The 57671-nt window shown below is 56.5% G+C and carries 56 protein-coding genes and 1 tRNA gene (1 of these 57 only partly in view); 26 read left to right on the top strand and 31 right to left on the bottom strand.

The window, feature by feature from the left end; all coding sequences use genetic code 11:
- Window positions 1-112 precede the first annotated feature (112 nt).
- The gene (locus ACTRWH_RS14215) at window positions 113-460 is read right to left on the bottom strand and encodes a hypothetical protein (RefSeq protein ID WP_228210858.1); all 348 of its coding nucleotides are present in this window, start codon (window positions 458-460) and stop codon (window positions 113-115) included.
- Window positions 461-643: 183 nt separating this feature from the next.
- On the opposite strand from ACTRWH_RS14215, the gene ACTRWH_RS14220 reads away from it, so the two are divergent.
- The 8 genes from ACTRWH_RS14220 to ACTRWH_RS14255 all read left to right on the top strand — a co-directional run bounded on the left by ACTRWH_RS14220 (window position 644) and on the right by ACTRWH_RS14255 (window position 6610).
- Window positions 644-1540: a cation efflux transmembrane domain-containing protein gene (locus ACTRWH_RS14220; protein ID WP_228210857.1), complete on the top strand. Its 897-nt coding sequence runs from the start codon at window positions 644-646 to the stop codon at window positions 1538-1540.
- Between the two features lie 4 nt (window positions 1541-1544).
- Window positions 1545-2081 (top strand): signal peptidase II, encoded by a 537-nt coding sequence (gene lspA / locus ACTRWH_RS14225; RefSeq protein ID WP_228210856.1) that lies wholly within the window; start codon window positions 1545-1547, stop codon window positions 2079-2081.
- A 12-nt stretch (window positions 2082-2093) separates the two neighbouring features.
- The gene (locus tag ACTRWH_RS14230) at window positions 2094-2444 is read left to right on the top strand and encodes a DUF3703 domain-containing protein (protein ID WP_228210855.1); all 351 of its coding nucleotides are present in this window, start codon (window positions 2094-2096) and stop codon (window positions 2442-2444) included.
- A gap of 101 nt (window positions 2445-2545) precedes the next feature.
- On the top strand, window positions 2546-3445 hold the full coding sequence (locus ACTRWH_RS14235; RefSeq protein WP_228210854.1) for a cation diffusion facilitator family transporter: 900 nt from the start codon (window positions 2546-2548) through the stop codon (window positions 3443-3445).
- 35 nt (window positions 3446-3480) lie between these two features.
- Entirely contained in the window at window positions 3481-4440 is a 960-nt protein-coding gene (locus tag ACTRWH_RS14240; protein ID WP_228210853.1) for an arsenic resistance protein, read from the top strand.
- A gap of 46 nt (window positions 4441-4486) precedes the next feature.
- Window positions 4487-5125, top strand: a complete 639-nt coding sequence (locus ACTRWH_RS14245; RefSeq protein WP_228210852.1) for a DsbA family protein — start codon at window positions 4487-4489, stop codon at window positions 5123-5125.
- A gap of 22 nt (window positions 5126-5147) precedes the next feature.
- Window positions 5148-5990 (top strand): cytochrome c oxidase assembly protein, encoded by an 843-nt coding sequence (locus ACTRWH_RS14250; RefSeq protein WP_228210851.1) that lies wholly within the window; start codon window positions 5148-5150, stop codon window positions 5988-5990.
- Complete coding sequence (locus ACTRWH_RS14255) at window positions 5987-6610, top strand: SCO family protein (protein WP_228210850.1); 624 nt, start codon at window positions 5987-5989, stop codon at window positions 6608-6610. The genes ACTRWH_RS14250 and ACTRWH_RS14255 overlap by 4 nt, the downstream gene beginning before the upstream one ends.
- Before the next feature lie 65 nt (window positions 6611-6675).
- Here ACTRWH_RS14255 and ACTRWH_RS14260 read toward each other — a convergent pair whose 3' ends face one another.
- Together ACTRWH_RS14260 and ACTRWH_RS14265 are read right to left on the bottom strand one after the other, a co-directional pair.
- A complete protein-coding gene (locus tag ACTRWH_RS14260; protein WP_228210849.1) occupies window positions 6676-7980 on the bottom strand; it encodes an MFS transporter in 1305 nt (434 codons plus the stop codon).
- 112 nt (window positions 7981-8092) lie between these two features.
- Window positions 8093-8371 carry a metal-sensing transcriptional repressor gene (locus ACTRWH_RS14265; protein ID WP_199480661.1) on the bottom strand — a complete coding sequence of 93 codons (279 nt, stop codon included), beginning with the start codon at window positions 8369-8371 and terminating at the stop codon, window positions 8093-8095.
- Between the two features lie 80 nt (window positions 8372-8451).
- On the opposite strand from ACTRWH_RS14265, the gene ACTRWH_RS14270 reads away from it, so the two are divergent.
- The 4 genes from ACTRWH_RS14270 (at window position 8452) to ACTRWH_RS14285 (ending at window position 11155) form a co-directional block, all read left to right on the top strand.
- On the top strand, window positions 8452-8835 hold the full coding sequence (locus tag ACTRWH_RS14270; RefSeq protein ID WP_136632731.1) for a hypothetical protein: 384 nt from the start codon (window positions 8452-8454) through the stop codon (window positions 8833-8835).
- A gap of 90 nt (window positions 8836-8925) precedes the next feature.
- The gene (locus tag ACTRWH_RS14275; RefSeq protein ID WP_462826529.1) at window positions 8926-9618 is read left to right on the top strand and encodes a HupE/UreJ family protein; all 693 of its coding nucleotides are present in this window, start codon (window positions 8926-8928) and stop codon (window positions 9616-9618) included.
- A gap of 15 nt (window positions 9619-9633) precedes the next feature.
- Complete coding sequence (locus ACTRWH_RS14280) at window positions 9634-10323, top strand: hypothetical protein (protein WP_228210847.1); 690 nt, start codon at window positions 9634-9636, stop codon at window positions 10321-10323.
- Window positions 10324-10501: 178 nt separating this feature from the next.
- Complete coding sequence (locus tag ACTRWH_RS14285; RefSeq protein WP_126810367.1) at window positions 10502-11155, top strand: hypothetical protein; 654 nt, start codon at window positions 10502-10504, stop codon at window positions 11153-11155.
- Window positions 11156-11160: 5 nt separating this feature from the next.
- Here ACTRWH_RS14285 and ACTRWH_RS14290 read toward each other — a convergent pair whose 3' ends face one another.
- A complete protein-coding gene (locus ACTRWH_RS14290) occupies window positions 11161-11784 on the bottom strand; it encodes an L-threonylcarbamoyladenylate synthase (RefSeq protein WP_036206175.1) in 624 nt (207 codons plus the stop codon).
- The gene (locus tag ACTRWH_RS14295) at window positions 11781-12125 is read right to left on the bottom strand and encodes a BolA family protein (RefSeq protein ID WP_228210846.1); all 345 of its coding nucleotides are present in this window, start codon (window positions 12123-12125) and stop codon (window positions 11781-11783) included. The genes ACTRWH_RS14290 and ACTRWH_RS14295 overlap by 4 nt, the downstream gene beginning before the upstream one ends.
- A 123-nt stretch (window positions 12126-12248) precedes the next feature.
- Here ACTRWH_RS14295 and ACTRWH_RS14300 point away from each other — a divergent pair, with 123 nt between their 5' ends.
- The 4 genes from ACTRWH_RS14300 (at window position 12249) to ACTRWH_RS14315 (ending at window position 19494) form a co-directional block, all read left to right on the top strand.
- Complete coding sequence (locus ACTRWH_RS14300) at window positions 12249-14414, top strand: DNA topoisomerase III (protein ID WP_228210845.1); 2166 nt, start codon at window positions 12249-12251, stop codon at window positions 14412-14414.
- 114 nt (window positions 14415-14528) lie between these two features.
- Window positions 14529-15254 (top strand): response regulator transcription factor, encoded by a 726-nt coding sequence (locus ACTRWH_RS14305; protein ID WP_075194521.1) that lies wholly within the window; start codon window positions 14529-14531, stop codon window positions 15252-15254.
- 1 nt (window position 15255) lies between these two features.
- Window positions 15256-16893 carry a FecR family protein gene (locus ACTRWH_RS14310; RefSeq protein ID WP_228210844.1) on the top strand — a complete coding sequence of 546 codons (1638 nt, stop codon included), beginning with the start codon at window positions 15256-15258 and terminating at the stop codon, window positions 16891-16893.
- A 33-nt stretch (window positions 16894-16926) separates the two neighbouring features.
- Window positions 16927-19494, top strand: coding sequence for a CHASE2 domain-containing protein (locus tag ACTRWH_RS14315; protein WP_434050502.1), 2568 nt, complete (start codon window positions 16927-16929; stop codon window positions 19492-19494).
- Between the two features lie 46 nt (window positions 19495-19540).
- Here the strand turns inward: ACTRWH_RS14315 and ACTRWH_RS14320 are convergent, their stop codons facing one another.
- The 17 genes from ACTRWH_RS14320 to rpsB form a co-directional block, all read right to left on the bottom strand.
- Complete coding sequence (locus ACTRWH_RS14320) at window positions 19541-20002, bottom strand: fibronectin type III domain-containing protein (RefSeq protein ID WP_227517763.1); 462 nt, start codon at window positions 20000-20002, stop codon at window positions 19541-19543.
- A 331-nt stretch (window positions 20003-20333) separates the two neighbouring features.
- Window positions 20334-20410, bottom strand: a tRNA-Met gene (locus tag ACTRWH_RS14325).
- A gap of 70 nt (window positions 20411-20480) precedes the next feature.
- A complete protein-coding gene (gene rnhB, locus ACTRWH_RS14330; RefSeq protein ID WP_228210841.1) occupies window positions 20481-21158 on the bottom strand; it encodes a ribonuclease HII in 678 nt (225 codons plus the stop codon).
- Window positions 21155-22339, bottom strand: a complete 1185-nt coding sequence (lpxB, locus tag ACTRWH_RS14335; RefSeq protein ID WP_136634123.1) for a lipid-A-disaccharide synthase — start codon at window positions 22337-22339, stop codon at window positions 21155-21157. The genes rnhB and lpxB overlap by 4 nt, the downstream gene beginning before the upstream one ends.
- Window positions 22340-22358: 19 nt before the next feature.
- On the bottom strand, window positions 22359-23150 hold the full coding sequence (lpxA, locus tag ACTRWH_RS14340; protein ID WP_036206145.1) for an acyl-ACP--UDP-N-acetylglucosamine O-acyltransferase: 792 nt from the start codon (window positions 23148-23150) through the stop codon (window positions 22359-22361).
- A complete protein-coding gene (fabZ, locus tag ACTRWH_RS14345; RefSeq protein WP_036206143.1) occupies window positions 23150-23587 on the bottom strand; it encodes a 3-hydroxyacyl-ACP dehydratase FabZ in 438 nt (145 codons plus the stop codon). Before fabZ ends, lpxA begins: the two co-directional genes overlap by 1 nt.
- Before the next feature lie 11 nt (window positions 23588-23598).
- Window positions 23599-24624, bottom strand: coding sequence for a UDP-3-O-(3-hydroxymyristoyl)glucosamine N-acyltransferase (gene lpxD / locus ACTRWH_RS14350; RefSeq protein ID WP_036206901.1), 1026 nt, complete (start codon window positions 24622-24624; stop codon window positions 23599-23601).
- Window positions 24625-24674: 50 nt separating this feature from the next.
- The gene (locus tag ACTRWH_RS14355) at window positions 24675-25172 is read right to left on the bottom strand and encodes an OmpH/Skp family outer membrane protein (protein ID WP_041335153.1); all 498 of its coding nucleotides are present in this window, start codon (window positions 25170-25172) and stop codon (window positions 24675-24677) included.
- Between the two features lie 51 nt (window positions 25173-25223).
- The gene (gene bamA / locus ACTRWH_RS14360) at window positions 25224-27542 is read right to left on the bottom strand and encodes an outer membrane protein assembly factor BamA (protein WP_036206138.1); all 2319 of its coding nucleotides are present in this window, start codon (window positions 27540-27542) and stop codon (window positions 25224-25226) included.
- A 43-nt stretch (window positions 27543-27585) separates the two neighbouring features.
- Window positions 27586-28935: an RIP metalloprotease RseP gene (gene rseP, locus ACTRWH_RS14365; RefSeq protein WP_041335150.1), complete on the bottom strand. Its 1350-nt coding sequence runs from the start codon at window positions 28933-28935 to the stop codon at window positions 27586-27588.
- 49 nt (window positions 28936-28984) lie between these two features.
- Window positions 28985-30178 (bottom strand): 1-deoxy-D-xylulose-5-phosphate reductoisomerase, encoded by a 1194-nt coding sequence (gene ispC / locus ACTRWH_RS14370; protein ID WP_174447637.1) that lies wholly within the window; start codon window positions 30176-30178, stop codon window positions 28985-28987.
- A complete protein-coding gene (locus ACTRWH_RS14375) occupies window positions 30172-31011 on the bottom strand; it encodes a phosphatidate cytidylyltransferase (RefSeq protein ID WP_075194517.1) in 840 nt (279 codons plus the stop codon). Before ACTRWH_RS14375 ends, ispC begins: the two co-directional genes overlap by 7 nt.
- A gap of 22 nt (window positions 31012-31033) precedes the next feature.
- A complete protein-coding gene (gene uppS / locus ACTRWH_RS14380; protein ID WP_036206128.1) occupies window positions 31034-31804 on the bottom strand; it encodes a polyprenyl diphosphate synthase in 771 nt (256 codons plus the stop codon).
- A gap of 75 nt (window positions 31805-31879) precedes the next feature.
- Window positions 31880-32437: a ribosome recycling factor gene (frr, locus tag ACTRWH_RS14385; RefSeq protein ID WP_040474182.1), complete on the bottom strand. Its 558-nt coding sequence runs from the start codon at window positions 32435-32437 to the stop codon at window positions 31880-31882.
- A gap of 42 nt (window positions 32438-32479) precedes the next feature.
- Window positions 32480-33208, bottom strand: a complete 729-nt coding sequence (gene pyrH / locus ACTRWH_RS14390) for a UMP kinase (RefSeq protein WP_007151790.1) — start codon at window positions 33206-33208, stop codon at window positions 32480-32482.
- A gap of 186 nt (window positions 33209-33394) precedes the next feature.
- Window positions 33395-34264 (bottom strand): translation elongation factor Ts, encoded by an 870-nt coding sequence (gene tsf / locus ACTRWH_RS14395; RefSeq protein WP_036206125.1) that lies wholly within the window; start codon window positions 34262-34264, stop codon window positions 33395-33397.
- 90 nt (window positions 34265-34354) lie between these two features.
- Complete coding sequence (gene rpsB / locus ACTRWH_RS14400) at window positions 34355-35107, bottom strand: 30S ribosomal protein S2 (protein ID WP_036206122.1); 753 nt, start codon at window positions 35105-35107, stop codon at window positions 34355-34357.
- A gap of 285 nt (window positions 35108-35392) precedes the next feature.
- Between rpsB and map the strand changes: the two genes are divergently transcribed.
- The 6 genes from map to dapE are packed head-to-tail and all read left to right on the top strand — an operon-like array spanning window position 35393 to window position 42530.
- Entirely contained in the window at window positions 35393-36163 is a 771-nt protein-coding gene (gene map / locus ACTRWH_RS14405) for a type I methionyl aminopeptidase (protein WP_041335145.1), read from the top strand.
- Entirely contained in the window at window positions 36164-38809 is a 2646-nt protein-coding gene (locus tag ACTRWH_RS14410) for a [protein-PII] uridylyltransferase (protein ID WP_036206116.1), read from the top strand.
- Window positions 38806-40008 carry a succinyldiaminopimelate transaminase gene (gene dapC, locus ACTRWH_RS14415; RefSeq protein WP_462826530.1) on the top strand — a complete coding sequence of 401 codons (1203 nt, stop codon included), beginning with the start codon at window positions 38806-38808 and terminating at the stop codon, window positions 40006-40008. The genes ACTRWH_RS14410 and dapC overlap by 4 nt, the downstream gene beginning before the upstream one ends.
- Entirely contained in the window at window positions 40005-40349 is a 345-nt protein-coding gene (locus ACTRWH_RS14420) for an ArsC family reductase (protein WP_085681322.1), read from the top strand. The genes dapC and ACTRWH_RS14420 overlap by 4 nt, the downstream gene beginning before the upstream one ends.
- Window positions 40350-40366: 17 nt before the next feature.
- Window positions 40367-41395, top strand: a complete 1029-nt coding sequence (dapD, locus tag ACTRWH_RS14425) for a 2,3,4,5-tetrahydropyridine-2,6-dicarboxylate N-succinyltransferase (RefSeq protein ID WP_007151797.1) — start codon at window positions 40367-40369, stop codon at window positions 41393-41395.
- Window positions 41382-42530, top strand: coding sequence for a succinyl-diaminopimelate desuccinylase (gene dapE, locus ACTRWH_RS14430; protein ID WP_228210839.1), 1149 nt, complete (start codon window positions 41382-41384; stop codon window positions 42528-42530). Before dapD ends, dapE begins: the two co-directional genes overlap by 14 nt.
- Here dapE and ACTRWH_RS14435 read toward each other — a convergent pair whose 3' ends face one another.
- Window positions 42531-42749 (bottom strand): SlyX family protein, encoded by a 219-nt coding sequence (locus tag ACTRWH_RS14435; RefSeq protein WP_007151799.1) that lies wholly within the window; start codon window positions 42747-42749, stop codon window positions 42531-42533.
- A gap of 244 nt (window positions 42750-42993) precedes the next feature.
- On the opposite strand from ACTRWH_RS14435, the gene ACTRWH_RS14440 reads away from it, so the two are divergent.
- Window positions 42994-43575 carry a cold shock domain-containing protein gene (locus tag ACTRWH_RS14440; RefSeq protein ID WP_036206100.1) on the top strand — a complete coding sequence of 194 codons (582 nt, stop codon included), beginning with the start codon at window positions 42994-42996 and terminating at the stop codon, window positions 43573-43575.
- Between the two features lie 71 nt (window positions 43576-43646).
- On the opposite strand, the gene ACTRWH_RS14445 is transcribed toward ACTRWH_RS14440, so the two are convergent.
- The 4 genes from ACTRWH_RS14445 to ACTRWH_RS14460 all read right to left on the bottom strand — a co-directional run bounded on the left by ACTRWH_RS14445 (window position 43647) and on the right by ACTRWH_RS14460 (window position 47424).
- Entirely contained in the window at window positions 43647-44024 is a 378-nt protein-coding gene (locus ACTRWH_RS14445; RefSeq protein ID WP_036206097.1) for a hypothetical protein, read from the bottom strand.
- Complete coding sequence (locus tag ACTRWH_RS14450; protein ID WP_228210838.1) at window positions 43996-45402, bottom strand: hypothetical protein; 1407 nt, start codon at window positions 45400-45402, stop codon at window positions 43996-43998. The genes ACTRWH_RS14445 and ACTRWH_RS14450 overlap by 29 nt, the downstream gene beginning before the upstream one ends.
- Before the next feature lie 54 nt (window positions 45403-45456).
- Window positions 45457-46863 (bottom strand): mannose-1-phosphate guanylyltransferase/mannose-6-phosphate isomerase, encoded by a 1407-nt coding sequence (locus ACTRWH_RS14455; RefSeq protein WP_228210837.1) that lies wholly within the window; start codon window positions 46861-46863, stop codon window positions 45457-45459.
- A gap of 120 nt (window positions 46864-46983) precedes the next feature.
- On the bottom strand, window positions 46984-47424 hold the full coding sequence (locus tag ACTRWH_RS14460; protein ID WP_228210836.1) for a VOC family protein: 441 nt from the start codon (window positions 47422-47424) through the stop codon (window positions 46984-46986).
- A gap of 77 nt (window positions 47425-47501) precedes the next feature.
- Here ACTRWH_RS14460 and ACTRWH_RS14465 point away from each other — a divergent pair, with 77 nt between their 5' ends.
- Window positions 47502-48446 carry a DUF1853 family protein gene (locus ACTRWH_RS14465; RefSeq protein ID WP_421861577.1) on the top strand — a complete coding sequence of 315 codons (945 nt, stop codon included), beginning with the start codon at window positions 47502-47504 and terminating at the stop codon, window positions 48444-48446.
- 11 nt (window positions 48447-48457) lie between these two features.
- Here the strand turns inward: ACTRWH_RS14465 and ACTRWH_RS14470 are convergent, their stop codons facing one another.
- Window positions 48458-49519, bottom strand: a complete 1062-nt coding sequence (locus tag ACTRWH_RS14470; RefSeq protein WP_421861579.1) for a GGDEF domain-containing protein — start codon at window positions 49517-49519, stop codon at window positions 48458-48460.
- 192 nt (window positions 49520-49711) lie between these two features.
- On the opposite strand from ACTRWH_RS14470, the gene ACTRWH_RS14475 reads away from it, so the two are divergent.
- Window positions 49712-51589, top strand: a complete 1878-nt coding sequence (locus ACTRWH_RS14475) for an MFS transporter (RefSeq protein WP_228210834.1) — start codon at window positions 49712-49714, stop codon at window positions 51587-51589.
- Window positions 51590-51730: 141 nt separating this feature from the next.
- On the top strand, window positions 51731-52603 hold the full coding sequence (locus ACTRWH_RS14480) for a substrate-binding periplasmic protein (RefSeq protein ID WP_228210833.1): 873 nt from the start codon (window positions 51731-51733) through the stop codon (window positions 52601-52603).
- A 6-nt stretch (window positions 52604-52609) separates the two neighbouring features.
- Here the strand turns inward: ACTRWH_RS14480 and ACTRWH_RS14485 are convergent, their stop codons facing one another.
- From ACTRWH_RS14485 to ACTRWH_RS14495, 3 genes are all read right to left on the bottom strand, one after another.
- Window positions 52610-52993 (bottom strand): hypothetical protein, encoded by a 384-nt coding sequence (locus ACTRWH_RS14485; protein ID WP_228210832.1) that lies wholly within the window; start codon window positions 52991-52993, stop codon window positions 52610-52612.
- 172 nt (window positions 52994-53165) lie between these two features.
- On the bottom strand, window positions 53166-53462 hold the full coding sequence (locus ACTRWH_RS14490) for a contact-dependent growth inhibition system immunity protein (RefSeq protein ID WP_075194505.1): 297 nt from the start codon (window positions 53460-53462) through the stop codon (window positions 53166-53168).
- On the bottom strand, window positions 53459-57671 hold the 3' portion of the coding sequence (locus ACTRWH_RS14495; protein ID WP_228210831.1) for an RNase A-like domain-containing protein. It continues 590 nt past the right edge of the window; the window shows 4213 of its 4803 coding nt (coding positions 591-4803); the start codon falls outside the window, past its right edge; its stop codon occupies window positions 53459-53461. Before ACTRWH_RS14495 ends, ACTRWH_RS14490 begins: the two co-directional genes overlap by 4 nt.

The following is a 57671-nucleotide window of genomic DNA, read 5'->3' on the forward strand; positions in this document are numbered from 1 at the left end:
ACACTTGAAGTCTTTCAAATGCTGAGTAGATGGTGCTTTGCACTTATTGCAGAGTTGTTACATTTTTAAATTTTTTCTTTGTATTTCAACAACCTAAAACAAAAACCTTTTATTATATCCTTTGACACTGAATTGAACTTGAATATAAGCGGCTGTCTTCGTACATCGCGTCGTGGGCACGGAAGCGCTTTCCGTCTGACGCCAGGTCATTCACTAAATTCTTCTGTTCGCTCCCTGTGGTGGCCCCCGCTAAACCGGACACCACCTTGTTAATTTGATGCCAGTTCTGCCCGGTATTCCCCGGGCGATCTAATTGTTCCGCCCGTTCACGCCCTTTTTCCAGCGACCGGCCTGCCAAGACAATGTTTCCGTCGATCCGTTGCCCCAAGAGTGTTGCAATAGCCGCCCCTGCAGCTCCGTGGCCACCAAGGATAAGTACGCTCTTGTTGCTCTGTCTCATCGTTGCTCAAACTCCTTTTTGACGTACTCCAGTTCAACCCTTCAGTTACTACAGGGTCAAACCGCAAGTCGTCGAATCGCGGTGGGTTCACCAGTGTCGTCAAAACTAACAACTTAACGTTGACCCTGTAGTGACTACAGGGTTTTAAATAACGGAACTTGTGCGAGAACCGGAGCCGCGAAAATGAGCAAACCCTGCGATGGACAGTGTGGCAGTGAAGATCCTGTCGTAAACAATGAGTTTCAGAGACCCGTCACCGCCGAAACAGGCAGTCAGCTCAGCACCTACAACGTGCCAAAAATGGATTGCCCTTCAGAAGAGCGAATGATTCGGATGGCGCTCACGGGCGTTTACAACATTCAGTCACTCTCATTCGACCTATCGAATCGAAAGCTGGAAATTATTCATCAGGGCGAAACAGGACCTATTACCAGCAAGCTGGAAACCCTGGGGCTGGGCGCTTCCTTGCAGAAGTCAGAAGAAGCCAGCCCTGAGTCCGTCAGGGCGGCTGAATCGTCTCATGCCAACGAGACTGAGGAATCCGGCACTTTATGGATACTGCTGGCAATCAACGGCCTGATGTTTCTGGTCGAGATGACGATGGGCCTGATCGCGCAGTCTGCTGGCCTAATTGCAGACTCGCTAGACATGCTTGCCGACGCTGCCGTCTACGGTCTTGCTCTTTACGCCGTTGGGCACGGCATCAAAATGCAGGTCAGAGCTGCGCATGTGGCTGGCATTCTCCAGCTTATCCTTGCCGTCGGTGTACTGGTTGAGGTTGGCAGGCGTTTTCTGTTCGGCAGTGATCCCCAGTCGTCAATGATGATGACCGTCGCCTCTGTTGCTCTCGTTGCCAACATCAGCTGCCTTCTTCTGATCGCAAAACACCGTGAAGGCGGTGCTCACATGAAAGCCAGCTGGATCTTTTCGGCCAATGATGTGGTTATCAATCTGGGAGTTATCCTTGCGGGGCTTCTTGTTGCCTGGACCGGTTCAAACTATCCGGATCTGGTTATTGGCGGCGTTGTGGGAGGCATTGTATTCATTGGTGCCAAGCGCATCCTTGCACTAAAAGGATAATTCGATGTCTGAACACCGTGCTAGTTTTTCTACGTTTATCTTTCTCGGCTTTTCCACACTGGTAGCGCTGGCCGACCAGCTTATTAAATGGCTCGTCCAGCAATCCATGGCTTACGGGCAATCGGTTGAGATCACTCCTTTCTTTAATTGGGTGCACGTATGGAATAAAGGCGCTGCCTTTAGTCTCTTCGCCGATGGCGGGGGCTGGCAGCGATATTTTTTTATTGCGATAGCCGTTGTCGTCTCGGCTGTTCTGGTCAAATTGATTCGGGACAGCCATAAGCGAACAGAAGCCCTGGCCTATGCGATGGTACTTGGCGGTGCATTCGGAAATGTCATCGACCGAGTTTTCCGAGGCTACGTTGTCGATTACCTGGATTTTCATTGGCAATCCTGGCACTGGCCGGCGTTCAATCTTGCCGACGTCTTCATAGTCCTGGGCGTGATCATGATTTCGGCCACTAGCTTTAGAACCCAAAAAAGTCCCGACGAACAAGTGGAAGACTCGCGCTCAAAAACGGGCAACTACGGAAGGGAGTAGGAGGAGGAATCAATGCACAGTGAATTGAAACGCTTCTTTCGTGCGGAACTTCAGGCTGCCCACGAGGCAGAAAAACGGGGCGATATCCAGTCTGCCTTCACCCATCTTGAACGCGCCCATATCCTCAGCCAGAAATACGCTCTGGCGCACGCCGCAACTCATATACGGATGCTCAAACTGGGTTGGCGGACGAGAGATGCTCGCGAAGTCGTTGGGCAGTTTACTCGAGCGATTGCTGCCTTACTCTTCTCCCGCATCTGGGTTCCGGCTGGGAACACAGGGCGCGCAAACGTCAGCGCATTCGCGCCCATGCCGTTACCTGAGGATTTAGCACGCGTACTAAAGGAAACCCACGAACGGTAGGTTTTCTCCCCAAGCAAGAGAAAAACCGACCGCAAATATTTGACCCTGTAGCTACTACAGGGCTCATAACTGTGTACAAATCCTTGTTGATAGAGGCAGACATGCACGACCACAGTCACGATCATAGCCATCATTTCGACACTCATAACCGCTCATTTGCGATTGCGGTCATACTCAATACGCTGTTTGTCGTCATCGAAGCGGTGTATGGGATTATTTCCGGCTCTCTGGCGCTGCTGGCCGACGCTGGCCACAACCTCAGCGATGTGATGGGTCTGATTCTGGCCTGGGTGGCCAGTTGGCTCGCCAGTAAAGCCGCAACATACGGCAAAACCTATGGTCTGAAGAAAACCACCATCCTGGCGGCACTTTTCAACGCCTTGATTCTGATCGCCGCTGTTGGTGGCATCACCTGGGAAGCTATTCAGCGCCTGACGGAGCCTGCTGATGTCGCTGGCTTGACGGTGGTGATCGTGGCTGGCATTGGTGTGTTGATCAACGGCGCCACCATGATGCTTTTCCTCAAAGGGCAAAAAGGTGACATCAATATCCGCGGCGCCTTTCTACATATGGCCGCAGATACTGCAGTGTCAGTGGGCGTGGTAATCTCCGGTACGGTACTGATGTTCACCAACCTGGCCTGGATTGACCCCATCGTCAGCCTCATTATTGCCGTTGTGATCTTTATGGGCACCTGGCAGTTGCTGAAAGATTCCGTAAAACTGGCCGTCGATGCTGTTCCCAAGGGCATTGATCCTTCGGCCGTCCACGAACGCCTGGAGAATTTACCGGGTGTTCAATCGGCCCATCACCTTCACATCTGGGCACTGAGTACCACTGAAAATGCACTAACCGTTCACTTGGTGAAACCGGACCCCGAGAGTGACGACCGGATCATCAGCGAGGCCGCTGACATGCTGAACGAGCACTTTGGCATCCAGCATACAACCATCCAATGGGAGCGCGGTGACGATCAATGCCCGAACACTAGCCACTGTTGAACGCTATATTTACCGCATCAAGAGCGCCTGCCCCCATGCGAGACTTAATTGAACGCCATCAGGTCTGGGCCTACCTCATCGCTGTTGTCCTCGGCCTTTTCATCGGTTGGAAGACTTCTCCCGGCGAGATTGTGCCCGACTACCTGATCTGGGCACTACTGGGGGTTCTGCTCTACGCCACGTTTACCCAAACACCATTGACTCACCTGTCTGACGTACTCCGGGACCGTCGGTTCATGGGTGCCTTGCTCACCGGCAATTTTCTGGTGATGCCGGCGATCATCGCCTTACTGATATTGGCACTGCCGGACAATGACGCGCTGAAGTTGGGAATGCTTCTGGTATTACTGATGCCCTGTACCGACTGGTTTGTCACTTTCACTCACCTGGGCAAGGGGGACAGCACGCGAGCCATTGCGGCAACACCGGTTCTGCTGATTGCTCAATTGGGTCTTCTTCCACTTTACCTCTGGCTTTTCCTGGGCAATCAGTTCGACGTGAATCTTGAGCTTGGACGACACCTCCTGCCGGCCTTTGTCGGGCTGATTATTGTCCCGCTTATCCTCGCATTTCTGACTGAAAAACGGGCCGAAAACTCCAGAAGAGTCACCGGGTTCATTCGCTTCATGGGCCTGATTCCGGTCCCTCTGCTTACAGTCGTACTTTTTATCATCACAATGACACAGGTCAGTCAGATCACCAGTACCGGCCCACTCATCTGGCCCTTGATGATTGTGTTCCCGACCTATCTTCTAGCCGCGGCTCTGGTTGGAAAGGCTCTGCGCTGGGTCTTTCGATTACCGGTGGAAACCGGTCGCACCGTCACCTTCAGCCTTGGAACACGCAACTCCTTCGTGGTTTTACCTTTGGCACTTTCAATGCCAGAGGCGTGGGCTGCGGCCGTTGTAGTGATTGTCGTGCAGTCCCTGGTGGAACTGTTTGGAATGATGCTTTATCTGCGGTGGGTGCCTAGTCGGCTGCTACCAAACACCTGAAAAGGTCTGACGCCAATTTAATCAAACTAAAATATGGAGATCTCACGTGCGAACCCGAACCCTGGTCATCAGTCTTGTTCTTATTTGTCTGGTTATCTTCGCGGCCGCTTTTGTTTATTACGATCGTTCTCAGGGTACTAATGAACCCGCCGTTGTTGAAAAAACGCCACTGGTGAGGGATTACTCCCCCATTGTCGGCCCTGAGGGCGCTCAGGTAACCATTGTCGAGTTCTTCGACCCATCCTGCGAAGGCTGTCGCGCCATGTACCCTTATGTGAAACAGATTATGGCGGCCTACCCAGACAAAGTGCGCCTGGTATTGCGCTACGTGCTGTTTCACAAAGGCTCGGAAGAGGCCGTCAGAATTCTGGAAACCGCCCGCGAACAGGGGATCTACGAGCCGGTGCTTGACGCTGTCATGGAAGCCCAGCCCCAGTGGCATGACGATCCCGATGTCACCGCAGCATGGGATGCGGCGGAGTCAGCCGGGCTGGATGTAGAAGCCGCTCGGGCCGGTATGACCTCGCCTGAAATAAACGGCATTATTCAACAGGATGCTGCGGACGTTAAAGCGGTTGGAATTTCCGGAACTCCAACATTCTACGTCAACGGAGAAAAGTTGAACCGGCTGGGCCCCCAGGAACTGTACGACCTGGTCACGTCCAAGGTAGAGTCATCGAAATAACAACACCAGAACCGGCAACATTATGTCACTGCTTGACTACCTTCTACCCTACGATTTCTCGCCGCTGACCGTGCTGAGCTACATGCTCGTGATGGGGTTCTATGGCATCGGACTGCTTCGGATGCCGGATCAGGATCGGCCTGGCTCGCTACGGATTTTTGCGTTCACCCTGGGGGTGCTGATCTGTTATGCGGTGATGCAGACGCGCTTCGATTACTACGCGCAATACATGTTCTTCGTTCATCGGGGCCAGCATCTGATTCTTCATCACATCGGGCCTATCCTGATCGCGCTGTCCAACCCCTTGCCGGTCATGCGGTTCTGGTTTGAAAAAATCAGCCCGGGCTGGCGGCGCACGCTCCGGCCTCTGGGTTGGGTTTATCGGGTTCTACAACAGCCCTTCATTGCCCTTTTCCTGTTTGTTGGGCTCATTTATTTCTGGCTGTGGCCATCAATCCATTTCGACGCCATGCTCAGTCGAGATCTGTACTGGGTCATGAACTGGAGCATGTTACTGGATGGCCTGCTGTTCTGGTGGTTGATCTTCGACCCGCGACCGCCTGCGATCACCTCATCGCTGGGGTATGGCAGACGCATGTTGGTTCTGGCTGCCGCAGGTGTGCTTCAGATGTTTCTTGGGGCGTGGATCGTGTTCTCACGTGACATGGTCTACGACGTTTACGAAGTCTGTGGCAGGGCCTGGCCGCTGGACCCGGAAGTCGACCAGCTTCTTGGCGGCATGCTGACCTATATCCCTCCGGCCATGATGAGCATCCTTGGCATTCTTCTGATGCTCCGGCGAGCCATGCATCAGGACGGAAAATATACCAACCAATCCAAACAACTTGAGGAAACAGCGTCATGACAACTCGCTTCTGGCGACAGCGCTCCAAAATCATATCGGCGACCTTAACGCTGATAGCATCCCTATTGCTGACTGGTTGCCTTGGAAATGACGAGGAAGACTGGAACGGCAAAAACATCAGTGGCTTGATGCCTAAACTGGAATTCGACCTGATCAATAGCCAGGGCGAGTCGGTATCTGGCGATGATTACAGTGGCCGCGTGAGAATGCTGTTTTTCGGGTTCACCTCGTGCCCCGATGTTTGCCCAACTGCCCTGCAAAAGCTCAATCAGGCAACCAGTGGCCTGGACCCGAAGCTTCAGGATGAAGTACTCACTTTGTTCGTGAGTGTCGATCCGAAACGTGACACGCCTGAGCGTCTCGCAAAATACGTGGATTTCTTCGGTGACAATATTGTAGGACTCACTGGAAAAGAACCCCAGCTTCGTGAACTGGCAAAACGATATAGAACAACCTTCGGTTATGACGAACCTGACCCCGATGGAAATTATGCGGTGTCACACAGCAGCGCGATTTATGTATTTGATCGCGAAGGTAACCCCCGCCTCTTAATGCGGCCCGATTTGAGTAGGGAAGAAATTCGGCATGACCTCGTTGCTCTTATTCAGGAGGATTCCTGAATCGAGTTGGAGTTGATCTTAGGGCACATTTCCATCAGCTTGACGCCTAAAGGCGACGAAGTCATTTAACCCGGCCACCGCGGATGCAGTTCATCAATCACATACCGGTGGGAATGCTCCGCTCCCGATTCCGTTCTGTGCGGGTGGTCGCGTGGCAGGTCATGATGGCTATGGGCAATCACCAATGGATCATCGGCGGGCCAGAGTCGGCTGGCTGCAATCAGGAAGACAAGCCCCAGAACCGCCAACACAATCAGCGTTGGCTGAATGCCGGCAGATGAGCCAAGCCATCCCGCCAGCGGATAGGCGACCAGCCAGCCGGCGTGAGACAGCGAAAACTGGGCGGCAAACAGTGCTGGGCGGTCTTCGCCATGAGAAGACTGGGTGAGCAAACGGCCTATGGGTGTCTGAACCGTTGAGAATCCGACACCAAGCAGCGCCCAGACTGGCATCAGCCTGTAGAGGCTGTCGGCATACCACGCCGCGCCCAAACCACCGAGCAACACCCAAGCCCCTGCCAGCATCACCGGACGGTCCTTCCAGCGTTTGAGCAGCGCGGGCAACGCTAGTGCCGCCAGCATGGAACCCGCGCCGAATGCCGCAAAAGCCATGGCCGTGTGCTGATCGGTCAGGCCAAAACTGCCCTGCACGATCACTACGGTGTTCACGATCACCATGGAGCCGGCCATGCTGACCACCACATTCAGCGCGATCAGCCCCCGAAGGCGCGATGTGGCCATAAAAATACGAAACCCACGGCGGGCACGCTCGTGAATACTCCGGCGCTTCTCCGGTGCAGAGCCAGAAGGCAGAGCCACCGATACGACGAGCAACGCGGATGCGATGAAGCCAACCACCGTGCCGGAAAACAGCCCCTGCCAACTGGTGACCAACAACAGCATGCCGGCCAGAGCCGGGCTGATCAGGTTTTCAAGATCGTAGGCCAGACGGGAAAGGGACAGCGCCCGAGTATAGTCGTCCTCGTTGGGTAAGGTGTCCGGGATGGTGGACTGGAACGTCGGCGTAAAGGCCGCAGATGCCGATTGCAGCACGGCGATCAGTACATACACCTCCCAGACTTCCGTCACAAAAGGCAAGGCAAGTGCAACGGCAGCCCGCACCAGATCCAGCGATACCAGCATCAATCGTCGGGGCACACTCTCGGCAAGCGCTGAGGCCAGCGGTGCAATCAGCACATAGGCAACCATTTTAATGGCCATCGCCGTGCCAAGTACCTGCCCCGCTTTATCTCCAGCCAGATCGAACGCCAATAGACTCAAGGCCACGGTTGCCAGCCCTGTGCCGAGCAAGGCGACCACCTGGGCCAAAAACAGATGACGATAGGTTTGGTGTTTCAGGATTCCAATCACGGGTCACCCACCGCTTACAAAAACCGCATTCAGAACCAGTGTCAGTCGCTGGTACATGTAAAGATTGAACCGCTACGGTGTGACTGAATCCGGGAATTGGTTACTGACAGGATCACAGATACCGGGCAATGGCCTTAAATTCGTCCACTCGGCGTTGCTGATCCGGTGCCAGAGGTCCGATGGCATCATCGAGGCAGTGCTCTATATGATCCTGAACCAACACTCGCTTGGCCTGTTGAATGGCCTTTTCCACGGCGTGAAGCTGTTGGGCCAGTTCCAGGCAGGGTTTTCCCTGATCAATCATACCAATCACGCTTTCAAGATGGCCGTTAGCCCTCTTCAGGCGTTTGATAATATTCGGGTGAGATTGATGCGTGTGACTATTTACCATGTTTAATTCCTATCCCCCATGGGGGGATGTTATCCTCTATCTCCCTTGAAATCCAACCACAGATTCGACGCATTAGATTGATGATTTCGGCCATCCACCAGAGAAAACTGCTTCCGACGCTCGTCATGCTGTTTGCATTGGCGGGTCTGTCACTGTCGGTGATTGGCGAGTCATTCTCTCACGGTGTGGCTGAGCTGGCTGGCGATTGGGAATCACTGCATGACGGCCACCCAGGCAGTCATGGTGGACATGGACACACCCACGATTTTGACGAAGAGCCAGAGGCGGCGTCACTTCATCATGATGCTGGCAATCATACCCACGAGACCGTAGATCAGCTCAGGGTTCCGTTTGTTTCCCAAAGCCTGACCGTTCTCCGGCAGCCCGTGCCCTTTGCCGGAGGCTCTCCCCGCAGTTTGCGCTATCGGCTTGAACGCCCTCCAAAAGCACTCCTTTCCGCTTGATTCTTGCCGCTTGCGCGGTCGGAGAAAACACATTCGATTGGAGTCTTTATGTTGTCAAACTTGCCTGGCCGATGCCGTGGTGTGTCCTCAATGGGCACAGGTAATCGTCTACTCTGGATATTTCTGACACTGGGCTTGCTGGGTATGAGTACCGATGTGCTTGCCCACGCAGTCGCCCAGGGCGACAAGGGGTACATCCAGGAAATTACCGGGATAAACCTTATTTCGTTCATCTATCTGGGGGCCAAACACATGGTCACCGGCTATGACCACCTGCTGTTCCTGCTGGGTGTCATTTTCTTCCTCTACCAAATGAAGCACATCGCCATCTACGTGAGCCTGTTTGCCCTGGGGCATTCCACGACGATGCTGCTGGGGGTGTACTTCAACGTGGGCATCAACAGCTACATCATTGATGCGATCATCGGCCTGTCCATCGTCTACAAGGCACTGGACAACATCGGTGCCTATCAGCGGTGGTTTGGCTTCCAGCCCAACACCAAGGCCGCCACGTTGATTTTCGGGTTCTTCCATGGCTTTGGTCTGTCCACCAAGATCATCGAATACGACATCTCACAGGACGGCCTGATTCCGAACCTCCTCGCCTTCAATTTGGGCGTGGAAATGGGACAGTTAATCGCCCTGGCCATGATCCTGATTGCCATCAGCTTCTGGCGAAAAACCGACGGCTTTTTCCGCCATGCCTACACCGCCAACGTGGCCATGATGAGTGCAGGTTTTCTGCTCTTTGGCTATCAGCTCACCGGTTACTTTGTCGCCTGATTCTGGAGATTTTTTATGTACAACACCGATATACCCAACCGTGAAGAACTGCCCAGCACTGCCAAGCTGGTTCGATCCACCATCATTGCCGCTATTGTGGCGCTGTTTCTGCTGGTAACGGTGGTCATGCCCGCTGAATACGCCCTGGACCCAACCGGCGCAGGTCGCCTTTTGGGCCTGACTGAAATGGGCGAGATCAAGGAGCAGCTTGCTGAAGAAGCAGCTGCTGACGAGGCTGCCCAGATGGTTGCGGTGCAATCCTCGGTTGATCAGAAGACCCCGGAAGTCAAAGAACCTGTCGTGGATGAAGCCGTTGAGGAGCCAAGTCCCTCACCTGAAGTAGAGGTTGCGCCTGCTGAGCCTGCGCCTGAACCAGAAATTGCGGAACCGCAGTGGCAGGATGAAGTACGCGTGGTTCTCACACCGGGAGAAGGCACAGAGTTCAAACTCACCATGGAGGAAGGTGCTACAGCCCGGTTCTCCTGGGTGTCTGAGGGTGGCCCTATCAACTTCGATACCCATGGTGATGGAGGCGGCCAGTCAATTTCTTACGAAAAAGGCCGGGGCGTTCCGGAAGATGAGGGTGAGCTTGTGGCTGCATTCACCGGCAACCATGGCTGGTTTTTCCGAAACAGGAACGACAACAACATCACCCTCGTGCTGAGAACGGGCGGAGATTATGGCGAGTTGCGAAGAGCGTTATAAATCCAGGTGATCCTACCAAGGGAGGGCCGGTCTCGCGGCCGGCCCTCCTGCCGACTATTCAGGGTACTAATAAGAAGTGCACTGCAATAAGTCGCGATGGCCCGCTTTATGCTTAAACCTCCCCTAGACACCAAAACCGTCAACATTTTCTCATTGGCCATGGGAGGGGACCAACGCCATGTCGCTACTCACATCGCTGATCAAAGCCAGCACCCAGTTCCAGCAGGCCATGGAAAAGAAACAGCCGGCGGCATCGGGCAATGCGGCACCAAAGCCCACAGCGCCGGAGGCGCCGGCCTCCGCAACCGATGACCGGTTCACCCTCTCCGAGCGGGCGAGTTTCGATACCGGCCGCCCCAAATCCACCCGGTTGCAGATGGCTGAGTACAAGCAAACCGTCGGGCAGGACCTTGCCTATATGCGGGAGACGCTGCGGCATAAACTTGCCGAATACAAACTCAACCCGGCAACCAGTGTGGAAGTTTCTAAAAACGACGAAGGCAAGATCAGCGTTGGTGGTGGAATCCCAGAGGAAAGCCGTAACCGTATCGAACAGGACCTGAACAACAGCAAGCCGTTCCGGGAGGCATTCAGCCGGCTCAGTGCCAGCGAGCCCACCCTGCACTTTGTGGACAACGCGCTCAAGTTGAACAAGGCATACGGCGTGAACAATTCACTGCTGGACACCCTGGTCAGCGACAACCAGCAATTCAACGGCCTGCAGGACCTGGCGCACCGCTACGACAGCCTGCGCAGGACCATCAGTACCGATCAGGCCACCAACTACGCAGACCGCAAAAATTTCGCCCTGAGCCTGAACACCCGGGCCTGACTCCGTTAAATCCGAAAGGGCTCTGGGTCCCCTTTGCCGACGCGAGTCACCTCCGGCGCATCCCCAGTCATATTCACCACGGTGGTCGCCTCCAGGCCGCAAAAGCCACCATCGATGATCAGGTCCAGATCGTGTTCCAGAGTTTCCCGGATGTCATAAGGGTCGGTCATTGGGTCTTCGTCACCCGGCAATATCAGCGTACTGCTCATGATGGGTTCGCCCAGTTCCGCCAGCAGCGCCTGCACAATTGCGTTGTCCGGCACGCGCATGCCAATGGTTTTACGCTTGGGGTGTAACAGACGGCGTGGTACTTCACTGGTGGCGTCCAGAATGAATGTGTATGCCCCCGGTGTGAAGTTCTTGAGCAGCCGATACTGGGTGTTGTCGACCTTCGCGAACACACCGATGTCCGAAAGGTCCCGGCACATCAGGGTGAAGTTGTGCTTGTCATCCAGGCGGCGAATGCGCTTTATCCGGTCCGCTGCCTGCTTGTCACCGAGGTGGCAGCCAATGGCGTAGGCGGAATCCGTCGGATACACAATAACGCCGCCCTTGCGGAGAATATCCACAGCCTGGTTGATCAGCCGCTTCTGGGGCGTTTCCGGGTGAATCTGGAAGAACTGGCTCACTGGCCACCTCCGGATGCAAAGGCCGGATCGTTCTTGGAGCCGCCCATGCAATTGGGAGAATCGGGCGCAGCCTCGCCAGACGCCTCCCACTCCTGTGGTGAATACACGTGCAACGCCAGGGCGTGGACGCCACCGGACATTTCGTCCGCCAGTATTTTGTAGATGGCTTGGTGCCGCTTGACCTTGCCCTGCCCCTCGAACTCTGAAGACACCAGAGTCACCTTGAAATGGGTTTCAGAGTTCGGCGGTACGTTATGTTTGTGGCTCTCGTTTTCAACCATGAGGTGTTGGCTGTCGAAAGCGCTTGTCAGCTTTTGCTCAATGGCTTGTTGTGTGGACATAAACAGGCCTGCTCCTGATTGAATGTGTTACGGAACAGTCTACTACACCAAACGCTATGTTACCTTGACAGGATACAGACAAAGCGCCATCTTCCATCCCCACCCGAAAACTGCTTCCGACTTATGCGCCTGTACATTGCTGAAAAACCAAGCCTGGGCCGGGCAATTGCTGCTGCCCTCCCCGCTCCCCATCAGAAGGGGAACGGATGGATTCGTTGCGGCGAAGGAAGCAACGCCAGCACCGTTAGCTGGTGTATCGGCCATCTATTGGAACCGGCGGAACCCGGCCAGTACGACCCGCGCTGGAAAAAATGGCGACAGGAAGATTTGCCTCTGTTTCCCGGGCGCTGGGAGGTGATGCCCAAGGACAGCGTACGCCAGCAGCTCAAGGTATTGGAGTCTCTGGTCCGCAAGGCGGAGACTATTGTCCATGCCGGCGATCCGGACCGGGAAGGCCAACTGCTGGTAGACGAAGTCATCCGCTACACCGGTGCCACCTGTCCGGTTCAGAGAATCCTGATCAACGACCTGACTCCGGCGGCCGTGGCAAAGGCCATCCAGGCTCCCAAGGACAATCGGGAGTTTCGCCGCCTGTCCCATTCCGCCCTCGCCCGCCAGCGGGCGGACTGGCTCTACGGCATTAATCTTACTCGTTTCTATACCCTGTCCTATCAGCAGCAGGGCCAGCAGGGCGTGTATTCCGTCGGCCGTGTACAAACCCCGGTGCTGGGATTGGTGGTGGAGCGGGACAACACCATTGAGAACTTCCAGCCGAAACCTTTTTTCCGCGTTCAGGCGACGTGCCACGCGATAGATGAGGAATCGGACCAGCAATCGTTTACGGCACGCTGGCAGCCCTCGGAAGCCTACCGGGAATACCTGGATGAAGAAGACCGATTGTTGGACAGCGATGTCGCCAGACAGATCGCCGAGGCCGTAGAAGGACGGCCCGGCAAAGTTACGGAATCCCGTTTCCGCGACAGGAACGAAACGCCGCCTCTCCCATTCTCACTCTCAGCCTTGCAGATCGAGGCGGGGCGACTGTTCCGCATGGGCGCGAAAGACGTATTGGACACCGCCCAAAACCTGTACGAACGCCACCAGTTGATTACCTATCCCCGTTCGGACTGCCGTTATCTGCCGGAAGGTCATTTTGACCAGCGTCAAAGTGTGGTGCAGGCCATTGGCAATGTCGCCGGCGAACTGGCGACAGCCTGCGAGGCAGCGGATCTGAACCGCCGCACCGAAGCCTGGAACGACAAGAAGGTGGATGCCCACCACGCTATCATCCCGACGGCCAGAAAGGCTCCCAATGGACGCCTGAGCGAAGCTGAGAGGAACATTTACGAACTGATCAGCCGGTATTACCTGATGCAGTTCAGCGCCGACGCCATACACCGGGAAGGCAAGTTAACTGTCGGGATTGGCGAACACGCGTTCAGGGCGACGGAAACCGCGGTTCTTCAGCCGGGCTGGAAAACCCTGGAGATTCGCCATCGGGAAAGCCGACAGGAGGCTGCCAAAGCGCCCCTCCCTCGCCTGGAGAAAGGTGACCCTATACTCTGTGACTCGGTGGACATCGCCGAGCGCAAAACCCAGCCTCCCCAATATTTCACCGACGCCACGCTGCTGTCAGCGATGACCAATATCGCTCGCTTTGTCAGCGATCCAGAGCTTCGCAAAACCCTGCGTGAGACCGATGGGCTGGGCACTGAGGCCACGCGGGCGGCGATCATTGATACCCTGTTCCGACGCGACTATCTATACCGGGACAAGCGCCACATCCGGTCAACGCCGAAGGGAAAGGCGCTGATTGATTCATTGCCGGAATCCGTCAGCAAGCCGGATATGACGGCCATCTGGGAAGCCACCCTGGAAAGTATTCGCCGCGGTGAGGGCAATCCCAAGCAGTTTATTGCAGACCTGAAAGAACAGATACGCGGGTTCATCAATACCCCAGATCAGGAAGCCAAGACAGCCCCACCAGGCGAGGGGCAGCCGCACTGCCCCAAGTGCCGCGCTCCCATGCGCCAGCGCGAGGGCAAGTTTGGTGCCTTCCATGCCTGCACCCGCTTTCCGGACTGCAAAGGCACACGGCCCATTGAGGACCAGTCGCCGGCGGATGGCACGGGAGAAAAACCCATTCCCTGCCCGCACTGTTTTTCGCCCCTGGTGCGCAGACAAGGCAAAAAAGGCTGGTTCTGGGGCTGCAGTAATTTCCCCGGCTGCCGACAAACACTGGATGACGACAACGGAAAGCCTGCGATCCGTTTACGCAACACTACATAACGACACTGAAGCGAAATTGCGGATTTGTAATAATATGAAGCGGAATTCAATACCCATTCCCCGCCGTCGGCCGGGAAGCCTGAATATGACAAATTTGATGTCGGGAGACGTTTGATGCGAATTGCCCTGCTTGAGGACGAACATGAACAGGCTCAGCACATTCAGTCTGTGTTGTCCGAGCGCGGGCACCACTGCGACAGTTTTCCGTCAGGCCAGGCATTTCTGAGCGCGGTCCTTCACCGCAGCTATGATCTGCTGGTGATGGATTGGCAAATACCCGACATGACCGGGATTGAGGTTCTGGAAAGCGTACGTGCGCAGTTGAACTGGCAGATTCCGGTGGTGTTTCTCACCCAGCGCGACAGCGAGACGGACATCGTACGTGCGCTGGATGCCGGTGCTGACGACTACCTCGCCAAACCCGCTCGCGAGGCAGAACTGGTGGCGCGCATCAATGCATTGGCACGTCGCACCAGCCCCGATACCGAAAAAGAATCGTTGCAGTACGGCCCTTTCGAGATCAATACCCAGCTTCGGACCATTGCGCTTCACGGCAACGTGCTGACGCTGACCGACAAGGATTTTGACCTGACCCTGTTCCTGTTCCAGAACCAGGGCCGACTACTGACCCGCGAGATGCTGCTTGAGCGGGTATGGGGACTGGCGAAAGACATCAATACCCGTACCGTGGACACGCACATGAGCCGGCTTCGCCGCAGACTGGGCCTTAATCCCGAAAACGGCTTCCGCATCAAGACCATTTACCAGCGCGGCTATCGTCTTGAGGCCATGAAAGCCTCTGGCCCGGATGAGAACGTACCGGTCATGGAACAAGCCTGACATGAGTCAATGCGTCACCCTGCGAACACTCACCGGTTTGCTGCTCCTAATCAGCTCCCTGGCGGCGTTGCCAGTACAGGCGGAACTTTCGGTCACCCGGGGCTCCCAGGCGGCCACTGCTACCCCTGAATCCAATGCGACGCCGGAGTGGATCTATACGGTACGACCCGGTGAACATTTTGCGGAGATCGCTGACGCATTGTTGTCCAAGGATATTCCCGCCATTCGCCTGCTACAGCATAACGGCATCGATAACCCCGCCAAGGTGGGCAGTGGAGACAACCTGAGAATTCCCCTTGCCTGGCTTCAGCGCCAACCCAACCCTGCGCGGGTCAACTCGGTGACCGGGTCGGTGCAACTGATTTCCGGTAGTGACGGCACCAAACGCCCCCTGACCAGCGATTCCCTGATTCGGGTGGGTGATGAAATCCGGTCACAGGCTGGCACGGCAACCATCGAACTTGCTGACGGCTCTGTAGTGCGGATATCACCGCATTCCCGCCTCGCCTTCAATCGCCTGACGCAGTATGGGAAGTCCGGCATGGTGGACACCCGCCTGCGCCTCAATCAGGGCGAAATTGAAACCCAGGTGAAACCCGTGATCGAGGGCGGTTCACGTTTTGAGATCGAAACACCCTCCGCGGTGGCGGCAGTCAGGGGCACCATGTTTACTCTCAGGACTGCGCCCGGCATGACCGATCTACGGGTTACCGAGGGCGAGGTATCGTTTGGCCCGCCGGGGCAAACACGCCGGATTCCAGCTGGTTATAGCGCCAGCGTTTCAACCGCAGGTGTGGGCAGAATGAGCATCCGCCGCCTGCCCCCAGCTCCGGAGATTAACCCCCTGCCGCAGCAGTTGAAGCAACTTCCTGCACAGTTGAGCTGGACGCCCAACGGAGCCAACAGCCATCGCGTGGATATCTTTGATGCCGAGTCCGGCCGCTGGATTAACAGCAACGAAGTCAGCGACAATGATTTCGATATTAACCTGCTGGACAATGGCCGCTACGAGATTCACCTTGCCGCCATCGACAATCGTGGCATGGCAGGCATGCCCGGCGTCATGTCTTTCGAAGTCGACCTACAGGCCCGGACTGCCGCACTGGAACAACCGGAACCAGGCGCGACCGTTAACGACGACATGCCCGAGTTCCGATGGCAGTTGCGCGGCGAAAACGAAGTCGCCCGGGTGGAAATTTCGGAGGACAAAGACTTTGGAAACACGATTGCCACCAGCGAGTGGGCGCCTGATGAAAGCGCGCTGCCTTCTCGACCACTGACACCGGGACAATACTACTGGCGGGTGGTCACCGAGGCCGGCGGCAATTCTGTGGCCACGAGTGAGGCACGCTCGCTGGTCGTGAACGGGACCCTGCCACCGGTTCGCATCATCAGTGTCAACTACGTCGATAGCCAGGTAAGGGTATTCTGGCAGAAGGTGGATACTGCAACCGATTATCGCCTGCAGCTGTCTGAAGAACCGGGATTTAACAACATCATCAAAGAGGCTACGCTGTCGGATACCACTGCGGCCTTGCGCCTCATTCCCGGAAGACGGTATTTTGTTCGCCTGAAAGCCCTCTCTGACGGTCCGCTCGAAAGCCGGTGGGGACCAGGGAGGGAATTGTTTCTGGAATAACCCACAATTTCCTGATACCCGACAGCAGGCCCCATGACCCGGAACTGGTTTCCCATTAAAACAACACCTTGGACGCTGGGCCTGCCACTACTGACATTTTTGCTACTGTTCCAGACGACCTCTGCTCCGGAGCGCCTGGACTTCTGGCTTTACGACACCCTTATCACCGCAACACCCGCGGAACCGGCCGATGACGTCGTTGTTATCGCCATTGACGAACTGAGCATGGATCACCTGGGGCGCTGGCCCTGGCCGCGGACAACCCATGCACAGCTCATTGAGAAACTCCATCAGGCCGGCGCCAAAACGATTGTCTTCGACATCCTGTTCCCCGAACCATCGCCGGCAGACCAGGCAATGGCCAACGCCATGCAGAAACACGGCAACGTCATCCTGCCGCTTCATCTGTCACCGCCCTCCCGGCACTACCTGATCAGCGAACAACTTCCCGCCCCTGCGTTGGCGTCCGCAGCTGCAACGCTTGGGCACGCCCACGTGGAGCTTGACGAAGACGGCTTGGCGCGAGGACTTTATCTGTTCAATGGCCTGGGCGATCAGCTATGGCCCAGCCTGGCACTGGCGGCCTCTGATACACCGTCACCGGGCCCGGAAATATCCAGTGTGCCGCCCTACACAAACGTCAGACAGCACTACCGCGCCATTCCAATGGCTGGTGGTGCCGGGACGCTGCCTTCCCACTCCTATACCAAGGTGCTTGATGGGCAATTCGCAAAGGATGCTTTCAAAGGGCAAACCGTGTTTGTGGGTGCAACCGCACCGGGTTTTGGCGACATCCTGCCCACCCCGTTTTCGGGCCTCAATCAGCCCATGTCCGGCGTTGAGTTCCACGCCAACAGTTATTCCGCATTGGTGAAAGACGAACTGATATCACGGGTATCGAAGCCTATTGCGATTGGTCTCGCCGTTTTTATCATCGCTCTATTGTCGTTCACCCTACCCCGCATGCGACCGGCACGTAGCATTTTGTTCTGTTTGACGAGCCTCGGCTTATTGGCTCTTCTGCATGCGCTACTGTTGGTCGGAGCCAAGCTCTGGCTACCGATCTCCCACGCCATCGTGATTCCCCTGCTGGCGCTGCCCGTATCCAGCGCACTACGGCTGGCCATGACCAACAGCTTCCTCAACCGGCAGCTTGACGAGCTTGCCCGCGGGCCCACCATGACCCTCGAAGAGCCGTCACTGAGGCACCCACCGCAACTGCTCAGCCATTTCCAGGCCCTGCTTCAACCAGAGGGCTGGCTGTTAGCTGAAGGTGATGGCGTGATGACATCTTCTGGTCTGGCCGCCGATGATATCCCGCCGCTGGACACCCCGGGCCAATGGCATCACATTGATGGCCAAAGCTGGGTCAGCCTGATACGCAATGGCGTAACCTACAAAATCGGGCTCAAGCTGCCCAACGACCTGAGCCGGGAGGCCATCCAGCGCTACCTCCGCCGTTTGCCGCTGTCCAGCACCCAGGAGCCGGTGCGTAAAACGGGGCCAAGGGAAAACATCTCCGCTCGAATCGAGCGAGTACGCGTAGCGACCGAGCGCATGAGTCAGATGCAGAGGTTTATCAGGCGCAGCTTCGAACGCATGCCGGACGGCATTATCGTAACCGACGAGTTAGGCGTTATCCGCTTTGCCAACGGCCACATTGAAGAATGGTTTCGTGAACCCATGCCAAGCCTCAGTGGCCTACCCCTGGCCAGACTTCTGGAGGGACACGACCCACGAGACAATCCGCCCTGGCATGAAACCGTCTCGGAAACCCTCACGCTGGCTCAGAGCCGCACAGTGGACCTACGGATTCGCGATAAGGATTTCCTGATTCACTTCGCGCCGTTTTCACTGCCTGACAGCGATCAGAACGGCATTATCGCCAACATATCGGATATCTCGGAACTCAGGGAACAACAGCGCCAGCACCGGGAGGCCATCGACTTCATTTCTCACGATGTTCGCTCGCCCCTGGTTTCACAACTTGCACTGATCGAACAGCTCAAGCGGAATCGTGGCCATATCGAGCCGGAACAGCTCGACCAATTGGGTCGGCTAGCGAAGCGCAGTTATCATCTTGCTGAAGAATTCGTGCAGCTTGCCAGGGCCGAACAGTTAACCGAAACCCGCTTTTACGAATGCGAGTTTTTAGCCATTGTTGAGAACGCCCGCGACAGCGTCAGCGAGCAGGCTGCCGAGAAAGGCATTCAGCTGTTACTTCAGGGAACAGAGGATTTATGGCTGAAAGGAAATGCGGAACTGCTTGAACGTGCCGTGATCAACCTTCTGACCAACGCGGTGCAGTACAGCCCATCCGGATCGATCGTCAACATTCAGGTTTTTCAGGCCGGCCACCAGGCGTGCCTGACTGTAAGCGACGAGGGGGAAGGCATTGCTCCGGAAGAAATCCCCTATCTGTTTGATCGCTATCAGCGCCAGAAAAGCAGCGAGCTGTCTGGCAATCATGGCACCGGGCTCGGGCTGTCGTTCGTGAACGTTGTGGTCGAAAAGCATCGCGGTGAAATAACCCTTCGCTCCCGACCCGGGGAAGGGTCGGCCTTTACCCTCAAACTGCCGATTGCGCATCCATTGGGGTAACAGCAAGGCCGAGCATACACTTCATGTCAGAGATCCGTTGTCTGAACTAGATGGTTTTGCTGACCGGCGCCGATGGCGCGCTCATCAGGCCATCAACATCTTCCACCTGAATCGTGAAGTACCAGGTGCCCGCCGACAAGTTCTCAACGTCATAGCTCATCGTTTCCAAGCCTCCGACATTGTCGACTTGAACTTGTTTGTCGAGGTTATTCCTATCCGTTCCGTACCTGATAACGTAGCGCTCCAAATCGTACGGACTTAGATCATCGCCGTTTTCACGATCGGTGGGCGCATTCCAGCTGAGCGACGCCGAGCGGTCAACCACTCCCTCGCCACCACCGCTCGGTGGTGGATTGCCCTCGGAACCACCTGAGCCAACCCCCGTGCTATCGCCTGTACCTGCAGTGCTCTCTGAGCTACCAGAAGAACCGCCCCCACAGCCTGTGAGGACCAATCCTAAAAACAACGCGGCAATCCATGCCTGTGACACTTTGATGACGCGTTTCATATGTATTTCACACCAATAAATTGCCGAATTTGTTAAATTGTATAAAACGTGGGCAAGTATCGATGTGAATGGTGTCATTTCCCAAGTTACGATTTTGTCAATTTTTCGACAGATAACCGTAATGAAACAACTGAGGATACTGATTAACCGGGCAATTTTTTGCCCGAAAGGCGATAAATGGCGGTTATTTTTGGTACGAAAGTATTAGATTTAAGGAAAGCCGACTGGATAGGAGTTGCAAAAGGGTCGAAAAATATGCAGGGCGGAACTAAATCCTGAAGTAGACCGAACAGGCACAAAAAAAGCCGGTCAAAGACCGGCTTTTTATAAGTGGTAGCGGGGGCAGGATTCGAACCTACGACCTTCGGGTTATGAGCCCGACGAGCTACCAGACTGCTCCACCCCGCATCAAACTGGTTGTTTACCGGGGTTCCCCCCGATCAACGTGCGCGTATACTAAGGATTCGACCGGAGCCTGTCAATCGATATTTTCAAACAAGTCGCCAGGATATTGCAGTTCCTGATCCGCGTCGCGGCTGTACAAACCCACGGCATCAATCGCTTCCTGAACCGGGCGGAATGAGCGACGATGGTGAGCGGTTGCACCCAATCTACCAAGCGCTTCGAGGTGTACGGGCGTCGGATAACCCTTGTGGCCTGCAAAGCCGTACTCAGGGAATTCCTCATGGAGCACAGCCATCTCCCTGTCACGAGTCACCTTGGCGACAATGGACGCCGCACTGATGGCCTCCACCCGGCTGTCGCCCTTCACCACTGGCTCAGAGGTCCAACGCCATTTGGGGCAGCGGTTACCGTCCACCAGTACATATTCCGGCTCGACATGCAGGCCCGCCACGGCACGCTCCATAGCCACCATCGTTGCCTGGAAGATGTTCAGCCTGTCAATCTCATCGGCCTCACAGCGCCCCAGGCTCCAGGATACTGCACGCTCAATGATCTGCTCGTAAAGAGCCTCACGGCGCTTGTCCGTCAGCTTTTTCGAATCTGCCAGGCCCGGTATTGGCTTTTCCGGGTTCAGGATAACCGCGGCCGTCACCACAGCCCCAACCAACGGCCCGCGTCCCACTTCGTCCACACCGGCCAATAGTCGCCCCTGATATTGGCACTCAAACGGCGGTAAGGGGCGCTTACTCATACTGTTCCGCCTTCTATCAATGCGGAGATGGCTGCAGCAGACTGCTCGTCAGCCCCCTGTCGCAACTGTTCATGCAATTGTGAAAAAGCGGCTGTCAACCGGGCGCGTTCGGATTCATTTTCAAGGCGCTCAAGCACGGCTTCTCCGAGAGACTCGGGCGAAGCATCATCCTGCAATAGTTCCGGAACCAGTTGTTCCTTGGCCAGCAGGTTTGGCAAGGCCACATAAGGCACCTTGACCAGCCTTGAGACCAATGCATAGCTGACACGACTCAACCGGTAACCCACCACCATGGGCTTCTTCAGCAACATGGCTTCCAGAGTGGCGGTTCCGGACGCAAGCAATACCACGTCGGACGATGCCATCACCTCTCTCGAACGGCCTCGCACAATGGTCACCGCCAGTTTCACGTCCAGGGCGTCTACCAGTGCCCGAACCTGCTTTTCCCGATCCCGGTTTACGCAAGGAATCACCAGTTGCAAATCCGGACGCCTGCCCTGGATCCAACGGGCGGCCTCCAGAAAAAGAGTACCCAGGCGCTCCACTTCCCCGCCCCGGCTCCCCGGAAGAATGGCCAGCACCGGCGCATCTTCCAGAAGCCCCAGGGACTGACGGGCACCAGCTGTATCAGGCATCATTGGAATGCGGTCCGCCAGGGGGTGCCCTACAAAGGCCACGGGCACGCCGTGCTCTTCGTAGAAACGGGCCTCAAACGGGAACAGGGTAAGCATAAGGTTGACAGATTTGGCGATCGTGAAGATCCGCTTTTGCCGCCAGGCCCAGACGGACGGGCTAACATAATGGGCGGTCGGAATACCGGCATCACGACACCTGCGCTCAATACCCAGGGTAAAGTCCGGGGAGTCGATACCAATGACGACGTCCGGCGGTGTCGCCAGCAGGTAGTTCATCAGCCGTGCGCGAATATCGAACAGCTCCCGTATTCGCCCGAGCACTTCGACGAGCCCCATCACTGACAGCCGTTCCATAGGAACGAGAGAGTGGAAGCCTTCCGCGATCATTTCATCGCCACCAATGCCGACAAACCGCGCGTTCGGATACCTGAGCCGCAGGGAACGGATCAGACCGGCGCCGAGGATATCTCCTGACGCCTCTCCGGCCACGATGGCGAAAGTCACTTTGCGGGTGCTGGCTACAGAGTTTTCGTGATGGTCCGTCACCGGGGCATTCACTCCCTGGTTAGCGGATGATGCCGCGGTGTGCACCACGAAGGGAATCGATCAGGGGCGTCACTTCGGGAATATCGGAGTAGGCTTTTTCGAGCTCTTCAACGGCTTGTTCCGTAGTCAGGCCCTGACGATAGATAACCTTGTAAGCACGACGGAGTGCCAACAACACCTCCTTGCTGAAACCACGGCGGCGCAAGCCTTCCACGTTCATGCCAAACGGCTGTGCAGATTGCCCGCTTGCCATGATGTACGCAGGGATGTCTTTCAGCACAATACTTCCACCAGCACTCATGCTGTGGGTTCCAATGTGACAGAACTGATGAACCATGGTGCCGCCACCCAGTATCGCGAAGTCACCAACGGACACATGGCCGGCCAATGTCGCACAATTGGCCAGGATGGTGTTATTGCCAATAATGCAGTCATGCGCCACATGCACGTAGGCCATGAGCAGATTGCCATTGCCGATACAGGTTTCACCACGATCCTGAACCGTGCCCCGATGAATGGTGCAGTTCTCACGGATGATATTGTCATCACCAATAACCAGCGTGGTTGGCTCACCCGCGTATTTTTTGTCCTGGCATTCTTCCCCGACACTGGAAAACTGAAATATGCGGTTATTGCGGCCGATTCTCGTTGGGCCCTTGATGACCACGTGGGACATCACTTCAGTCCCCTCTCCGATCTCAACGTTCGGGCCGATGTAGCTCCATGGGCCAACCGTTACGTTGTCGGCAAGCTTGGCAGAGGGGTCCACAATCGCCTGAGGATGGACTCCCGACCATTCTTTTGTCGCCATCAAACTTCTCTCTCAGCGGTCAATATTTCTGCCACACAGACGACTTCATCATCAACCAGTGCGCGGCACTCGAATTTATAGATTCCACGCTTTCCGGAAATAACCTGTGACTCCATGCACAGCCTGTCCCCCGGCACCACGGGGCGCTTGAAACGCGCTTTACTGGAACCAGCCAGGTATTGTACCACGCCGTCTGAGGGTTTCCGGCCAACCGTCACAAAGCCGAGAATACCTGAAAGCTGCGCCATGGCTTCGATGATCAGCACGCCCGGCATAATGGGGTTATTGGGAAAGTGGCCGGTAAAAAAAGGCTCATTAAGGGAGATATTCTTATAGCCCTTGATGAATTGTCCTTTTTCCAGCTCTGTTACCCGATCAACCAGCAAAAACGGGTAGCGATGGGGCAGGTATTCCATGATCTCGTCGATATACATCATCAGTAGCGGCCTCAGCCTTCCATTTTCTTTTCCAGTTCTTTAAGCCGACGCGCCAAGGCATCAAGCTGACGGAAACGCACAGCATTTTTACGCCATTGCCGGTTGCTGTCGGCGCTGGTTCCAGACGAATACACGCCGGGCTCCCGAATGTCACCAGAAACCAGCGTCATGCCGGTCAGGTGGACCTGATCCGCAATCGTAAGGTGCCCTGCCACACCCGATTGGCCGCCAAAAACACAGTGGCTGCCAATACGTGTGCTACCCGCGATACCCACCATCGCCGCCATGGCACTGTGATCACCAATACTGACGTTGTGCGCAATCTGAATCAGGTTATCGAGCTTCACGCCATCGCCAATGATCGTGTCGTCCAAGGCTCCCCGATCAATTGTGGTGTTCGCACCCACTTCAACATCGTCCCCCAGAATGACCCGGCCAAGCTGGGCTATTCGATGCCAGGCTCCTTTCTCATTAGCAAACCCGAAACCGTCGGAACCGATGACCGCACCACTGAGGATATGGCAACGCTTCCCCATAACGATATCGTGGGCCAGGGTTACCCGTGGACGCAGTATAGTCTGCTCGCCAATCTGACACCGGGCTCCAATAACACAGCCGGCGCCCACGACAACGTTTTCGCCCACGACAGCCTCAGCCTCAATAACAGCCTGAGGGCCGATGCAGGCCGTATCCGAGACCCTCGCGGAAGACGCCACAACGGCCGACGGGTGAATACCAGGCTCTGGAACCGGCGCCGGGTCAAACCAATGGCTCAGGCGAGCATAGCCGAGGTAGGGGTTATCCAGTAACAGGACGTTGGTAGGACACTGGTCCGCAGTCGATTGCGAGAGTATAACCGCTGAAGCGCTGGTCTCCGTCAGGTAGCGACCGTACGACGGGTTGGCCAGGAAGGCTATCTGGCCCGGAGAAGCCGCCTGAAGCGTCGCAAGCCCGTTGATTTCCGTATCGGGATTGCCCTTGAGCTCCGCGCCAAGCTCAGAAGCAATGTCGCCCAGCCGGTACGAACGCTTTGTCATTGTCAGCTCCACAAGGTTTATCCGGGCGGGCCATTATCCGGCCCTCCGTATCAGCGGTCCAGTTTCTCTAGCAACTCTTCTGTCAGATTCATTTCAGGCTTGACATACACCACCGCCTCGCTGGGCAGGATCATATCCAGATTATTCTCTTCCAGGAGCTCCTTAACCGCTGCGTCTACCTCCGGGCGGGCTTCTTCGAGGAACTGTTGCTTGCGATTGGCCACAGTGGAGTCCAGGCGCTGCTTGAGGAAATTGAATTCCTTAACTTTCTCCTGGAACTCAGCAGCCATCTGTTGGCGCTCGGACTCATTCATCATGGCACCGTCTTTCTCAAGCCGTTCCTTGAGCTTGCGGGCGGCCTCCTGGGCTTCACGAACCTTGGCTTCCTCTCCAGCGAAATCTTTCTGCAGTGTCTCGCTGAACGCGCGCGCATCGCTGGACGAGAACAAGGCCTGGCGAAGGTCAACCACACCTATTCTGGTTTCGGCAGCAGCCGGGAATGCGATCAGCAGCATTGACAGAATTGCTGCAACGGAATATCGGAACATGTTGTTTCTCCTGTTTATCATTGTCTTTCGCACCCCCTCCGGCCCTGACGATCAGAAGGTCTGGCCGAGGGAGAACTGGAACACCTGAGTGTCATCACCGCTCTTGTCGTTCAAAGGTTTGGCAAGACTGAACGCCAGCGGTCCTACTGCCGTGATCCACTGGAATCCTACACCGGCCGACAGGCGAATTTCATCCAGGGCCGGATCAAAATTCCTATCGGCATCAAAAACCTGCCCCGCATCCACGAAGAACGCGGTTCTCATGGAACGGGTATCCCCAGCAAACGGTGTGGGGAAAATCAGTTCCAGGCTGCCTTCCGTCAACAAGCTACCACCGAAGGGGTCCGGATCGGAGAAGTCGTTCGGCGCATTGGTAGCAAGCGGGCCGAGAGAGTTTGCCTCATATCCGCGCACCGAACCATAGCCACCGGCGTAGAAGTGCTCGTAGAACGGCATCACGCTTCGGCCGTTGTAACCGTCCCCGTAACCAATCTCCGAACGCGCCCTGAATACCCAGGTCTGATTATCGTTCAGTGGCTGGTAGAACTCGGTTTTCTGATTCAGCTTATAGAATGTCAGGTCGCTGCCGGGCACCGCTACATCAGCGGATAACGACAGGCTATAGCCGTCCGTTGGAAGAACACCCCTATTTAGTGTGCTGCGCCGCCACGAACCGAACAGGAAATAATTGTTGAAATCGTTGCCTTCTTCATCAATGAAGGTTTTGACCTCTTCTGAGGTGAATGCACCCTCCTTCACCTTGGACAACGTATAACCAAGCCCGAAATTAAGGCGGGTAATGTTGTCCGTAGGATAACCGAAGGTGAGGCGGCCGCCGTACTCATCCAGCAGGTAAGAGGAAATATCCTGTTCTTCAAAGTCGGTTTCACGGGCAAACACGCTGAAACCACGGCTGACGCCATCCACGGTGTAGTATGGGTCCTGGTAGGAAAAATTGGCACTCTTGATGGAGTCACTGACGTTGACGCCAAAGGAGACACGCTTGCCGCTGCCAAAGAAGTTGTTCTCGGACACGTTAGCGCCCAGGATTACCCCGGAGGCCTGCGAGAAGCCGACAGACGCCGACAGACTGCCGGTTGCCTGTTCCGCCACGGAATAGTTAACGTCCACCAAATCATCCGTACCGGGCACAGGAACCGTCTCCACATCGACGGTTTCGAAGAAGCCAAGCCGCTCCAGCTTTGTTTTCGAGAATTCGATCCGGTCGGTGGAGGCGACGCCACCTTCCATCTGGGTCATTTCCTGGCGCAACACATCGTCCCGGGTGGAGACGTTGCCATCAAAATTGATGCGCCGGACATACGCCCGCTTACCAGGCTCCACGAAGAAGGTTACTGACGCTGTATTGTCATCGGCAGGTTCCGGCACCGCATTCACGTTTGCAAACGCATAACCTTCGCGGCCAAGACGACGGGAAAGCGCTTCCGAAATCGCCGTCATCCGGGAACGAGAGAACACGTCGCCCTCTTCAATGGGAATGAGCTCCCGCAGCTCTTCCTCAGGTACGATCAGCTCGCCGCGCAGGTTGACGTCTGACACCGTGTATTGAGGCCCCTCGTTCAACGAGATGGCAATAAAAACCTGTTTCTTGTCGGGAGAAATCGAGACCTGGCTGGACTCAACCGTAAAGTCGATGTAGCCGCGGTCAAGGTAGAAGGACCGCAGTGACTCCAGGTCGCCGCTCAGGCGCTCCCGGGCATACTTGTCAGCACTGGTGATGGAATTCCACCAACTGGTGGTCTGGAGCTCAAACAGATCCAGCAGCCGCTCGTCGTCAAACGCGTCGTTACCCACAATATTGATGTGCTGGATAGCCGCAACCGTACCTTCGTTAATGTCCAGCTTGATGGCAACGCGATTGCGGGGAAGGTCCTCGGCGGTGGCTTTCACCCGCGCGTTGTAACGACCCTGACTGATGTAGGACCGGAGAATCTCAAGCTCCAGTCGCTCAAGGGTCGCCCTGCGAAATACCTGCCCCTCCTGGAGACCCGCTCCGGATAGCGCATCCATCAGCATGGGGGTTTCGATGTTCTTGTTGCCTTCAATGTCTATGGACGTGATTGAAGGTCGCTCCTGAACCGTAAGGATCAGCACACCACCATCACGGCTGGCTTTGATATCGGTAAACAGGCCGGTGCGAAACAGGTCTTTGATCGCATCGGACAGCTCCACCTCATCGACCGGCTCCCCGATCGAAACGGGAAATGCGGAAAATACCGTCCCTGCGGATACCCGCTGAAGGCCTTCTACCTCGATATCGGATACGGTGAATTCATCAGCCAGTGCCGGTTTTATGGTTGAGGTGGCGACTACCAAGCCTACAGCTATACCCAGAAGAGAACGTCTCATTCAATAATTTCGCCTGTTGATGCGCGTAAGGAGTTCGCAATTCTCACAACCGCATCAGGTCGTTGTAAAGTGCGAACACCATTAATGTAAGGATCATTGCCATTCCAATACGCAGTCCGAACGCCTGGGCCTGCTCTGATAGAGGCTTCCGGCGGATGGCTTCAATGGTGTAATAGACAATATGCCCGCCATCAAGAACCGGTATTGGCAGAAGGTTCAGCACCCCAAGACTGACACTGAGGTAGGCAAGAAAACGAATAAAGTCTTCGAAACCGGAACTTACACTGGCTTCCGCTATCCTGGCAATGGTAATCGGGCCACTAAGGTTAGTGGGAGAAAGCAATCCGGTCACCATTTTTTTGATCGCGACCAGGGTCAATCGAGTGTCACCCCAGGTTTCAGAGACCGCGTTGGGAATCGCTGCCAGGGGACCATAACTGACATCCCTGAGTACGTGATCAGGCCAGGTCACCTCGCTGACACCCGCACCCACAAAACCGGTAACACTGCCATCGTCTGCCGTTCTTTCCGCGGGCGTCACACGGATTTGTTCCATGCGGCCATCGCGTTCGACCGTTAGCTCCAGGGGCTTTTCGGGCGCCTCGCGTATGAACGCCACCAGTTCGAACCAGTCCGCTACTGGCTTGCCGTCCACCTCAACCACTCGGTCGCCGGATTTCAACCCGCCGGCCTCAGCCCGACCACCCGGTGATATCTCCCCCAGCACTGCCGGTACGTCGGGCCGCCAGGGCGTCACACCAAACTCATTCAACGGGTTCGGCGTGTCCTCACTTAGACTCCAGCCATCCAGAGCTCCCCGCAGAGTCCCGCGGTTACCGTTCTGCGAGACATCGATGGTTACCTCACCAAACTCACCCGTGCGCTCAAGCAAGCGCATGTTCACGTCGCGCCAGGATGTCACACGACGGCCGTCGACCTGGTGGATTTCCATGCCGCTGGTGAGCCCGACCCGTTCCGCGACACTCCCCTGACTGACGTCGCCTACAATGGGCGCAACCGTGGTGAAACCAACCACGCTGAGCAGCCAGTAGGCAGCAATGGCAAACAGGAAATTCGCTATGGGCCCAGCGGCAGCAATAGCGATACGTTTCGATGGGGGCTTGGCATTGAACGCCTGATCCTTGAGCTCTTCGGGCACCGGCCCTTCCCGCTCATCCAGCATTTTCACGTAGCCACCGAGAGGGATCGCCGCAACCGCAAACTCGGTGCCCTGCCGGTCGTACCACGAAAACAGAGGCTTCCCGAAACCAACAGAAAACCGCAAAACCTTGACACCGCAGCGGCGAGCCACCCAAAAGTGACCAGCTTCATGGAGCGTCACCAGAATGCCCAGCGTGAGTATCAACGCCAATACGGTTTCAACGATCTGCATAATGCTCTCTGTTGGTGATGATAGAACCGCCTCTCAGGACTCGCATGGTTCAGACAGCCAGCGCCTGTATCTGTTCCCGTGCGACAGCCCTGCCCTCGGCATCCTTCGCGAAGATGGTATCGAAACTGTCTGCCGGTACAACCTCGGTGGCTGCCAACGTACGCTCTATGATAAGGGGGATATCCGCAAAACACAGGTTACCGGAAAGAAAGGCCGACACAGCCTCTTCGTTCGCAGCATTCATTACCGCTGGTGCCGTTCCACCCTCGTGGAACGCCTCCGCTGCTAACCTCAGGCACGGAAAGCGCTCCAGGTCCGGGCGCTCAAAGTGAAACTGCCCGATGCGAAACAGATCCAGCGGAGCAACACCGGCTTCAATTCTCTCGGGCCACGCGAGACCGTTAGCAATGGGTGTGCGCATGTCGGGACTACCAAGCTGCGCCAGAACGGACCCATCGGCGTACTCAACCATCGAATGAATGATGCTCTCCGGGTGGACATGCACTTCAATCATTTCCGGCGTGGTATTGAACAGCCAGCATGCTTCTATCAGCTCCAGCCCCTTGTTCATCAAGGTCGCGGAATCGACTGAGATCTTCTGCCCCATCGACCAGTTGGGGTGATTGCAGGCCTCGGCAGGCAGCACATTGCGCAGGGATTCGGCCGAGTGAGTACGAAACGGCCCACCGGAGGCAGTAAGCAGAATGCGAGTAATACCCGCACCACGGGTATCCCGGATCTTGTCCGGCGGCATACATTGGAAGATGGCGTTATGTTCGCTGTCGATCGGCAGAACGTCTGCACCCGACGCCAGAACGGCATCCATAAACAGCTTGCCCGACATAACCAGTGCTTCCTTGTTGGCAAGCAAAACGCGCTTACCCGCCCTCACTGCAGCAAGCGTAGGCGGTAATCCCACGGCTCCAACGATCGCCGCCATAACCGTATCGGAATCATCATCGCCCGCAACCTGGCATAACGCTTCCGAGCCGCCGAGAACCAGGACGGCAGGCAAATCACTTAACGCACGGGACAACGCTTCAGCCGCATTTTCATCGGCCATGACCGCATACCTCGGACGAAACTCATGGCAGAGTTCCACCATGCTGTCGACACTGGTACTGGCGGTTAGCGCTGAAACCGAAAACCGGTCCGGGTGGCGACGAATCACATCGAGTGTACTCAGGCCAATGGAGCCCGTCGCACCAAGTATCGAAACACGACGTTTCACAATAGTCACCATTGCCCCGTCGTCAACCAACCCATCAGCGTGATGATCAGGGCGAACACCGGGATGGCAGCCGTCAGGCTGTCGATTCTGTCCATGATACCGCCATGGCCCGGCAATAGCTGACTGCTATCCTTAATACCCCTGAAACGTTTCAGCATGCTTTCCAGCAGATCGCCAAGCACGGAAACGGCACCGGTAATCAGGCTGGCAACAACCAGAAGCAGCAACTGCATGGTGGTGGCTGAGGCCAGCACACTGATCACAATTGCGAAGATCGCGACCGCCACCAGACCACCCCAGACACCCGCCCAGGATTTTCCCGGACTGACCCTGGGTGCAAGCTTCGCTTTGCCAAACGCACGGCCGGCAAAATAGGCGCCGATATCCGCGACCCAGACCACGCAGAAAACATAAAGAATCAGTAGGAGGTTATTGGCACTGTCGCCGAACTGAAAGCCGCCAGTGCGAAGATGGTTAAGCCCTACCCACGCGGGAACCAGCACCAACAGGCCCATCAGGGCACGGGCAGGCACGCCGCCCCAGCGCTCTGAACCGCCGGGGTAGTTTCTTACCAGCAGGAAACTCAGTACCCACCAGAACAATGCCAGCCAAAGCACCGCAACTGCCGGAACGTTCAGCAGTCCGTACAGCACCGCCGCGACCACAAGGGCATATACAACACGGGCCGCGGGCGCAGTCAGGCCGGACATGTTGGCCCACTCCCAGGCACCAACGGTAATAATGGCCCCGGTAAACAGGGCGAACCCCAGGGGCGGCAGGAAGAAAATTCCGCCAATCGCGATGGGGGCCAGGATAAGCGCGGTAATAATACGGGTTTTAAGCACGATATCGTTCGCTATCTTGTCGTTATTGTTCTGACGAAACGCTGGCTATCTGGTCGTCTGTCTGACCAAAACGGCGTTTCCGACCCGCATATGCCTGCAACGCCTGCCCCATTTCCTGCGCCTGGAAATCGGGCCAGTAAACGGGAGAAAAATACAGTTCGGTATAGGCCAGGTGCCAGAGCATGAAGTTGCTGATGCGTTGCTCGCCAGCCGTACGAATCATCAGGTCCGGCATGGGCAAGTCACCAATAGACAGATGTTGCTGAATAAGGTCATCGGTGATGTCGGAGGGCGCCAGCTCTCCAGAACGGACCTTCTCAGCCACTTTACGACTGGCTTGGGTGATATCCCAATGCCCGCCATAATTAGCGGCGATAACCAGCGTCATCCGGGTATTGTCGCGAGTAAGCGCCTCGGCGCGCTCCATATGTTCCTGCAGGTTTGTACTAAACGCGGAGCGATCGCCGATAATGCGCAGGCAGATGTCGTTGCGGTGCAACTTTTTGACTTCCCGCTCCAACGCAAACAGGAACAGGCGCATCAGGGCCGACACTTCATCCTCGGGACGGCGCCAGTTCTCGCTGGAAAACGCAAACAGGGTAAGTACCTCCACCCCTTCCCGGGCACAGGTTTCAACCACTGATCTCACTGCTTTCACGCCGGCCTTGTGGCCGGCGACACCTTTCAGTCGCCGGGCTTTGGCCCAGCGATTGTTACCATCCATGATAATGGCCACATGCCGGGGCCGGCTACCAGCCGAAACCGGAATCTCTGCGGATACACTTTCCGTCATGCAATCCCCTGTTCAGCCGATACCGGACAACTGCAATGGCACCGGCTGATCATTGTGCTGAATTGGACCGGCTGATCAGACAGCCATCAGGTCCTCTTCCTTGGCCTTGAGCTGCTTCTCGATCTCAGCGATATAACGGTCAGTCAACTTCTGGATTTCTTCCTCACCGTAACGCTCTTCGTCTTCGTTGATGTCTTTTTCCTTCAGCAGCTCTTTCAGCGTGCTGTTGGCATCACGACGCGCGTTGCGGACGGAAACCTTGCCGTGCTCCGCATCAGCCCTGGCCTGCTTGACCATTTCCTTACGGGTTTCCTCGGTCAGCATCGGCATGGGAATTCGAATAACCTCACCGTTGTTGGACGGGTTCAGACCCAGATCCGACATCATGATCGCTTTTTCGATCTTCGGTAACAGCGGCTTCTCCCAGGGCGACACAGCCAACGTACGGTTATCCTCAACGTTCACGCTCGCCACCTGCTTGAGCGGTGTCTCCTGGCCGTAGTAATCCACGGTTACGCTGTCCAGGATGGACGGATGTGCTCGCCCGGTACGGATCTTGTTGAAAGCCCAGCTCAGGGATTCAAGGCTTTTCTTCATCTTCTTTTCAGCATCAGCTTTAATATCGTCAATCACTGCAGCGTCCTCGGATTCGTTGTACAAAATGTCTCAATCAGATTATTCAATCAGTGTGCCTTCCGACTCTCCGGTCACGATACGGGTCAACGCGCCAGAGCGGTTCATGTCGAAGACCCGGAGAGGCATGCCATGATCTCGCGCAAGGCATATAGCGGTCAGATCCATCACGCCCAGCTTTTTGTCCAGCACTTCGTCATAGGTGAGACGATCGTATTTTTCCGCAGTCGGATCCTTGTAGGGATCGGCGGAATAAACGCCATCAACCTTGGTTGCCTTCAGCACGGCATCCGCTTCAATTTCGATCCCCCGCAAACAAGCGGCTGAGTCGGTCGTAAAGAACGGGTTACCGGTGCCTGCACAGAAAATCACCACATCGCCGTCTTTCAGGTCGCGTACCGCCCGGCGGCGATCATAATGCTCAACAATACCACTCATAGGGATGGCGGACATAACCCGGGTACGGATATTGGATCGCTCCAGGGCGTCACGCATGGCCAGTCCATTCATGACCGTTGCCAGCATGCCCATATGGTCGCCGGTCACCCTGTCCATGCCAGCGGCGTTCAACGCCGCACCGCGAAACAGATTGCCGCCGCCAACGACCAGGCCTACCTGAACACCAATGCCAATGAGCGAACCAATATCCAATGCCATCCGATCAAGCACTTTTGGATCAATGCCAAAATCGTGCTCGCCCATCAAGGCTTCACCACTGAGTTTGAGCAGGACGCGTTTGTATCTGGGCTGGGTATTGGACGACTTCGGCATGAGGATCCCCTTCTATGTGTCTGGCTTGGTGCCTGGCAGGACAAGCTTCTCAGGCTTGTATCTGACATACTCCTCAATAAAAAGGGGTATCTCAGATACAAGCCCGCCACGAGAACCGGAAAATTCCGGCTAACGTGGCAGACTTGGAAGGTGCCCCGGACATCGCCCTGGCACCTGTCAGAAGGATCAGGACTTGCCGGTACCTGCCGCCGCAGCGACCTCTGCCGCAAAATCCACTTCTTCCTTCTCGATACCTTCACCGACTTCCAGGCGAACAAAGCTAACCAGCTCACCGCCGTTGTCCTTAATCAGCTGACCCACGCTTTGGTCAGGATTCTTGACGAACGGCTGCTCGACCAGGCTGTTCTCCGCCAGGAATTTCTTGATCCGGCCACCCATCATCTTTTCGACGATTTCAGCAGGCTTGCCTTCCATATCAGGCTGGGCCTTGATGACCGCTTTTTCTTTCTCAAGCTCGTCGGCCGGCATGTCTTCCGGCTTGCCAACCCGCGGGTTAACAGCGGCAACGTGCATGGCAACGTCCCGAGCAACTTCAGCGCTGCCTGCGGTGAGGGCCACAACAGACGCAATCTTGTTGGTGCTGTGAACGTAAGCACCCACAACCGGGCCTTCCACCCGTACGATACGACGAACGGTGATGTTCTCGCCGATCTTCTGAACCAGCGCTTCACGCTTGGCTTCCAGATCGCCTTCCATCAGTTCGGCAACGTCTGTTCTGCTGTTCTCAAACGCAACATTCAGAACGTCGTTGGCGAAATTCATGAAGTTGTCATCACGAGCAACAAAATCAGTCTCGGAGTTCACTTCCAGGATGTAAGCGACAGTGTTGTCGTCAGACACCTTGATCAGGGAAACACCTTCAGCAGCGGTACGACCCGCCTTCTTGGCAGCCTTCAGGCCGGAAGACTTACGCAGCTCTTCAATTGCGGCATCAACGCTTCCGCCAGCTTCCACCAATGCCTTTTTGCATTCCATCATGCCAAGGCCGGTGCGCTCACGAAGCTCTTTGACCATTGCAGCAGTAATTGCAGCCATGTTCATTCCTCTTAACTGTTCCGAATTCTGGACCGGTGTGCCCGGAGGTAAACCACGGGCACACCCTACAACCTGTTCGCGAAGGAACTATTACTCCGCAGCGGGAGCAGCACCTTCCGCGTCTTCGCTGACTTCTACAAACTCGTCAGCGCCGGCACCGGCAGACTGGGCCGCTTCGATGCAGGTTTCAGCAACGGCCTGCACGTAAATCTGGATCGCGCGGATGGCATCGTCGTTGCCCGGAATCACGTAATCAACGCCGTCAGGGTCGCTGTTGGTATCAACAACGCCGATCACAGGAATGCCCAGCTTGTTGGCTTCCTTGATGGCGATACGCTCGTGGTCAACATCGATCACGAACATGGCGTCCGGCAGGCCACCCATGTCCTTGATACCGCCGATGGAACGCTCAAGACGGTCCATTTCGCGGGTACGATCCAGAGCTTCTTTCTTGGTCAGCTTGTCGAACGTACCGTCCTGGCTCTGTGCTTCCAGGTCGCGATAGCGACGGATTGACTGGCGAATGGTCTTGTAGTTGGTCAGCATGCCGCCCAACCAGCGATGGTTCACGTATGGCTGACTGGAGCGCAGTGCTTCTTCCTTGATGATCTTGGCCGCCGCACGCTTGGTGCCAACGAACAGGATCTTGTTCTTGTTGCCCGCGAGGTTATGAACGAAGTTCAACGCATCGTTCATGGCAGGAACAGTCTGCTCAAGGTTGATGATATGAATCTTGTTGCGAGCGCCGAAGATGAACTTCGACATTTTCGGGTTCCAGTAACGAGTCTGGTGACCGAAGTGGGCGCCTGCTTTCAGCAGGTCACGCATATTTACCTGAGCCATGATATTTACCTTTTTAGCTTCGGGTTAGTCCTCCACACGTCCGATTGCCCCAACCTGGCTCCGTCGCCTTTATATAGAGACAACATGAGCAGGCACCCTGGGACAACGTGCCGACGTGTGTGCGAATTTGCCGGATTTGTTTCCAGCGGGCGCGTTTATACCATAAATCGCCCGCCGGATTCCATTAATTTGTGTCCCGGAAAGCACGGCAAAACCGCCTCTTCCTTGTACCGGGCAACACTCCCCCTTAAAATGCGTGTTTGATCCAAATCAACGGGAACCCCAATGCAGGTATCGATCAAGACTCCGGAAGAAATCGAGAAGATGCGTGTCGCTGGCCGCCTGGCGGCCGAAGTTCTTGAGATGATTGGCGAACACGTCAAACCGGGCGTAACAACCGAGAAGCTCGACAGTATTTGCCACGCTTATATGGTGGACGAGCAAAAGACCATTCCGGCGCCGCTGAACTACAAGGGTTTCCCGAAATCGGTATGCACCTCAGTGAATCATGTGGTCTGCCACGGCATCCCGAACGAGAAAAAGGTGCTGAAGGACGGTGACATCGTCAATATCGACGTCACGGTAATCAAAGACGGATGGCACGGTGATACCAGCAAGATGTTCATCGTCGGCAAGCCCAAGCCCGGCAGCGAACGCCTGATCCAGATCACCCAGGAGTGTCTGTATAAAGGTATTGAACTGGTGAAGCCTGGCGCCCGGCTGGGCGACATTGGTCATGTGATCCAGCAGCATGCTGAGAAGCATCGCTATTCTGTGGTCCGGGACTATTGCGGCCACGGCATTGGAAAGGTGTTTCACGAAGACCCTCAGGTGATGCACTACGGCAAGCCCGGCACCGGGATGGAACTGCAGGAAGGCATGACCTTTACCATCGAACCGATGATTAACCAGGGAAAGTACCACACCAAGCTGCTGCCGGATGGCTGGACCGTGGTGACCAAGGATCATAAGCTCTCCGCGCAATGGGAGCACACTATCCTGGTGACATCGGACGGCTACGAAGTACTGACCAAGCGCACGGAAGAGTCATTCTAGGTGGACCTCAGCGAACTGGAATCCAGGATAAGCAACGACATCTCACCTGTTGTAGCAGCCCGGGAGCTGTTGAAGGAACGCTACAACGCAGACGCAGAAGCGTTCCGGCAGGGAGCTGATGTTCGCGCACTGGTCCATTCCCGGTCCGGAACCCTGGATACCGTTCTTGCCCTGATCTGGAACCGCTACGCCTTTGCCGCCTCTGCCGATATCTCTCTCGTTGCAGTCGGCGGCTATGGCCGGGGAGAGCTTCACCCTCACTCCGATATTGATCTGTTGATCCTCACCCGGAGCGGTATAGAAGAGAACTGGCAGGAAGACCTTGGCGCCTTCATAACACTCCTGTGGGACCTGAAGCTGGATATTGGCCACAGCGTCCGCAGCATTCAGGAAAGCATGGATGCCGCCAGAGAAGACGTCACGATTCTCACCAACCTGTTGGAAACCCGCACCATCGCCGGCCCGGATGACTTACGCGACGAACTCAGTCATCAGGTTTATTCAGACGCCATCAGCTCTGACCGCGATTACTTCATCGCCAAACGGGAAGAGCAAAAGCAGCGCCACGCGAAATACGGGGACACGGAGTACAACCTTGAGCCCAATGTAAAAGGCTCTCCAGGCGCGCTGCGGGATATACAGACCATCGGCTGGATTACCAAGCGACACTTCGGCCTGCAGAATATCGCGGATCTGACACGCTTCAGCATCCTGACCGAAGAAGAGCACCGGATACTATTGCAGGGCGAAACCTTCCTGTGGCGACTTCGCTTCGGCCTGCAGCTGATTGCCGACCGCAACGAGAATCGCCTCCTGTTTGACCATCAACGGGCACTCGCCCAGATGTTGGGTTACAAGGATGAGGGCAAGCGGCTGGGCGTCGAGTTGATGATGCAGTCCTACTACCGCACCGTGCTGGCCCTGGCGGAGCTGACCGACGTTATTCTTCAGTACTACGACGAGGCCATCCTCGGCGCCGGAAGTGACGACGACATCCTGCCCCTGAACAAGCGCTTCCAGATTCGCAACTACTACATTGAAGCCGTCAACAATCAGGTCTTCGCCTACGCGCCCTATGCCATCATGGAAATATTCGTTCTGATGGCGCAGCATCCGGAGATCAAGGGCATCCGCGCCACCACCATCCGCTCACTGCGGGCGCACCGCCACCTGATTGACGACGCTTTCCGCTCGGATCTGGCCGTTACATCCCTGTTCATGGAACTGCTGCGGACGCCCCACGCCCTCGACCAGACCCTGTCGGCTATGAAGAAATACAACGTGCTGGGCCGCTACCTCCCCGAATTTGGCCAGATCATCGGCCAGATGCAGCACGACCTGTTCCATATCTACACCGTGGACGCCCACACCATGCGGGTGATCCGCAACATGGTGCGGCTGGACAGCGCCGACGCCCGCAATGAATACCCGTTGGCATCCCGACTGATTCACAGGCTACCAAAACTCGAAACCCTGTATATTGCGGGCCTTTATCATGATGTGGCCAAAGGCCGGGGTGGCGATCACTCAGAGCTGGGCGCAATTGATGTCGAGAGCTTCTGCGAACGCCATCACCTCAGCGAGCGGGACACCCAACTGGCCTCCTGGCTGGTGGAAAATCATTTGCTGATGTCGATGACCGCCCAGCGCAAGGACATCTCCGACCCGGACATCATTCACGGCTTTGCCCGCGCCGTGCCCAGCCAGGTGCACCTGGACTACCTTTACGTGCTGACGGTGTGCGATATCAGCGCCACCAACCCAAAGCTTTGGAACACCTGGCGCGCCTCGCTGTTGCGCCAGCTTTACATCGAGACCAAGCGGGCACTCAGACGCGGCTCGGAAACGCCGGTAGACCGCCAGGAATGGGTGCGCGCCACTCAGTCCGAGGCACGGGAGATTCTCCACGCCCAGAACATGACGGACGAACAGATCGACGGAATCTGGGAAACCCTGGACGAAGACTACTTCCTGCAGGATTCCACGGTAGACATTGCCTGGCAGACCGCTGCCATCATCCGCCATGGCGATGATCCCGACCCGCTGGTGCTGATTCGTGACACCCGGGGCGGCCCTACTGACGGCTACTCCCAGATCATCATTTATATGAGTGACCGTATTGACCTGTTCGCGGCCACCACGGCGGTGCTGGAACAACTCAACCTCAACATCGTCGATGCTCGCATCAGCTCAAGCGAAGGCCCTTTCTCCATCAGTTCCTACATTGTGTTGGACGAAAAAGGCAAACCCCTGGGCATTGACCCGGCCCGCAAGGACCGGGTTCGCATGCGCCTGATTGAGGAACTGGATGACCCGGAAGATTACCCTGACATCATCCACCGCCGCACTCCCAGACAGCTGAAGCACTTTGCCTTCCCCACGGAAGTGACCTTCTCCAATGACACCATCAACCAGCGCACGGTGATGGAAGTGATCACACCGGACCGCCCGGGGTTGCTGGCCCGCGTTGGACAGGTATTGTTGGAGCATCGCGTGCGGCTAACCAACGCCAAGATTGCGACGCTGGGTGAACGGGTGGAAGACGTATTCTTTGTAACCGACGAGCACGGCGAGCAGATCAGCGACCCCGCAGTCTGCCAGGCCCTGCAGCAGGATCTTTGCCAAATGCTGGATGACACCCAATGAACCCCGACCTGGACAGGCTACACCCCTACCCGTTCGAGAAATTGACCAAACTCAAGTCCGGCATCAGCGTTCCCAAGGACCTGACGTCGATTTCCCTGGGCATTGGTGAGCCCAAGCATCCGTCTCCGGAATTCGTCAAACAGGTGATCTCGGATAATCTGGACAAACTCGCCAATTACCCTACAACGAAAGGCACCGACGAACTGCGTCAGGCCATCGCGCGCTGGGCCACCCGCCGCTTTGAACTGACACCCGGATCACTGACGCCTGAGCACCATATCGTTCCGGTGAATGGCACTCGCGAAGGCATCTTCTCGCTGGTGCAATCGGTGGTGGAATCCAGCCAGAGCGCCACCGTGGTCAGCCCCAACCCGTTTTACCAGGTCTACGAAGGCGCTGCGTTCCTCGCCGGCGCAACGCCCCATTACCTTGCCTGCGACGCAGACAGCCATTTTATACCGGACTTTGACAAGGTTCCGAAATCCGTATGGAAAGACTGCCAGGTGCTGTTCCTGTGCTCACCGGGCAACCCCAGCGGTTCTGTGATTCCCCGGGAGACATTGGCGCGGGTCATCGAACTGGCGGACGAGCATGACTTCATCGTCGCGTCCGATGAATGCTATTCCGAGCTCTACCCGGACGAACGTCAGCCGCCGGAAGGATTACTGCAAACCTGTGCCGCTATTGGCCGCAACGATTTCGCCCGCTGCGTCGTGTTCCACAGCCTGTCGAAGCGGAGCAACTTGCCGGGCCTGCGGTCCGGTTTCGTGGCCGGCGATGCCGATATCCTCAAAGGCTATCTCAAATACCGCACCTACCATGGCTGCGCCATGCCCATACACAACCAGCTGGCGAGCATTGCCGCCTGGAGCGATGAAGACCACGTGCGGGAGAACCGGGCGGCCTACCGCGCCAAGTTTGAGGCGGTGGCACCCATCCTTCGGGAAGTGATGAACGTGGACTTTCCCGATGCCGGGTTCTACCTATGGCCGGAAACCCCGATGGACGACGAAACGTTCGCGCGGGAACTGTCGGCCCAGCAGAATGTGCACGTGCTCCCCGGGCGCTACCTCTCTCGCACTGCCGATGGCCATAATCCTGGCGAAAACCGGGTAAGAATGGCCCTGGTGGCGCCGGTTGAAGAATGCGTGGAAGCGGCCAAACGCATTGTGACTTTTGTAAAGGCAAACAGGACATGAAACTCTACGGCATCCGAAATTGCGACACCGTCAAGAAAGCCCGGAAATGGCTGGACGACGCCGGCATCGACTACGAATTCCACGACTTCAAGAAGGACGGGCTGGACACTGCCCGGCTCAGCCAATGGGAGCAGGCGGCCGGCTGGGAGGTGTTACTGAACCGTCGCGGCACCACGTGGCGCAAACTTCCGGACGAGGTTCGTGATAATATTAGCGCCCAATCCGCCCACGACCTGATGCTCGACAATCCGTCCATCATCAAGCGGCCCGTGGTTGAGCACGGCGACACGGTCAGCGTCGGCTTTAGTGCCGATGAGTGGGCCGAACGATTCAAACACTGAGAACCAGGAGCACATCAATGAGTTTTGCATTCGGAATTGGTATCGGCACCCAGAACAATCAGGGCGAGTGGCTGGAAGTGTTTTACCAGCAGCCGGTCATCACCCCCGATAACGGCCTCATCGAAGTGGCTCAAAACGTTCTGGATTACCAGGGAGGCAATCAGGCGGTATCGGTGACGCCCGATCAGCTCAAGGCGCTCTCGGACGGATTACGACAGCTGGGCCAGATGGAACAATCCGCCCTGGCGGGCAAAGCTGCCGAGAGCCGGCGCCCGGTCGTGGTGACCCTACTGGACACCGACGACACTGCCTCCAGCACGCCAGAGGTCTACCTCAAGCTGCACCTGATCTCCAGCCGCCAGGCCAGACCCCATGAGCTGAAACTGGACGGCATTTTCGGCCTGCTGCCAAACCTGGCCTGGACCAGCGAAGGCGCCATCGACCTGAACGAACTGCCAGAGCGCCAGCTCAAGGCGCGCCTCGAAGGCCGCACCCTGGAAGTGAAGTCCGTCGACAAGTTCCCGCAGATGACGGATTACGTGGTACCAAAAGGCGTGCGCATCGCCGACACTGCCCGTGTTCGCCTGGGCGCCTATGTGGGTGAAGGCACCACCGTGATGCATGAAGGCTTTATCAACTTCAATGCCGGCACCGAAGGCACCAGCATGATCGAAGGCCGCATCTCCGCCGGCGTGATGATCGGCCAGGGCTCGGACCTCGGCGGCGGCTGCTCCACCATGGGCACCCTGTCTGGCGGTGGCAACATCATCATTTCCGTTGGTGAGAACTGCCTGATCGGCGCCAATGCCGGTATCGGCATTCCCCTGGGTGACCGCTGCAAAGTCGAAGCGGGCCTGTACATTACCGCCGGTACCAAGGTAGCGCTGCTGGACGACAACAACGAACTGGTTGAAGTCATCAAGGCACGGGATTTGGCCAACAAGCCGGATCTTCTGTTCCGCCGTAACAGCCAGACTGGCGCGGTTGAATGCAAGACCAACAAGTCCGCCATCGAGCTGAACGAAGAACTGCATGCAAACAACTAATTCCGCAGAGCTTTCCCCGACCCTCAAGCTCGCCGTTGACCTGATCCGCCGGCCATCCGTTACCCCGGACGACGCCGGCTGTCAGGAACTGATGATGTCGCGGCTCTCTGCCCTTGGCTTCAAGGGCGAGGCCCTGCGCTTTGGCGAAACCGACAACCTTTGGGCCCGCAAGGGTTCGGAAGGCCCCCTGCTGGCGTTTGCAGGCCATACAGATGTTGTGCCCACCGGTCCGGAGAAAAACTGGCGTCATCCGCCGTTCGAGGCGGTGATTGACGATGGCTTTCTTCATGGCCGGGGCGCAGCCGACATGAAAGGCAGCCTGGCGGCCTTTGTCACAGCCTGCGAGCGGTTTGTGACAAACCATCCCGATCATCGGGGCTCCATTGCCTTGCTGATCACCAGTGACGAGGAAGGTCCGGCCCAGGACGGCACCGTGAAAGTGGTGGAAACCCTGGAAGCCCGGAATGAGAAAATCGACTGGTGCCTGATTGGTGAACCGTCCAGCACCCGTGAGGTGGGCGATGTCATCAAGAACGGCCGTCGGGGCTCGCTCCATGGCTATCTCACAGTACAGGGCATCCAGGGGCACGTAGCCTACCCGCACCTGGCGGAAAACCCGGTTCATACCGTTGCCCCGGCTCTGGACGCCCTCGCGAAGGAATTCTGGGACAATGGCAATGATTTCTTCCCGCCAACCACCTTCCAGATCACCAGGATCGAAGCTGGCACCGGGAGCAACATCATCCCCGGCGAGTGCCTGATTCACTTCAATTTCCGCTACTGCACGGAAAACACAGCGGAAAGCCTGGAAGAAAGAGTGGTTGCCATTCTCGACCGCCACGAGTTGAAGTATGACCTGCAATGGCATCTGAGCGGTCGGCCATTCCTGACCGATAGTGGATCGCTGGTCTCGGCGGCACAAAGTGCCATCCGTTCCGTCACTGGCCGGGAAACCGAGCTGTCTACCTCGGGCGGTACGTCGGATGGACGCTTTATCGCTCCGACCGGCGCCCAGGTTCTGGAACTTGGCCCCATCAACGCCACCATCCACAAAGTCAATGAGTGCGTGAAAGCCGCAGACCTGGACACCCTGTCAGAGATTTACGAGCAGGTACTTGTGGAACTGCTGGCCTGATCAGTAGTGGGGAGGAGGCGTTTCGTCCTCCTCCTTTCTGATGTTCGATGACGACACTTCCTTGAGCTGAGTGTTCAGCTGCTTCTTCGCCTCCCAGAGTTCCCGGATATCCAGCTCCTGACGGGCCACCTGCTCGCTCAGGGTATGAATGATGTCGTCCTGGAATGCCAGACGCGTTTCCAGTTCGTCCAGCCGGGCTTGCAGATCTTTGTCGCTCATAAGGTTTTTGGTTCTCCGGGAAGGATTCCCATCAAGGTATTGTGTGATCAATTTGGTGTCGGCGGACACGCCGCTTGGTCAGCGCTCCCCGTTATCTGGTATCATCCCGCTTTTGCCCGCCGGGGAACCTGCAAGACCCGTTTATGTCCTGCTGGCCCCAGCGGTTTTCACCGCCGGAGACCCGATTTTACCCGATATCCGGCTCTTTATCGTTAGCGTTAGATGAATGGAGAAACTTCAGTCCATGCAAAACCCAGCAAAAGCGATCGTCCTTGCTCTCCTGGTCGCGATTCCGTCACCTTTTATCCTCGGTTTTCTGTTGGTGACTTTCACCCCGGAACTCTTCCAGATTCTGTCTCAGGCCGGCACTAGCGAGGAAGCAACCAGTACCACGTTTGTATTGGGCAGCGCCCAGGGCATCGCAGCCTATATTATTGCGGTTGTCCTTTTCGGCCTGGCAGGCTTCGTTACCGTCGCTCTGGCAGCCAAGAAACCCTCAGCCGTGAAGCAGCAAGCGCCTCGCGCCAGCACGGCACCTCGCCAGCCGGCCCCGCGCAAGCAGCAATCCCAACCGGATTACGAGGATGACGATGACTACGACGACAGCACCCCTGAAGGCAATGAGGAAGGCACCGTCAAGTGGTTCAACGTCAAGAAAGGCTTCGGGTTTATCGTTCGCGATAGCGGCGATGAAGTCTTTGTACACTTCCGCGCCATTCGTGGCCGTGGCCGCCGGGTATTGCGCCAGGGCCAACTGGTCCGGTTCAGCGTTGTCGAAGCGGACAAGGGCCTTCAGGCGGACAACGTGTCCATTCTGAGCGACTGATCCACGAGAACGTGCATCACAAAAAAGGGGGCAGCCAACCGGCTGCCCCCTTTTTTATTGCTGTGAAGAACTCAGTTCCAGACCGCCAGTTGCTCTCCGCGCTGATCCAGCCGCCACCATTTCTCATCCTCCACGGGCTCCCCTTCTTTCCAGTCACCGGGGCTGCAGCGAATCTCGGTATCCATGGCGCGCCAGGCACTCCGGGCGCAATCGAGGTCGGACACCCAGGGCAGATCCTCACCCTCCAGGATCACAGAGGTGTATCGCTTGCCACCTGCACCGGGGTACAGATTAATGCGGACTCTATGCGCCCGATAATGAGCTGATCCTTTCACCGCCCTGTCACCCAGCGCGTCATCCCTGAGCTCAATGTCGTCCAGATGACTGGCAAGCCAGCTCGATACCGCTGACGACTCCAGGTCACGAATGTAGATTTCGAGATCCCGCACCTTCTGTTTCTCCTGCCGGTTGATCACAATGGACCACATAGTGAACCGGCCCGGGGCGGGCTGCAACCCAGCGTTCGAGTTCATGGCGAAGGTCATCGATTTTCAGGGTCCTGAGCGTACCCTCTGCTTTTCGCTCATGCCACGCCACCTCCGCCGCCGCACGCTCAACGGCCAGGCTTTCAAGGGATCGCTCCAGTGCCTCTGTCGGTTGTTGCCTGGCCATTGCCACCAGTGACTGTCGCCGCAGCGTATCGGTTCTACCAGCGAGCGCCATACCCTCAATAGGGCCTCGTTCGGCAAACAGGTTCAATCGGGCGGCTGCGCGCTCCACCCACTGGATCATACCGCCAGGAGACCCGACCAGCCGACTCCGGCTTGAGGCGGCATAGCGGATAAGCGCCTGGGACAACTCTATGTTCCAGCGCTTTTCAATCGCTGGTTGATGAGCCGTCAGGATGGCAACCTTCTGGCCGGTACTCGTGCCGGGCATGTCAAAGATATCAAAATCCCGCCCCAGGCAACGCTCCAATTGCCCAACGGCAGCCTCTGCTTCCGGTGAGCCTGGCCCCAGCATGACCACGGGGCCCGGATATCCGGTAACCAGACTGCGGGCCACGCTGAGCTCGGGCGCCATCATTGCAGCCAGGTCCGCCGGAGAAACGTTATCCAGAACCAGCGCGGGATAATCCTTGCAGTCGATGCCTTTGGACGGGATGGCGGGATTCTCACTGGCCATGATTTCCGCCTCATTGCGAAGGTCCAACCTTATAAAACCGCAATACAGGAACGGCAATAGAGCCTGTAACCAACTGGTTTTACCGGTGCCTCTTGACCCTTTCACCCACACCAGTGCTCTTGGAACCGAGACCAGGGTAATCGATACATCTTCCGCCAGCTCCAGCCATTCCAGGTCTGTAATCACAACGGGCGTATCGCCTTTGTCGGAGGTTTCGGCGACTTGCTGCTGTTCGTCCGCAGCGGGCCACCGGTCGACCAGTTCCAACACCGCAACGTAGGCTTTCTCCTGCAGGCGTTCGGCGTTACGAGTCAGCACCGACAACAGGATGGGCCAGTCCAGCCAGGGGGCATTGCTCAGTTCGCGGGCAGAAGAAAACCAGTACATGAGCTGTGAGGACAACTGGCCCTCTCCGCCCACTTCGGTCACGATGGGTTGCTCACATTGGATAGTGCGGGTCAGTTCGTCAAGATCAACACTGCGGCTGCGCAGGAATCCGCAGATGGCAGGTTCACCATCCAGCAGCGCCAACAGGAAATCCTCAACGGTGATGGCATAACCACCTCGCTGGGCAACGCTGTCACGTGCCCGTTGCAGTGCGGTTTGACAGAGGGGGCTCAGGCATCCTTGCCAGTCTTCCATTCACTTCTCCTTGTGTTGTCGGGCATCATCCTGATGCCGTTTCATGTAGATCAATCAGACCCGGTTGTAGGTGTCCTCGAAACGCACAATGTCGTCTTCACCCAGGTAGCTACCCGTCTGCACTTCAATCAGTTCCAGGGGAATAACGCCAGGGTTGGTCAGCCGGTGGGTCACACCCAACGGAATGTAGGTGGACTGGTCCTCGGTCAGCAACAACACATCGTCGCCGCGGTTGACCGTGGCCGTTCCCTTCACCACCACCCAGTGCTCGGCACGATGATGATGTTTCTGCAGCGACAGCGACGCGCCCGGCTTAACCGTAATGCGCTTGACCTGGAAACGTTCCCCCATGGCGATACCTTCATAGGTACCCCAGGGGCGGTGGACCTTCTTATGGAAGCGGTGTTCATGGCGGCCCTGAGCCTTGACCTGGGCAACCAGCTTCTTCACATCCTGAACCCGACCACGATCGGCCACCAATACCACATCATCCGTTTCAACGATAACGTGATCCGTAATACCCAGCGCCGCAATCAGACGGCCCTCTGAGTGAATGTAGGAGCCGGAAACGTCTTCGGTAATCACATCTCCCCGGCACACGTTGTTGTTCTCATCGTGGGGCTGGATATCCCAAAGCGCGGACCAGGAGCCTACATCCGACCACCCGGCATCCAGGGGCACCACCACCGCATCGTGAGTCTTTTCCATCACCGCATAGTCGATGGAATCATCCGGGCAAGCCCTGAAGTTCTCGGCACCCACGCGAGTGAAATCCATGTCAGCGTTGCGCTCCTTCCAGGCAGCTCGGCAGGCTTTCATCATCTCGGGCTGCTGGCTTTCCAGTTCTTCAAGGTAGCGATCAGCGCGAAACAGGAACATGCCGCTGTTCCAGAAATAATCACCCTCTTTCAGATACTGGCGGGCGGTGTCTTCGTCCGGTTTTTCCACAAAGGCCGCTACATCGTTGTACCCTTCGTGGGCCGCGCCGGCCTTGATGTAGCCGTAGCCTGTGTGAGGCGCGCTGGGCACAATACCGAAGGTAACCAGTTTGCCGGAACGGGCGGCTTCAGCGCCCTGACTCACCGCCTGGCGGAATACATCCTGATTCTTCAATACGTGGTCAGAAGGCATCACCAGAAGCAGCTCTTCCGGGTTTTCTTCAGCAGCCGCGAGGGCCGCGAGGGCAATGGCCGGGGCCGTATTGCGACCGACCGGCTCGAGGATGATCCCGGCGGTACGCTCCGGTGCCTGAGCCTGCAAATGGGCCGCGACCACAAACCGGTGATCTTCATTGGTGATGGCCAACACCCGGGCTTTGTCATCCAGTGCCAGGCCACGATCGATCGTTTCCGCCAGCAGGGAATCGTCAGACACCACAGGCAGAAACTGCTTGGGATAGGCTTCACGGGACAACGGCCAGAGACGGGTGCCGGAACCACCAGAAAGAATCACTGCGAGCATGGGTCGTCCTTGTCTTGAATTTTCGCGAATTTTACCCCAAAAACCGCCAACCTGTCCTGCCAGTGGCGATTAAACCGGTTCTAACGTGCAAACCTTCACACCTTCGTACCAGGCGCCGACTTACCAGGTGCCGGTGTTTTCCATACTGGCCCAGGGTTCCTTCGCTGGTAGCGACTCCCCCTTCTGGAGCAGTTCAATGGAAATGCCGTCCGGCGACCGGATAAACGCCATACGCCCGTCACGCGGGGGACGATTGATGGTAGCGCCGTTGGCCTGAAGGTGACTACACAATGCATAGATGTCGTCCACCCGATACGCCAGATGCCCGAAATTGCGACCACCAGTATATTCTTCCGGGTCCCAGTTATAGGTGAGTTCTATCATTGGAGCCCGCTCTTCCCTCGCCCGCGCCTCATCCTCGGCAGCCGCAAGGAAAACCAACGTAAAGCGCCCCTTTTCACTGCTCTTGCGACTGATTTCCACCATACCCAGTAGCTCGCAGAAAAAGTGCAGGGTTTTTTCCAGGTTGCTGACCCGGATCATTGTGTGAAGGTACTGCATATCGCCTCTCCTGATGCGTTGCCCCGAGGCCTATGACGGGGACTGATCAAATCAATGGTTTAGGGTATCCTGCCAGAATGAACCGACGCCCTGAAACCACCGCCCATCTCCAGTACCGAGTTCCAGCCGTGCGCCACTTGGCGTGGATGTGTCATGCTCCCCAGCTTATCAGTTCTCCCATGGGTTTTGCCCCGGAAACTTACCTGCCGGATGATGCTGAAGAGCGCCTGAAGGTATGGGACAGTGCGCCCGAACTTGGCCCGGAGGTACTCACGGAACCACCGGCGCGACGGCTTGGGCACTATTTCGAGCGCCTGTACGAATGCCTGATGCAGGACCTCCTGGGCTGGGAGGTTATTCTCAAGAACCAGCCGGTCCGCAGCAACGGCATTACACTGGGCGAACTCGATTTCCTGGTCCGCAACCCTGCCGATAACGTGGTCGAACACCACGAAATTGCCGTGAAGTTTTACCTCGGCCATCAGAATGACGGTCAGGCGAGGCCACTCTGGTACGGGCCTAATACTCGGGACCGTCTGGATCTCAAAACCCAACGTCTGACCGACCACCAGAGCCAACTCACAGCAAGACCCGAGACCCGCAACCTTCTGGCGTCCCTGGACATCCAAACACCCGTTCGTCCACGGATTTTCATGCCGGGGTATCTGTTCTATCCCCTGGATATGCCCCTATCGCCACCGGAGTGCATCCCGGTGGGACACCTGCGTGGTGACTGGCTCTATATCAGCGATCTGGACGAAATGAATGCGACGGGAAACGTAACGGCCGCCGACGGAAAACGATGGATTCCGCTGGTTAAACCTCACTGGCTCGGCCCCTGGCGCCAACAAGAGACCCCCGATCCACAGAGCACCGAAGACGCATTGGCCGTCGTTCGATCGGCCGGTGTCCCCCGCCTGTTTGCAGTGCTGGAGCGGTCGCCAGAGGACGGCTACTGGAGTGAGACCTCCCGGGTGTTTGTGGTTCCGAGTACCTGGCCTGGAGTGCCTGATCAGCGCTGAACTGCCGTTGGCTATATCGTCTCCAGTTCCACACGATTCCTGCCGCCCTCCTTGCTGCGATAGAGTGCTCGATCCGCACGACTGATGGCGGAATTCAGATTGTCGCCCGGGCGCAACTCACTGACGCCTGCACTGATGGTCAGATCGATGGATTCGCCGGTCGTCGCCAGCCAGTCATTGGCCAGAAGCGCCTTGCGCATACGCTCCGCACTGGCCTGGGCGCTATCCAGGCCAGTATCTGGAAGCACCGCGAGAAACTCCTCACCACCCCAGCGGGAGATCAAGTCCTGAGTACGCAACTGGGCCTTGATAAGGTTGGCGACTTCAATCAATACCCGATCACCAACCTCATGTCCGTGCCGGTCATTGATGGCCTTGAAGTGATCAATATCAAGCACCAGGAACGCAACCGGGCGCCCTGTCCTCTGGAAGCGCGCCAGTTCCTTTTCCGCAAGCTCGGTCATTTGGCGCCGGTTGAATAGGGCGGTCAAAGAATCGGTTGTCGCCATCCGCCGCAGTTTTCGGTTTGCCGTGGTCACCATGGTGAGGTAGAAAAACGACAGGTAACTGAACATGGCGAACACCACACTCAGGTTAAACAGATAAACCGCGAGCAAGGCGCCAGGGGCAATGGGCTGTAGCGGCTCGATAACCCACATCACCAGATAAAGAGTGATGTAATAGCTCCACAGCGCCACCAGAAAGATCACCGCCGTTCGCAACGCCATGCTAACGAACAGCGCCGGAATGAACATCAGCAGGAAATAGTGAAAGCCGCTCTCCCAGCCGATAAGCAAAACGCCCAACCCAGCGTGGATAATCACTTCCGCCCAGATCAAGCTCATGGCCAAGCCATTCTGCTTCCTAGCCAATGCCCGGTAGGCCACCACGTACATGGTGACGCTTACCACGTTCACCCACGCCAATATCGGTGAACCGAGAAGATGGAAAAGAAAGAAGAACGCCACATCAACCGTGGCGGCAATCTGGCAACAGCGCTTGGCCACCTGCCAGAATTGCGGACGACGCTCCCTGATGGGTTCCCTGGCAGACATGGGTTTGGGCCGACTCATAAACAGTGATTTCCAAAACGGTTATCTTCAGGTTACCCCGAAAATTACCAGCCTGCTCACCACAAACGTTAAATACTGAAAATCTTTGAAACACCCGTACGAAGCGTGAAGCTCATGCAACCAGAACCCTGTTTCAGTAACCCGTTTGTGGCAGAATATTCCCCATCAACAACGAGATGATGGATCACTAGCATGGACGACCACAGCCAGTTCCGGCTGCTTTCAGAGCGACGCTTTCTGCCGTTCTTCCTGACCCAGTTCTCAGGCGCCTTTAACGACAACCTGTTCCGCAACATCCTGCTGTTGCTGATTACTTACACGGCTGGTGGCCTGCTGGGCCTGCCCATTGATGTGGTGGTCAACATCGCGGCGTTGCTGTTTATCCTGCCCTTTTTCCTGTTTTCAGGTATCGCTGGCCAACTGGCGGACAAGTATGAAAAGTCCCGTGTGATTCGCTGGGTAAAACTCGCGGAGATCGCCATTATGGCGCTGGCCGCCGCCGGGCTCTGGGTCGGCTGGTACGAATCGCTGCTGCTGTTATTGTTCCTGATGGGCGTGCAATCCACCTTCTTCGGCCCGGTGAAGTACGCCATCCTGCCCCAGGTGCTTCGGGACGACGAACTGGTGGGCGGAAACGCGCTGGTGGAAATGGGTACCTTCGTGGCTATTCTTGTGGGCACACTCGCCGCTGGCCTGCTTATGGGCAGCGACCAACCGGAGAAACTCGCAGCAATCGGGGTCCTCGCCCTGGCCGTCATCGGCTACCTGGCAGCGCGGCAAGTCCCGGTGACCGGCACCACCAATCCCGACATGACCATACGCCTGAACCCACTGCGGGAAACCTGGCATCTGATGCGCCTGGCCGCGGAAAATCACTCGGTGTTGCTGTGCATTATGGCGATTTCCTGGTTCTGGTTCCTCGGCGCCGCCTACCTCACCCAGTTCCCCAGCTTTGCCCAGACCGACCTTATGGGTGATGAAACCGTGGTCACCCTGCTGCTGGCCATCTTCACCATCGGCATTGCGTTAGGCTCTGTCGCCTGCGAACGGCTTTCCGGCCATCGGATAGAACTGGGTATTGTGCCCATTGGCTCCCTGGGCATCAGCCTGTTCGGGCTCGACCTCTACTTCAACATGCCCGCCAACCCGGTACCAACCGACTGGTGGATGATGATCAGCGACAGCCAGCACCGGCAAGTGGCCATCGATCTGCTGGGGATCGGCTTTTTTGGTGGCCTGTTTATCGTGCCCCTTTACGCATTTGTGCAACGGGAAACCCCGGAGGAACGGCGCGCCCGTGTTATTGCGGCACTGAACGTGTTCAACGCCCTGTTCATGGTGGTCAGCGCCATCATGGGCGTAATGATGCTGGGCGTGATCGGCCTCAGCATCCCCGAATTCTTCCTGGTACTGGCCATCATGAACCTGATTGTGGCGGGCTTTGTGTACCAGCAGGTGCCCGAATTCGCCCTTCGTTTTATTGTCTGGGTGCTTTCCCACACTATTTACCGGGTACACCACGAAGGCCTGAATCGCATTCCCGAGGAAGGACCGGCACTGCTGGTCTGCAACCACGTCACCTACATGGACGCCCTCGTGATTGCCGGCGCGATCAGGCGGCCTGTCCGATTCGTGATGGACTACCAGATCTTTAAAACGCCGGTACTCGGCGCGATTTTCAAGCTTGCCAAAACCATTCCCATTGGCTCCCGCAATCGGGTACCGGAGATCTACGACGCCGCCTTCGAGCGCATTGACGAAGAACTGGACGCCGGCCATGTCGTCTGCATCTTTCCCGAGGGCCGCCTGACCTCCGACGGTGAGGTAGCCACCTTCCGCGGCGGCGTGGATATTATCCTGGAGCGACGCCCGGTACCAGTCGTTCCCATGGCCCTGCGAGGCCTGTGGGGCAGCTTCTTCAGCCACTGCGGCGGGCCTGCGTTGAAACATCTTCCCAAGCGCTTCTGGTCGCGGATTGAACTCATTGCCGGTGAGCCAGCAACCGCGCAGGAGGCCAATGCGGAAATGCTGGAAGAAAAGGTCAAAGCCCTGAGGGGCAATCACCGCTAGGCATCCCCAAAATCGACTGGTTGTAATGATCTGAGCGACTGCTACTCTTTGACTATCATCAACTTCTAGTGCGACCGATCGATGACGGTGTTGTGAACCACCCCCGCCATCCGGCCAGCACCTGCTTTGGTGGATGGACAGATGTTTAAGCAGGGATCGCCCAAGCACGATCGACGACTCATTCGGTTGATCAGGCAGCTATTGAGTCACCTCTACACTACCCTTACCAGTGCGCTGATGGCCTGCGCCCTCGCCTTGCCGCTTCAAGCCGACGAAGCGGCTCCGACCATCAGGCTCACCAATGGGCACTGGCCTCCCTACATGGAAAACACACCACCTCATTACGGGGTCATTTCCCAAATCGTCACCCTGGCCTTCGCCAAGAAAGACATTCCCGTATCCTATGGCTTTTTCCCTTGGTCCCGCGCTCGCCTTCTGGCGGAAAAAGGCCGGTGGGACGGTTCAGTTGCCTGGACCTGTCGAAAGAAATTACTAAAGCATTTCCACTTCAGCGACCCAATCGTCGCCCATAACTACGCCCTGTTTCATCGCACCAGCATGGATTTCGACTGGGAAGACGTAAAAGACCTGGAGAGCTATCGCATAGGGCTGACCCAGGACTACAACTACGGCGAGGAATTCGAGGAAGCCGTCGCCGCCGGCACCATCAGTGCCGATGTCACCACCTCCGACGAATCCAACTTCCGCAAACTTGCGGCTGGCCGAATCGACCTGTTTCCAATGGAGCCCGCCGTGGGCATGGGCATGCTGAAAGAGCTCGGCCTCAGCGGCAAGATCACCTTCCACACCGCGCCGCTGCAATCGGATTACTTGTACCTGATCCTGTCCAAACAGGTGCCAGAAAGTGAACGGTATCTGGAGAAATTCAACGAAGGGCTCAGTGAATTGCGAGCGTCTGGCAGGCTGGAGGAGTTGATTACAACCTCACTGCCGGATTTGCCGGCTAGGTATCTGGTGGTGGAAGATGGGGATAAGGTGCAGTGTGTGGAGTGAGGTCGACTACAATGCCTTTCCAGATTGGTCTATTGCGGGTGAAACTGAAGGACGCCGAGTTACGATTACACCAATCACCTTTTCCGGTATGCCCTCAAAATAAAGCTTGGCTGAATAGTCAGCTCCTTTGAAACCAATAAACTGAATGTTTTCACTTTCGGAAATACTAAGTTTCTCAATTGTTGATTCGAATCCCCAATTCTCAAATCCCGCATTCAGAACTGAATCGTAGTGTATTTTCATCTGCTCAGCCTCCTGCTTCGGCTCGACACTGACAGGAGCTGAATTCAAGAATCTAAAATCAGATGATAGTACTACCTCATTTAACAACGAACTATCCACTTCTTTGATATAAATGAACACAGCATTCTCTATGTCCGCCGCCATCATAAAAAATTACCTAATCGACATCTGTAAACCAAAGCCCCTACGCGGGCCAAAAATGGCTTCCAGTTGCCAATCCAACTGGCAAGATGCAGGAGTCGTATATGCTCACACTAGCAGGCATTCTCGGTGCATATCAGGTGACATACTTCCATTGCAGAACCGAATCCATCACCACTCACTTGATATCAAATGAAACTAGCAAAAACTCCAACCACTCTCTACTGCTATATCCATCGAACTCATATTCATACTCATTTCCCAGTGCAAAAAGCTTATCTTTATATTCCTCCTCTGACATATCTTTATTTAGTACCTCTTCTATAGCTTCTTTAGCAGAAACAATTTTCCGACGCGACTCATTCTTCAAGATATACTCTATCGCCTCTTTCTCAGAGGAAAATTCATCCATCCAATCTTGATGAAAATAGCCGCCTAGTATCTGCTCAAGATCTTCAAATCCAAGCTCACTCATAATGTGGGGAACCCTGTAACGATTCTGTAACCTATAGACATTTTCGGATCACGCTCCAATACGACCCTTACATTACTAGCAATGCCAGCAGCCGCGTCGCCTCGTCTCACTGAAATACCGACAGTCTCTTCCAGCGAATGATTAATAACAAGCCGTCGTTCATCACCACTAAGAAATCGTTCGATGCCGCTGTCATTTACCTCTAGCGCCTGACTAACTGCTCTTTCTGCAGCAGGACGATCCAGAAAAGACGATGCACCGCTGATTCGTCTATTTTGCTCTACTCTTGACAACAACTGTTGCTCTGATTGCCCAACATGCCGCTCCAATAGATGACCGCCAGCCTTTTCATGGCTCATGAGTCCACCACCAGGAACAATCGGGCTGTAACTCCCCTGTACTCCCGGACAATCCCCTTTTACCGAGGTTAACCCCAACGGATCCACCCACCCCGTAGGATTCGGAACATATTGGTAGTTATTCAATCCGCCCGCAAGCCCAATCGGGTCCGGGGTCAGGAAGCGCCCGGTGCTGGGGTTGTAGTACCGGTGGCGGTTGTAATGCAGGCCGGTTTCCGGGTCGTGGTACTGGCCCTGGAAGCGGATCGGGTTGTCGATTTCGTTGACCAGGGCGCGGACGACGTTGCCGTAGGCGCGGTAAGTCACCGACCAGACGAGGTCACCCTCGGCGTTGGTAATCTCCTGGGGGGTGCCCAGGTGGTCCAGGTGGTAATAGTAAATGCTGGCCTGTTCGGGGCCGCAGCCGTCTACCAGTGCCAGGGGTTTAAAGGTATCTGGCTCGTAGACGTAAGTGCGGTACTGGTCGCCGGTTTCCTCGGCGATCAGGCGGTCGCCCTGCCAGAGGAATTCGGTTCGTGTCAGGCCGTTGGTTTTGGCGATGCGGCGGCCGAAGGCGTCGTATTCGTAGTGCCAGGTGCTGCCATCCGGTTTGGTGACGCTGCTCAGGCGATGTTCGCAGTCGTAGGTGTACCAGGTAACCAGTTTCTGGTCCCTACCACGGCGTTCTTCAGTCAGGTTGCCGAATTCGTCGTATTCGTAGTGGCAGTCACCGTGCATGGTGAGCCGGTTGCCGCGTACGTTGGCGGTGTTTCCACTGGCCGGGCTTTGGCTTTGTTCCAGCAGGTTGCCGGCTGGGTCGTGGATCAGTTGTTCGTAGAGGTCACCTCGCACGCCAACCAGCCTGTCCATGGGATCGTAAACGTATTCCCGCAGGCCTTTGCGGCTGTCCTGGATGGCCTTTAGGTTGCCGTTTGGATCGTACTGGTAATCCCGCTGGGCAGCGATGTCCTTGATGCGGCCCTGGTGCACCCGGTGCTGGGTCAGACGGCCTTCTTCGTCGTAGACATAGGCACTCAACAGGTCGCCCTGTTGGCGTTCGATTTCCTCGCCGGTGGAAGCCATGCGATGGCGGGTTAGTGGTTTTCCGTTGAGGTCGATGCCGGACAGAAGGCCAGCTTTATCATGCTGGTAGGTCAGCGACTGACCATCCGGGAGCACCATGCCGCGCAAGCGGTCCATCTCGTCGTATTGGTAACGAAGGGTCGCCCAACCCTGGTGCTCCGTTTTCAGTAGGCCGAATTCATCGTACTCAAAGGCCAATGGCCAGCGCCCGTCATCCACAGCGGTCAGCTTACCGTCGGCGTTGTAGCCGTACTGGATTTCACGGCCGTCTGGCAGCACTTTTTTCAGTAGTTGACCGAGCTCATCCCGCTCGTAGGCCGTGGTCTGCAGTACGTCTGTGGACGTGCCGTACTCAGCTTTTTCGATCAGGTGACCGTTCAGGTCGTACTGGTAAGCCGTCCTGTGACCGTCGAAAGCCGTTTCCTGTTTGACCAGACCATTCGGGTAATAGTCGATGCGATACTCTTCACCACGTTCGTTCTCGATGTGGGTGAGCAGGAAACGGTGGTGATCATACCGGTAGCGCAATTCGCTGCCGTCCGGGTTAATGCGTCGGGTCAGCAGGTGGAGGTTGTTGCCGTATTCGTAGCAGGTTTCCCGGCCCTTCTCGTCAACAAAACGCGTTACTTTGTTGTAGTGGTTGTAGTGGTACTGTCGGCGCCGGTTGCCAGAGAGAATTTCGTCCGTCACCCGCCCCAGGCCATCGTACTGATAACGGGTAATGGCGCCACGGGCGTCTTTCTTGGCCAATAACTGGCCAAATTCATCGTACCGGTATTGGTAGAAAGCACCGGTGGGGGTGGTTTCCTCGATCAGTTGGCCGTGGTTGTTCCAGCCCCATTTGTGGGTTCGGCCATCGGGCAGGTTTACCTGTGTTAGCTGGCCCTCAGGGTTGTAGCTGTAGCGGGTCACCCGTCCCTTTGGATCGGTTTCACGGGCGAGGTCACCGTGCTGGGTATAGTCGAACGCCCAGGTCTGGCCGCTGCGGTGGATTTCCGCGATCCGCCCTTTGCGATAGGTGAAGAGAACAGGCTGGCCGTCGGGGCCGGTTTTACCCTGCAGGCGTCCGTTGCTGTCGTATTGGTACTCGGTGCGGGCGCCCATGGGGTCAACGGTGGCCTGCAGGCGGCCTTTTTCATCGTACTCGCTGATGTGTTTGGCACCGTCCGGGTCGATCTTTTCCTGCAGTTGCGCTGCACCGTCGTATCGCCAAATCTCCTTGCTCCCGTCGACGTAGCTGACGGTGCAGCTGTGGTTATCGTCGTCCCACTCAAACCGGGTATCAATCTGGGCACTGTCGCCCCATTGGTGAATGCAACGCCCTTTGGGCGAGCCTTCGTCCCATTCCAGATAGAAGCTGTATCCGCCAGCAAGCTGACGGCTGGTCAGCATGTGGTTGTCATAACCGTAGCGTTCGATACCACCGATCGCATCTTCAGCCGCGATCAGGTCATCACCGTCATCGTAGCTGTATCGGCGCTCGGTCCTCAGCGCCTGCCACTGGTAACCGGTGTCGGTCAGCTTACGTCGCAGGCGGTTGACCGCTTTGAGATAAGGGCCGTCAAATTCGAATGCGAGGGCGTCTCCAGCATCACTGACCACTCGCTCCAATTGGCCGTGGAGGTCATAGCCAACCTGCAGTTTGTTGCCGTATCGATCGGAAATCTGCACCAGCACACCACGATCCCCCTCCCGGCGGAAGTGGTAGCGTGGTGCTTTCTCCCCGGCGCAGGCAACAATCTGCTCGCCGTCTTTCCAGGCGGCCATGCCGGTCTGAGAGTTGGTGCCAAAGGGGGTGCTATCCAGCTCAGGAAGACGGGTATTCTTACCTTCGTGGTCATGCCAGGTGATGCTGTTGCCGTCAAAGCTCAGGCCATGGTTCAGGCTATGGCGCCAGCCGTAACCCATATCCAGGCGCCGATCACTGCTGCCGGAGCGATACACCCGCTTGAATTCAAAGGGCAACGGGCCGCTGAGGCGCGCATCCGTCAGCTCAAGCACCTCTTCACCAGTAACCGTGCTGATCGGGTCTTCCACGCTTTCCGTGGATTCATTGTCCTGCGTGACCCGGCCCTGATCGGTTTCAGAGGGTGATGGATCATCCCGGACCAGAGCCTTGCTGGCCTCACTGGCGGCAGCATGATCACGGCCTCCAGCCTGCAAGTTCACAACCTCGTCATCGTCAGCAATCTGCTGATACATCGCATTGCGGTTTCGAACGTCCGGACCGGGCTGGGTGCTGGACGGGTTCAGGCGGCTACCGCCGGCCACCTGGATGGCGCGGTGATTGGTACCGATATCCTCCATGAAATCCTGGAACTCCCTGGCGAACTGGCCAAGAAATTCCCCGAGAATATTTTTGTTGGTGCGTGCGCCATCCGCCACGTTCATCGCACCAGCAACCGCTTTGCTGCCAATACGAACACCATACTTGGCTGCCAGGCCGGCACCTCCGGTGATGATCAGCCCAACCACTACGTCGAACAGGATCTGCCCAACCAGCTCGCCCGAGACTTCAGCTACCTGAGTGGGTGACAGAAGCCTGAAATACTGACGGACGGTGTACATCACCAGGAACAGGAAGATCTCGTCGTTAGCCACAAGGCACGCCTTGAGATAGGCATCGTCGGCTTTTTTCAGCGTCTCCATCTGTTCCTGAAGATCGTCTGGCAGGTTGCTGAAGTCGTAATCCAACAAACCGCAGATTACGTCGTAGATACGACGGATATCATCCAACACGGCGGTAAAGCCATCCGCGATGCCTTCCTGAAGACGGCCGTAAACGGCC

The sequence above is a fragment of the Marinobacter sp. G5_S1_61_S3 genome (genome assembly GCF_054968585.1).

Coding starts and splice junctions, on each gene's coding strand:
- ACTRWH_RS14300 (WP_228210845.1), top strand. CDS start 12,249: ATGCGCCTGTACATTGCTGAAAAACCAAGCCTGGGCCGGGCAATTGCT.
- ACTRWH_RS14315 (WP_434050502.1), top strand. CDS start 16,927: ATGACCCGGAACTGGTTTCCCATTAAAACAACACCTTGGACGCTGGGC.
- ACTRWH_RS14220 (WP_228210857.1), top strand. CDS start 644: ATGAGCAAACCCTGCGATGGACAGTGTGGCAGTGAAGATCCTGTCGTA.
- ACTRWH_RS14305 (WP_075194521.1), top strand. CDS start 14,529: ATGCGAATTGCCCTGCTTGAGGACGAACATGAACAGGCTCAGCACATT.
- lspA (WP_228210856.1), top strand. CDS start 1,545: ATGTCTGAACACCGTGCTAGTTTTTCTACGTTTATCTTTCTCGGCTTT.
- dapE (WP_228210839.1), top strand. CDS start 41,382: ATGCAAACAACTAATTCCGCAGAGCTTTCCCCGACCCTCAAGCTCGCC.
- rseP (WP_041335150.1), bottom strand. CDS start 28,935: ATGCAGATCGTTGAAACCGTATTGGCGTTGATACTCACGCTGGGCATT.
- ACTRWH_RS14265 (WP_199480661.1), bottom strand. CDS start 8,371: ATGGTAAATAGTCACACGCATCAATCTCACCCGAATATTATCAAACGC.
- ACTRWH_RS14490 (WP_075194505.1), bottom strand. CDS start 53,462: ATGAGTGAGCTTGGATTTGAAGATCTTGAGCAGATACTAGGCGGCTAT.
- ACTRWH_RS14435 (WP_007151799.1), bottom strand. CDS start 42,749: ATGAGCGACAAAGATCTGCAAGCCCGGCTGGACGAACTGGAAACGCGT.
- ACTRWH_RS14460 (WP_228210836.1), bottom strand. CDS start 47,424: ATGCAGTACCTTCACACAATGATCCGGGTCAGCAACCTGGAAAAAACC.
- ACTRWH_RS14455 (WP_228210837.1), bottom strand. CDS start 46,863: ATGCTCGCAGTGATTCTTTCTGGTGGTTCCGGCACCCGTCTCTGGCCG.
- dapD (WP_007151797.1), top strand. CDS start 40,367: ATGAGTTTTGCATTCGGAATTGGTATCGGCACCCAGAACAATCAGGGC.
- map (WP_041335145.1), top strand. CDS start 35,393: ATGCAGGTATCGATCAAGACTCCGGAAGAAATCGAGAAGATGCGTGTC.
- ACTRWH_RS14280 (WP_228210847.1), top strand. CDS start 9,634: ATGTACAACACCGATATACCCAACCGTGAAGAACTGCCCAGCACTGCC.
- ACTRWH_RS14215 (WP_228210858.1), bottom strand. CDS start 460: ATGAGACAGAGCAACAAGAGCGTACTTATCCTTGGTGGCCACGGAGCT.
- ACTRWH_RS14255 (WP_228210850.1), top strand. CDS start 5,987: ATGACAACTCGCTTCTGGCGACAGCGCTCCAAAATCATATCGGCGACC.
- ACTRWH_RS14230 (WP_228210855.1), top strand. CDS start 2,094: ATGCACAGTGAATTGAAACGCTTCTTTCGTGCGGAACTTCAGGCTGCC.
- ispC (WP_174447637.1), bottom strand. CDS start 30,178: ATGGTGACTATTGTGAAACGTCGTGTTTCGATACTTGGTGCGACGGGC.
- ACTRWH_RS14465 (WP_421861577.1), top strand. CDS start 47,502: ATGAACCGACGCCCTGAAACCACCGCCCATCTCCAGTACCGAGTTCCA.
- ACTRWH_RS14470 (WP_421861579.1), bottom strand. CDS start 49,519: ATGAGTCGGCCCAAACCCATGTCTGCCAGGGAACCCATCAGGGAGCGT.
- pyrH (WP_007151790.1), bottom strand. CDS start 33,208: ATGCCGAAGTCGTCCAATACCCAGCCCAGATACAAACGCGTCCTGCTC.
- ACTRWH_RS14480 (WP_228210833.1), top strand. CDS start 51,731: ATGTTTAAGCAGGGATCGCCCAAGCACGATCGACGACTCATTCGGTTG.
- ACTRWH_RS14440 (WP_036206100.1), top strand. CDS start 42,994: ATGCAAAACCCAGCAAAAGCGATCGTCCTTGCTCTCCTGGTCGCGATT.
- rpsB (WP_036206122.1), bottom strand. CDS start 35,107: ATGGCTCAGGTAAATATGCGTGACCTGCTGAAAGCAGGCGCCCACTTC.
- bamA (WP_036206138.1), bottom strand. CDS start 27,542: ATGAGACGTTCTCTTCTGGGTATAGCTGTAGGCTTGGTAGTCGCCACC.
- ACTRWH_RS14475 (WP_228210834.1), top strand. CDS start 49,712: ATGGACGACCACAGCCAGTTCCGGCTGCTTTCAGAGCGACGCTTTCTG.
- ACTRWH_RS14285 (WP_126810367.1), top strand. CDS start 10,502: ATGTCGCTACTCACATCGCTGATCAAAGCCAGCACCCAGTTCCAGCAG.
- ACTRWH_RS14450 (WP_228210838.1), bottom strand. CDS start 45,402: ATGGAAGACTGGCAAGGATGCCTGAGCCCCCTCTGTCAAACCGCACTG.
- uppS (WP_036206128.1), bottom strand. CDS start 31,804: ATGACGGAAAGTGTATCCGCAGAGATTCCGGTTTCGGCTGGTAGCCGG.
- ACTRWH_RS14320 (WP_227517763.1), bottom strand. CDS start 20,002: ATGAAACGCGTCATCAAAGTGTCACAGGCATGGATTGCCGCGTTGTTT.
- lpxA (WP_036206145.1), bottom strand. CDS start 23,150: ATGGCGACAAAAGAATGGTCGGGAGTCCATCCTCAGGCGATTGTGGAC.
- ACTRWH_RS14295 (WP_228210846.1), bottom strand. CDS start 12,125: ATGTCCACACAACAAGCCATTGAGCAAAAGCTGACAAGCGCTTTCGAC.
- ACTRWH_RS14420 (WP_085681322.1), top strand. CDS start 40,005: ATGAAACTCTACGGCATCCGAAATTGCGACACCGTCAAGAAAGCCCGG.
- ACTRWH_RS14485 (WP_228210832.1), bottom strand. CDS start 52,993: ATGATGGCGGCGGACATAGAGAATGCTGTGTTCATTTATATCAAAGAA.
- rnhB (WP_228210841.1), bottom strand. CDS start 21,158: ATGAGTAAGCGCCCCTTACCGCCGTTTGAGTGCCAATATCAGGGGCGA.
- ACTRWH_RS14240 (WP_228210853.1), top strand. CDS start 3,481: ATGCGAGACTTAATTGAACGCCATCAGGTCTGGGCCTACCTCATCGCT.
- ACTRWH_RS14310 (WP_228210844.1), top strand. CDS start 15,256: ATGAGTCAATGCGTCACCCTGCGAACACTCACCGGTTTGCTGCTCCTA.
- ACTRWH_RS14250 (WP_228210851.1), top strand. CDS start 5,148: ATGTCACTGCTTGACTACCTTCTACCCTACGATTTCTCGCCGCTGACC.
- ACTRWH_RS14270 (WP_136632731.1), top strand. CDS start 8,452: ATGATTTCGGCCATCCACCAGAGAAAACTGCTTCCGACGCTCGTCATG.
- ACTRWH_RS14355 (WP_041335153.1), bottom strand. CDS start 25,172: ATGTTCCGATATTCCGTTGCAGCAATTCTGTCAATGCTGCTGATCGCA.
- ACTRWH_RS14275 (WP_462826529.1), top strand. CDS start 8,926: ATGGGCACAGGTAATCGTCTACTCTGGATATTTCTGACACTGGGCTTG.
- dapC (WP_462826530.1), top strand. CDS start 38,806: ATGAACCCCGACCTGGACAGGCTACACCCCTACCCGTTCGAGAAATTG.
- ACTRWH_RS14235 (WP_228210854.1), top strand. CDS start 2,546: ATGCACGACCACAGTCACGATCATAGCCATCATTTCGACACTCATAAC.
- tsf (WP_036206125.1), bottom strand. CDS start 34,264: ATGGCTGCAATTACTGCTGCAATGGTCAAAGAGCTTCGTGAGCGCACC.
- lpxD (WP_036206901.1), bottom strand. CDS start 24,624: ATGACAAAGCGTTCGTACCGGCTGGGCGACATTGCTTCTGAGCTTGGC.
- fabZ (WP_036206143.1), bottom strand. CDS start 23,587: ATGATGTATATCGACGAGATCATGGAATACCTGCCCCATCGCTACCCG.